The sequence below is a fragment of the Ralstonia mojiangensis genome, from assembly GCF_023955645.1.
Lineage (GTDB): Bacteria > Pseudomonadota > Gammaproteobacteria > Burkholderiales > Burkholderiaceae > Ralstonia > Ralstonia mojiangensis.
Map to the genome: position 1 here is coordinate 57,672 of NZ_JAMXHU010000001.1, position 56,454 is coordinate 114,125.

Here is a 56,454-nt window from a genome sequence, read left to right on the forward strand (position 1 = left end):
TTCCGCGTGGTGGTGGGCGACCGCGGCCTGAAGGAAGGCAAGCTGGAATTCCAGGGCCGCCGCGACGAAGCTGCCACCGCCGTAGCGCCGGCCGACGTGCTGGCTACGCTGAAGGCGCGTCTCGCGCAGTAACGCAACGACAGGACCTGCCACGCATGCCCCGCTTGTTTTCCCTCCGCCTGATCGCCGCTGTGCTGTGCGCAGGGACGTTGCTCGCGGGCGCGCAGGTGGCATGGGCGGGCGCCCAGAAAGAGGAGTACTTGGCCGACTCCGTGCGCAGCGCGCTGTCTGCCGCGGTGGCCGACAGCCGCCCGCTGCGCCCGGTATTTGCCAGCAACGACGAGCAACTCGGCTACCTGCGCTGGCTGGCCGAGATGTCGGTGCGCATGTCGGGCAAGATTCCTCAGGCATCGGTGCGTGTCGAGTTGATCGAGACGGCGTATTACGAAGCCAAGCGTGCGGGCCTCGACCCGGCGCTGGTGCTCGGCCTGATCCAAGTGGAAAGCGGTTTCCGCAAGTACGCCATGAGCAGTGCCGGCGCGATGGGGCTGATGCAGGTGATGCCGTTCTGGACACGCAGCATCGGCGACAACGACGCGCGCAAGCTCTTCCATCTGCAGAGCAACCTGCGCTACGGCTGCACGATCCTGCGTCATTACCTCGACATGGAAGGCGGCAATCTGTATTTGGCGCTGGGCCGCTACAACGGCAGCCGCGGGCAGCCGCAATATCCGAATGCCGTGCTGGCCGCCTGGAAGCGCTGGCAGTATCAGGAGTCGAGCGCGATGACGGTGTCTGCGCCGGTTCCTGCCGAGCCCGCCTCGCCAACGCCGCGCGCCAAGGCGTTGCCAGAAGTTCCGGCGCGCAATCCGTTCTCCCCGCTGCGTATTGCTGGCGGTCCGGCCGGCGGTTCGTGATCTTCCGTCGGCGAGCGGTCGGCCTACAATAGGGCCATCTCTGGCTCGCCCGCATCCCCATCCCGCATGTCCACCACCCAACCGTACGCGACGATGTCTGACGCGCTGCGCGACTGGCTGCAGCGTCACGTGACCGAAGGTTTCGAAGCCGAATCCCTGGTGGCGTCGATGGTGCAATCCGGTTACGACCGCGCCTTCGCGCGCCGCGTCGTCGATGAGGCGCTGACCGCCCGCGCGCCTGCCCCGATTGCTGCGCCTGCGCCCACACCCGTCACCGATCAGGCGGTCGAAAACAGCAACGCAGTGCATACCGCTGATGGCGACATCCCCATCCTGTTTGCGATCGAAACGCCGCGCATCGTGCTGTTCCAGCACTTTCTGTCAGACCAGGAGTGTGACGAACTGATCGCGATCGGGCGCAACCGCCTCAAACGTTCGCCCGTGGTGAACCCCGATACGGGCGAGGAGAACCTCATTTCGGCGCGCACCAGCCAAGGCGGCATGTTCCAGGTGGGCGAGCATCCATTGATCGCCAAGATCGAGGCACGCATTGCGCAGGCCGTGGGCGTGCCGGTCGAACACGGCGAAGGCTTCCAGGTCCTGAACTACCAGCCGGGTGGCGAATATCAGCCGCACTTCGACTTCTTCAACCCGGGCCGCAGCGGCGAGGCGCGCCAGCTTGAAGTCGGTGGCCAGCGCGTGGCCACCATGGTCATCTATCTGAACAGCGTGCAGGCCGGCGGCGCGACGGGCTTTCCAAAGCTCGGGCTAGAGGTGGCGCCGGTCAAGGGCAACGCTGTCTTTTTCGTCTACAAACGCCCCGACGGCACGCTGGACGAAGACACGCTGCATGCCGGGCTGCCGGTCGAGCGCGGTGAAAAATGGATCGCCACCAAATGGCTGCGTGAACGCCCATACCGTCGCGGCGCCTGATCGAAGTTAGGCGATGGAATATACGTTCCTCTCCGCGACCGTCCTGCTGGTGCTGATCACCGATCCGCTCGGCAACATTCCCATCTTCATCTCGGCGCTGCGGCCGGTGGCGCCCGAGCGCCGCAACCGCGTCGTGCTGCGCGAGGTCGGTATTGCGTTCGTGCTGCTGCTCGTCTTCATGTTCTTTGGCGAGAGTTTCCTGCGCATGATGAGCCTGACCGACATGTCGCTGCAGATTGCAGGTGGCATCGTGCTGTTCCTCATCGCACTGCGGATGATCTTCCCGCGTGAGGGGGCTGCCGAGTCGCAGCCCACCGGCGAGCCCTTCATCGTGCCGCTGGCGATTCCAGCCATCGCGGGGCCGTCGGCGATGGCCACGGTGATGCTGCTGGTGTCACAGGCGCCCGGGCGCATGTGGACGTGGGTCGGCTCGCTATGCGCGACGATGGCCGTGTGCGCCGTGGTGCTGCTGAGCGCGACGCATATCCAGCGCCTCGTGGGGGAGCGCACGGTGATGGCGTTCGAGCGGCTGATGGGGTTGATTCTGGTGGCGATCTCGGTGGAGATGCTGCTCAAGGGCATCCGCACGTTCGCGCACCAGCTTTGACCGCAGGGCGTGGGCAAACAAAAAGGGCGACACATTAGTCGCCCTTTTTTGTTTGCCGCGGTGCCGCCTCAGGTGTTCTTGAGCGCGCGGATGGTCGGCAGGTTGCGCCAGTAGCCCTTGGCGTCCATGCCGCAGCCGAACACGTAGCGGTCAGGCACGTTGAAGCCGCAGAAGTCCGGGTACAGCGGCTTGGACTTGCTGAGCGTCTTCTCGCACAGCACGGCGGAGTAGAACTCGGCGGCGCCCATGTCGATGATGCGCGAGCGGATGGCGGCCATCGTTTCGCCTTCGTCGAGGATGTCGTCCAGCACCAGCACTGTGCGGCCCTTGACCGACTCGCGCGGTGCCACCCGCCACTGCATCTCGCCGCCCACCGTCTTGTTGTTGTAGCGCGAGAGGTGGATGTAGTCGAACTCCAGCGGGAACGCCAGCTTGGGCAGCAGCATGCCGGTAAAGACGGCCGCCCCGCCCATCACGGACAGCACCATCGGGAAGGTGTCGCCGATCTTCTCGGTGATCTGTTCGGCCATGCGGTCCAGCGAGCCGCGCACGGCGTCTTCGCTGACGATTTCTTCGGAGTTGGCCCAGAGTTCGCGGGCCTGTTCTGCGCTCAGCATCTTGTCAGTTCGGTGAAACGGTTCGGTGTGTGGATCAAAGGTGCGATTCAGGAAGGAGGGTAGCCCGCTCAGCGGCCGCCGAACATCCCCTTCATGCCGCCTTTCATGCCGCCCATGGCGCGCATCATCTTCATCATGCCGCCGCCTTTGAGCTTTTTCATCATGCCTTGCATCTGCTCGAATTGGTTGAGCAGACGGTTGACTTCCTGCACTTGCACGCCCGCACCAGCGGCAATCCGGCGCTTACGGCTCGCCTTGATGAGTTCGGGCTTGGCACGCTCGGCGGCCGTCATGCTGTTGATGATGCCTTCCATGCGGCGGACCTGCTTTTCCGCCTGGTCCATGTTGGCGCCCTGCGCCTGTTGCGCAAACTGTGCCGGCAGCTTGTCCATCAGGCTGCCCAGGCCGCCCATCTTCTTCATCTGGCCGATCTGCGCCTTGAAGTCTTCGAGGTCGAAGCCGCCGGTCTTCTTGATCTTGGCCGCAAGCTTCTGCGCCTCTTCCATGTCGACACCGCGCTGGGCTTCTTCCACCAGCGCAAGGATGTCGCCCATGCCCAGAATGCGCTGGGCCATGCGGTCGGGATAAAACGGCTCCAGCCCGTCGAGCTTTTCGGCCACACCGACGAACTTGATCGGCTTGCCCGTGATGTGACGTACCGACAGCGCCGCGCCACCGCGCGCATCCCCATCGAGCTTGGTCAGCACCACGCCGGTCAACGGCAGGGTGTCGTTGAAGGCCTTGGCGGTGTTGACGGCATCCTGGCCGAGCATCGCGTCGACTACGAATAGCGTTTCAGCCGGCTTGAGCGTGGCGTGCAGCGCGGCGATCTCCTGCATCATCGCCTCGTCGATACCGAGGCGGCCGGCCGTATCGACGATCAGCACGTCGTGGTAGTGCTTCTTGGCCCAGTCCAGTGCTGCGGCGGCAATGTCCACCGGCTTCTGGTCCGGCTGCGAGGGGAAGAAGTCCGCGCCGACCTGCTCGGAAACGGTCTTCAACTGCGCGATGGCGGCGGGGCGATACACGTCGCACGACACCGTCAGTACTTTCTTCTTCTTGTTCTCTTTGAGCCACTTGGCGAGCTTGCCGACCGTGGTGGTCTTACCCGCGCCCTGCAGACCGGCCATCAGGATGATCGCGGGTGGCGTGACGTTGAGGTTCAACTCCGCCGCGCGGCCGCCCATGATGTTGTTGCCGACGCCTTCCAGCGCTTCCTGGCCGCCGATGATGGCCGTCAGTTCGCGTTGGACGATGCCGACCAGCGCCTGGCCAGGCGAAAGGCTTGTGATGACGTCTTCGCCGAGCGCTTTTTCCTTGACGCGGGCAATGAACTCGCGCACGACCGGCAGCGCCACGTCGGCTTCGAGCAGTGCCAGGCGGACTTCGCGCAGCATCTCGGCGGTGTTGGCTTCGGTCAGGCGCGCTTCGCCGCGCATGGTCTTGACCACGCGCGCGAGCCGTTGGGTCAGGTTATCCAGCATGACAGTGACAGAGATCCGGAATTGGGGACGGGATGAAGAGGAGGCCGGCGCGCGTTTGGTTTGCACCGGCAGGGAATGTGCTTAATGCGCGCATGTTGCGTTGCCGCCCAACGAGGCTTTCGGCGGGGGCGGGCCCCAGCCAAAACCGGGGTGCGCTGCGGTAAACTGTGCAAATGTCAATTGTACTGTATGCGCTGACGGCGCTTCTCTACGGCATCCTCGCTTCGGTAGCGTGGGCGCGACGCGGTGGACTGGGGGCCCAGGCCCCGGCGGGAGCCATGGCGGCAGGCGGTCAATCGCCGGGCGCCACGGTGCTCGTTCCGCCGCCTCCTGGCGCCGCCGACACGGTCCCGGCCTGGTGGCGCTGGGGTTTGCTGGCGGCCTTGATCGCGCACGGGTTCCTGCTGCACGAGACGATCTTCCCGGCCAGCGCCATGGTATTTGGCTTTGCCTATGCGCTGTCGGCCATGCTTTGGCTGGGCGTGGGCATTTTCTGGATCGAAAGCCTCTTCTTCTCACTGGCCGGCCTCGGCCTGCTGGTGATGCCGGTGGCGCTGGTCGGAAGCCTGCTGCCGGTGGCCTTCCCCGGCACGCAAATACTCGGCTATGCGGCCAGCCCGCTGTTCAAGCTGCACTTCGCTATTGCCAACGTCGCCTACGGGTTGTTCACGCTGGCGGCATTCCACGCGATCCTCATGCTGGCTGCAGAGCGTCGCCTGCACACCATCAATCGCCCGGAGGCAAGCTGGTTCAGCCGCTGGCTGGATCTGCTGCCGCCGTTGCTCACGCTCGAAAAACTGCTGTTCCGGCTGATCGGGGCGGGCTTCGTTCTGCTGACGCTGACGATTGCCTCGGGCGTGCTGTTCTCCGAACAGCTGTTCCACAGCGCCTTCCATTTCGATCACAAGAACATCTTTGCCGTGCTGTCCTGGGCGATGTTCGGTGGCATCCTGATCGGCCGACGTTTTCGCGGCTGGCGCGGACGTGTGGCGCTGCGCTGGGTGATGGCGGCCTTTGCGATCCTGCTGCTGGCATACGTGGGCAGCCGCTTCGTGCTCGAAGTCATCCTGCATCGCGCCTAGCGCGTTCCTGGCGCCAGCGCCGTTACCTGTCCTTGTCTGTTCCCCATGTCCCGTCCTGTCCTGCTGATCCTGATGCTGCTCGCTGGCTGGTGGTGGTTGAGCCGCCTCGGGACGCGTTCCTCCCGCTCTTCGGGGCAGGGCCAGACAGCCTCGCGCGGGCAGGGCGCGCCCAATCGCACGCCTGAGCCCAAGGCTTCGCAACCCATCGAGCAATGTGCCGTGTGCGGCGTGCATGCGCCGCGCACCGGCATGATCGCGCTGCCGGGCGGCCGCTATCGCTGCCCCGAGCATGCTGACCGGGGCAACACATGACACCCGAAGCGTCGGGTGCCGCGCGGGCAACGCCGTCCGCCGCGCGCAGCCTGCTCTCGCGCCTGAACGCCTGGCGCGCAATCCGATCGGTCTGGCTGGAGCCCGATCCGCCTGAATTCCAGTGGCGCCTGCTGCGCTATTTCGCCTTCAGCCGCGCAGCCGTGGCGCTGGTGCTGTTGCTATTCGTGATGGTGCCGCGCGAGCACAACGACGCAGTCGGCCTGCCCAATAGTGACGCCCTGCTCAGTCTGACGCTGCCGTATCTGGCGATGGCCCTGCTGATCCTGGCGGCGGCCGGCTGGTGGCGCACGCGATTCCAATTCCGCGTGCGGCTGGACGTGGTGCTCGACCTGCTGTTCCTGGGGCTGGCGTATGCCACGCTTTCGCGCCTGTCAGCCAGCGTGGCGATGGTGCTGCTGGTGCCCGTGCTGGCCGCAGGCGCGCTCACCAGCCTGCTGTTTGCGCTGTTCACGGCGGCCGTGGCCTCGATCGTGGTGCTGGCCGATCCGTTCCTGCAGATGATGAGCGACGGCGTGATTGCGCCTGGGCTGGCGTCTGCCGGGCTGTACGGCCTGGTCTACATGATGGCCGCGTCGACGATGTACGGCCTGTCGCATCGTCAGATTGCGCAGGAACGTTTGACGATGGCCCGCGAGCGCGAGTTGCGCTTGCAACAGCTCGTCAACCGCCTGATGGTCTACGACATGCAGGACGGCGTGATGCTGGTGCGTGCCGACGGCCGTGTCGTTGCCGCCAACCCGGCTGCAGCCATGCTGCTGGGCGTGCCGCAGAGCGCGTTTGTCGGCAGCGGTGCGACGCTGTTTGACCTGAAGGACGTGCCGCACCTGCGCCCGCTGCTCGAAACGCTGCGCCAGTGGCTGCGCCGCAAGAGCCGTCCCTCCGATGGCACCGGTGACGACGACGCACCGCGCATCCTCGACCTGCTGCCCATCGCCTCGGGTGGCCGGGCTGGCCGCGCCATGTTGAGCGCCCGCCTGCGCCTGCGCTTCATCCTGCCGAGCCTGGCCAACCTGCGCAGTGTCTATATGGATAGCCTTGTCAGCTCGATCGGCCTGAGCTTGCTGGGTGAGGGCGCCGAGATGCGTCCGCGTATTCCATCGGCCGAGGCCATCCCGCAGGGCTGGTCGGCGGATGACGAAGTGTTTCTGCGTCACGAGCTGCATGACACCGTGCTCGTCCACGTGGAAAGCTGGGAGCGTGTGGCGGAGCAGGCCCAGCAGGAAAAGCTGGCCTCGATGGGGCGGCTGGTGGCCAGCGTCGCGCATCAGATCCGCAACCCGCTGGCCGCGATCAGCCAAGCTGCGGAACTGCTGGACGATCCGGGCGACGGCCAGGATGGCGGCGCACACGTGCGCCCGGAAAACTCCGGCGTGGAGACGCGCCTGCTGCGCATCATCCGTGACAACGTGCGCCGGCTCGACCAGGTGGTCGCCGACGTGCTGATGCTCTCGCGCCGCCCGCGTGGCGAACGCGTGCGCGTGCAACTGGCGCAGGTACTGCCGGAAGTCGTCGAACGCTGGCGTGCCGAGGCTCTGCGCCGCGCAGGTGAAGCAACCGAGATCAACCCGAACCTCGTGCGCGTGGCGGTCGACCTGGACAAGCCCGTGCTGTTCGACCCGGCGCAGTTGCAGCAGGTGGTGGGCAACATGCTCGACAACGCGCTGCGCTATTGCCGCCGTGTGCCCGGTTCGATCCAGCTGGCCGCCTACGCGCTGGACGAGACCCACGCCGAGCTCGTGATCTGGAACGACGGCCCGGAAGTGCCGACCGAGCAGCAGCGCAGCCTGTTCGAGCCGTTCTTCACGAATGACGCCCAAGGCACTGGCCTGGGCCTCTACATGGCGCGCGAGTTGTGTAGCGCCAACGATGCGCAGATCCGTTACGGCGCCATCGCACTGGAATCCTTGCTCGATCGCACCGGAGCGTTGACCATGGAGGCGCGCGACACATTGCCGCGCCGCGCCTTCGTCATCACCCTGATGTTTGACCAACCTGCCGGGCCGATCGCGGAATGATCCGCTGGCCGCGAATTTCTGCCGATCTTCTGCTGAACCATGTCCAAAGCCGCCATCGTTCGCGAACCCATTCTCGTCGTCGATGACGAAGCCGACCTGCGCGAGCTGCTGGAGATTTCCCTGCGCCGCATGGGGCACGACGTCGTGCTCGCCAGCGGACTGGCCGAGGCGCGCGAGGCGCTCTCCCGCCAGCGCTTCGCACTCGTGCTGACCGACATGCGCCTGGGCGATGGCCTGGGCATTGAACTCGTGCGCCAGCTTTCTGCCACGGCAGATCGCACGCCGGTGGCCGTCATCACCGCTTATGGCAGCGCCGAGAACGCGGTCGAAGCGCTCAAGGCCGGCGCGTTCGATTACATCGCCAAGCCGCTCTCGCTGGACCAGTTGCGCAGCCTCGTGCTCAACGCGCTGGGCCGCCAGCAACGCGATCCCGATCCCGGCAATGCCGACTTGGCCGAACGCACCAACGACCTGCTGCCCGGCCATTCCGCCGCCATGCAGGAAGTGCGCCGCTCGCTGATGCGCCTGGCGCGCAGCATGGCGCCGGTGGTGATCAGCGGCGAATCCGGCAGCGGCAAGGAGCGTGCGGCGCGCGCCGTGCATGCGCTGTCTGCGCGTGCATCGCGGCCGTTTGTGGCGGTCAACTGCGGTGCGATTCCTGAGAACCTGATGGAAGCCGAGTTTTTCGGCTACGTGAAAGGCGCTTTTACCGGCGCCGACAGCGATCGCCAGGGTTTCTTCCAGGCGGCCAACGGCGGCACGCTCATGCTCGATGAGGTGGCCGACCTGCCGCTCACGATGCAGGTGAAATTGCTGCGCGCGTTGCAAGAGCGCCGCGTGCGCAAGATCGGCGAAAGCCGTGAAGACCCCGTCGACGTGCGCGTCGTGTGCGCGAGCCACCAGAATCTGGCCCGTCTGGTGGCCGCCGGCCGTTTCCGCGAAGACTTGTTCTACCGCCTGAACGTGCTGGAGCTGCGCATGCCCACGCTGCGCGAGCGGGGCGAAGACGTGCCCGTGCTGGCCGGCGTGCTGCTCGAACAGCTCGCCAGCCGCTACGGCGATCCGCGCCCCAAGCGCCTGACGCGTCCGGCGCTGCAGCAACTGTGCGCGTACCCGTTCCCGGGCAACGTGCGTGAGCTGGAGAACCTGCTGGAGCGCGCCTACGCGTTTGCGGAAGGCGAGTCGATCGACGTGGATGACCTTGGCGCGCTGGGCGCCGAGATCGAGCGCTCGCCGCTGTTCCACCGCACGCGCGAGGCGCAGGCAGCCGCAGCGGCCCATCACCCGATGTCGCCGCCGATGGCGAGCTGGCCTGATGCCGTCTACATGCCTGCGCCGGTGCCAAGCCCCTTGGGGATGCCGCAACCGGTGGCACCGCCCGAGCCGGCACCCGTAGCGCAGCCGGCGGAGCCGTCGCTGCCGAGCGTGGCATTGCCGATCGATCTGCCGGCCTATCTGGAGTCGGTTGAGCGCAACGTGATCCTGGCCGCCCTGGACCAGACGGGCTTCAACCGCACGGCGGCCGCCAAGCTGCTCGGACTGTCGTTCCGCCAGTTGCGCTATCGCATGCAGCAACTTGGCATTCGTGACCCGCGGGACATCGAAGCCCCTGGCAACGTGGGCGAACCTGCCGGAAATGGGCTGAACGGCGATGCCTGATCGGGTGCATATCGGCGCTGACGGATGGGTCGATGGCGCGCGCCGGTATCCGTCGCCGAATATCGACGCGCGGCCCGAAGGCATGCCGATCGACCTGATCGTGCTGCACAACATCAGCCTGCCGCCGGCGCAATCCGTGGCGGACTTCGGCACCGAGCACGTGCTCGACTTCTTTGCCAACACGCTCGACTGCGACGCGCATCCGTACTTCGATCAGTTGCGTGGCGTGCGTGTATCGGCGCATTTCTTCATTCGTCGCACAGGAGCGTGCGTGCAGTTCGCGCCGTGCGACGCGCGCGCGTGGCATGCCGGTGCGTCGGACTTTTTCGGCCGAACGCGCTGCAACGACTTCTCGATCGGCATCGAAATCGAGGGCACGGATGATCTGCCCTTCACGCCCGAGCAGTACGCCGCCACGGCGTCGCTGGTGCGGGCGATCTGCGCCGCGTATCCCATTACGGCGATTGCCGGGCACTCGGACATTGCACCGGGCCGCAAGACCGATCCGGGGCCGCATTTCGACTGGGCGCATCTGCGTGCGCTCGGCGGGTTCAACGCGGCCTTGTTTCCGTATCAGCACGCGCTCTGACGCAACAACCCTCTGACGCCTCACAGTCTGCAGCTCACGTGCGAGGGTAAAACCGTGGAGTGTCACCCTCCAAGACTCAGGCGCGAGGGTGAAACTGTGGAACGTCAATGTCCAGGCATCGCGCGCGAGCCTAAAACTGTGGAATGCCACAGTCCGAGGGTCGCGCACGAGGGTCAAACTGTCGATGTCTCCACTGTTTGAGGCTCACGCACGACAGTAAAACAGTGGAGCGTCACGGTCTGAGGTTCGCGTGCGAGTGTGAAACCGTGAAGCGCGACCGTCCGAGGGTCATTTCGTCGATCCATCCGTGAACGATTCCAGGGCCGGAGGCTCGCGCACGACAGTTGAACCTCCGAACACGGTGGTCGGAGCCGCGCGAGCGGGGGTAAACGCCTCGAACGTCATGATGAAAGGCTCAAGCGTCGGGGTGAAACCGCGGCGTTCCACCCTCCGAGGCCGACACGTCGCAGGCCGCACGCCCTACGCACGCGCCGAAACGGAAGCGGGCAGCCTCCTTTCGAGGGCCGCCCGCATCTTCCCTTGCTTCTCTTTCTACTTCGCGACCTGCCTCAGGCGCCCATCGCCGGGTCGGACACGCCGTCCTTGCCCGTTTCCATGCGACCGGCAAAGCGCCGCGTGAAGCCGCCTTGCGGCACCGTCACCGTAAAGTCGTACCAGTTGCCCTGGCGCGCGATCGGCCAGTGCTGGTCGAGCTGCTTGCCGGCCGGGATGTCGAACGTCCACGGACCGTCATTGCGGTACGCGTTCGGCTTGACGGTGAAGGTGCAGCCGGCGGTGCCGGTGTTCATCATCGTGACGTAGACCTCGGCGTTGGCTAGGTCGTAGCACACGCGGATTTCCGGCGCGCTTGAGCCCGCTGCCGACACGGCACTTACATCGCCCGAGAACGCGCGGTGGAAGCCGTTGGGGCCGAGCACCCACAGGTCGTATTTGCCCTTGTCGGCGGTGAACACGTCCCACGCATCGTCGAGCATCTTGCCGGGCTCGACCGCATAGCGGCGCGGCACGCGGTCCAGATGCAGGCGGTCGTACACGTGGAAGACGGCGGCGGCCGTGCCGGTGTTGCTGAAAATCAGGCGCAGCGCGCGGTTGGTGGCGTCTTCGCGCGCGCTGACGTGCAGCTCGTACGGCAAGGCGCGCGAGGGGCGGGTGCCGGTGGCTTGTGTCGGCATCTGCTGCGCCGTCACCGAGGGCAGTGGCACTTGCGGCTGCAACCCTTGCGCGGTGCGGATCGAGTCGGCCGTCGCCTTGTCGCGGCTGGGCAGCGTCGGCAGCGTCTCGTTGTTCGGGTTGACGAAGTTGAAGGCACTGGTCAGGTCGCCCAGCACGGCGCGACGGTATGCGCTGATGTTGGTTTCCTTGACGTTGAAGCGCAGCTCCAGGAAACGCAGCACCGACGTGTGATCGAACGCCTGCGAATTGACCCAGCCGCCGCGGCTCCACGGTGAAACGATGTACATCGGCACGCGCGGGCCAGGGCCATACGGGTGTTGGTCCGTGTGGTATTCACCGGCCGTGCTGACCGTCGATTTGCCGGCCAGCACGCCATTGTCATAGGCCGGGGCTGCGGGCGGCGGTACGTGGTCGAAGAAGCCGTCGTTTTCATCGAAGTTGATGAACAACACGGTCTTGCTCCACACGGCCGGGTTGGCGGTGAGTGCGTTGAGCACTTCCTGCGTGTACCACGCGCCCTGCACGGGGCTCGACGGGCCGGGGTGCTCGGAATACGTGGCCGGCGCCACGATCCACGACACCTGCGGCAGAAGGCCTGCGGCGATGTCGTCCTTCAAGGCCTGCAGGAAGCCGCCGTCGGGCATGGTGTTGCCGACACCCTTGATGAGCGGGCTGACGGTTTCGTCGGCCGGCGTGTACGGCGGGAACGGCGTGCCGTCGGCCAGGTTGCCGCGTGCGGCGTTGGCGTCGCGGTAGGCCTTGAAGCCGGCGAGCGGGTTGTCGGTGAAGTTGTCCGGCATGTTCTGGTAGACCTTCCACGACACGCCGGCAGCCTGCAGGCGTTCCGGGTAGGTCTTCCAGTTGTACGTGACGCCGGCGTCGAGGTGGTCGCCGCTGTTGTCGATGACCGGGCCGCCCGCAGCGCCGGTCGGATCGTTCGTGCCCGTCCAGTGGAACAGGCGGTTGGTGTTGGTGCCGCCGTGGAACGAGCAGTGGTACGCATCGCACAGCGTGAAGGCGTTGGCCAGCGCGAACTGGAAGTCCAGCTCGGCCTGCTTGTAATAGCCCATCGACTGCGTCTGCTTGTACGTCGGCCACTTGCTCATGCGGCCCAGGTCCCAGGCGTTCTGCGCATCGGGGTAGCTGTGGGGCGTGCCCGAGACGCGCTGCGCGTTGCCGGCGCTGCTGTCGAGGTAATACGGCAGCACCGTGCGGCTCGGCCCGCTGCTTGGCACGTAGGTCTGCTGCCAGACGTTCAGGCCACCGGCCAGCGGGATGGGGAAGCGGTCGCCAAAGCCGCGCACACCTTGCAGCGTGCCGAAGTAGTTGTCGAACGAGCGGTTCTCCTGCATCAGGATCACCACGTGTTCAACGTCACGCATCGTGCCGGTGGCGTTGTTGGCGGGAATCGCCAGCGCACGGCGGATCGACGGCGGGAAGGCGGCGAGCGCGGCGGCGGAAATCGCCCCCGTGCTGGCCATCTTGAGGAAGTTGCGGCGGCTGCCGTTGTTGGCGTGGTTCGTGTCGGAAGTCATGTCGGTCTCAAACGCAAGTCGATGGGAAGCCGCGCGTTACGGAGCGCAGTGCAGGGTCGGCTTGTTGGCCGGCGGCTGGCCGGGTTGGTCGGGCTGGGCGGCGCCGGGGCCCGTGCTCGGCGTGCCGTCGTTCGAATCGCCGCCGCAGGCCGACAGCGACAAGGTGGCGGCGCACAGCAGCACGGCGGCCAGCCGGTGCGGCCGCGCGAGAGGGTGGATGAAGGGCTTCATGAGCGGTCTCGTTCGGGTTGGGGGAGGGGATCAGGGGTTCAGCGTCGACAGCGGCTGGTGCGAGCCGTTGATCGTCTTGAGTTCGTCCAGCGTCAGGCGGCGCGTCCACATGGCAAGGTCGTCGTAGGCCATCACGCCCTTGAGCGAGCCCGGGTTGTTGGGCACGTAGTTGTGCGTGGCGTCGTCGTTCAGGCCCCAGACCTTGGTGGCCAGGCCATTGAGCTTGGTGACGTCGGTATTGGCGATGGCCTTGTCTTCCACCTTCTGCACGCCGAGTACCGGGTCGAGGATGTAAGCGCTGAAGCGCTTGGCCTGCGCGTCGACCGAGAGGGCGAGATAGGCCCACTGGTTGGCGCTGAACTTCATGCCCTGGATGTCGTCGCGCTTGCCGCCGCTGCCCAGGTTGAAGCGCACTTCGCAGCCGCCCCACAATCCGATGGCGATGCCGGCATTGGAGCCGGAGTAGTAGTCCTTGTTGGCGAGGATCGGCTCGCCCGTGCCGTTGCCCTGCGTGCAATCCGACTTGAACCAGAAGCCAATCGTGAACTGCGGGCTCTGCGCAATGTCGGCGCCGTTCTGCGTGAGCTTGTAGGCGTCGATGCGCGAATCGACCGAAAGCGCCGTGCCGCCAAACGGGTCGGTTGCCGCAGAACCGCCGTCGGTGCCTGCCACCCACGGGCCGATCGTCGAACTGGCTTTACGGTCAGTCGGCGGCAGCGGATCGAAGCTGTAATACGTGGCCAGGCCGTTGGTGAGCGACGTCGCCAGCGGCGTCGGCGCAACGTAGGCGATCTGCGCAAGCATCGACACCGGCACGTTGTTGCGCACCAGCGTGTAGTTGATGCGGTAGATGCCGCTTGCGGTGGCGATGTTGCTGTCGGTGTACTGCGTGGCCGTGGCGGGCAGCGTGGCAACCGGCTTGCCGTCGCGCAGCACGGTGATGGGGCCGCTCGCCGCTGTCGGGTTCTGCCAGTTCAGCACCAGCGAGGCGTTGTACGCGCCCACAGTGCTCTGGACGTTGCGCACGCCGATCGCGTTGGCGGTGAGCGCCGCGCCATCCAGCTTGTGGGCGGTAGCCGGCACGGCGGCGTTCAATTGCGCCAGCACGGTCGGCACGATGTCAGCCTCGCTCGGCAGGGCCGCCAGCGTGGCTTCCGACGTGGGCGCGGCCATGCCGTTCTTGCCGAGCACCGGATTGACGCTCTTGTTCAGCGCGATGAAGGCGGTGCGGTTTTCCAGCGTCGGCGCCGACGTGGTGGCACCCGTGGCATCCAGCCCGTGGCTGGTGGTCACGACGACGAGCCAGTCTTCGTTCGGGTTGGCGGTGCGGCGCTGGGCGATAGCGGCTTGCAAGGTGCCCAGCGCCTGATCGACGTTGGCCAGCGCAGCCGCGTACGCATCGCTTTGCAGGCCCGAGGCCAGCGCAGCGGCTGCCGGCGCCGTGTATTGCGCGAAGACGACGTCGTAGCCGGACTGCACGAGCTTCACGCTGTTCTGCGTCACGCAGGTGTCCACCTGGGCGCAATCGACGAGCGTGTCGAGATTGCCGGCTTGCTGATCCGCCTTGAGCAGCGCGGGCAGCGTGGCCGAGCTGACGGCGGCGCCCAGGCGTTGCGTGGTGCCGGCCGCCTTGGCGGCGCTGCGCGTGTAGCTGAAGACACTCGGGGCGGCCAGGGTGGTGACGGTGTCGTCCATCACGCTGTGGCGGTTCTGCCAGGTGCCGGTCAGCACGGTGGCCCAGCTTGGCGTGTCCAGCGGCGGTTGGGCGGAGGTGGTGCCCAGCGCGCCGCCAGTCGAAGCCGGCATCACCGCCAGGGCGCCCAGGTTCGGCAAGCTGCGCTGCAGGAGCGCGCTCTGCACCTGCGCATAGGTGGCACCGTCTACGCCGACTAGCAGCACTTTCTTGCTGGCGCTGGTGGTCGGTGTATCCGTGTTGCCCTGATTGGCGATGGGGCTGCTGTCGCTACCGCCGCATGCGGTCAATGTGGTCGCCAGCGTCGCGGCGACGGTCGTGCTCAGCGCGGCCGTCAGCAGGCGGCGCGCGGGGTGATTCCAGGCCATGTCGATTTCCTCGGTCGTTGTACGCAGCGATGTGTTGCCGCTGTGATTGCGCTCCCTGCAATGCGACCGAAGCGTAGGGTTGGGGCCTGTCGCTCAAGTGACAGCCGCGGCAAGAATGCTGATGCCGCTATTCGGATTTCTTGAGCGGGGGAATGTGGAGGAATGCCCCGGGGCGCGGCACGCGTGCACCGGTGCAGTGCGCCGCACACATGCCCCTACCGTGGATGAGGTGACGTCTATTGAACTTGCAGGGTCGATAGAAAGAATTATTCTGAAGAGACGGTCATTGCGACGCCGCACGCCAGTCCCGCCGACCCGTTGTGCCGCCTGGGATCGCGGGTTTGCGGCACTGCATTTGGGTTGAGAAAACCCTCCTTCGACGCCATCTGTCAAGACTGGTCTTGTTTGATCGATCCACTATACTTAGGGCCAATCCCGGGGTAACACACTAGATATAGTGGTGACTTTCCGGGATTCTTATTTCGGCGCCACGCGGGGGCGGGCGTACGGCGGGTCAAGCCGACGCTTGGGAGCTGAGAAAAGGCAAGGGTCTTTTCCGTCTCATTTCTCCGCATGGCGCAAGGGTTCGCCAAGGGTGTTTCACCCGTCGGCGAGCCAATAAAACGAACGGTTCAACAGGAGTCCACATGCAGACGGCCCAACCAGAAATCCACTCCGGCACCGCCAATCCCTCTCAATTTGCGCAAACCGCTGGCGGCACGGCCGCTGCCCCCAGCACTGGCTACGCGGACTACAAGATCATCCGCCGTAACGGCGCCGTGGTGAGCTTCGAGCCTTCGAAGATCGCCGTGGCCATGACCAAGGCCTTCCTCGCCGTGAATGGCGGGCAGGGTGCTGCTTCCGCGCGTGTGCGCGAGCTGGTCGACCAACAAACGCAGAACGTCGTGCGCGCTCTGCTGCGCAGCCGCCCGAACGGCGGCACGTTCCATATCGAAGACGTGCAGGACCAGGTGGAACTGGCCCTGATGCGCTCGGGCGAGCACGACGTGGCCCGCGCCTACGTGCTGTACCGTGAGCGCCGCGCCCAGGAGCGCGCACAAGCCGGCGAAACCCAGCAGCAACCGGCCTTCATCGGCCTGAACGTGACCGACGGCGGCATCACCCGCCCGCTGGACATGGCAGCGCTGCGCAACGTGATCGTCTCGGCCTGCGAAGGTCTGGGCGAAGCCGTGGACCCGGAGCCGATCCTCAAGGAAACGGTCAAGAACCTGTATGAAGGCGTGCCGATGACGCAGGTGTACGACTCGGCCATCCTGGCCTCGCGTACCCTGATCGAAAAGGACCCGGCGTACAGCCAGGTCACGGCGCGCATCCTGATGCACACGATCCGCCGCGAGATCCTCGGCGAAGAAGTCACGCAAGCCGAAATGGGCGCGCGTTACATCGACTACTTCCCGCAGTTCATCAAGCGCGGCATCAACGCCGAGCTGCTCGACGACAAGCTGGCGCAGTTCGACCTGGCCCGCCTGGGCGCGGCGCTGGACGCCTCGCGCGACTTCCAGTTCAACTACCTCGGCCTGCAGACGCTGTACGACCGCTACTTCCTGCACATCAACGAAACCCGCATCGAGATGCCGCAGGCATTCTTCATGCGCGTGGCGATGGGCCTGGCGCTGAACGAAATCGACCGTGAAGCCCGCGCCATCGAGTTCTATCAGCTGCTGTCGTCGTTCGACTTCATGTCGAGCACGCCGACGCTGTTCAACTCGGGCACGCGCCGTTCGCAGCTGTCGTCGTGCTACCTGACCACCGTGTCGGATGATCTGGACGGCATTTACGAGGCACTGAAGGAAAACGCGCTGCTCTCCAAGTTTGCCGGCGGCCTGGGCAACGACTGGACCAACGTGCGCGCACTCGGCTCGCACATCAAGGGCACCAACGGCAAGAGCCAAGGCGTGGTGCCGTTCCTGAAGGTGGTCAACGACACGGCTGTGGCCGTGAACCAGGGCGGCAAGCGCAAGGGCGCTGTCTGCGCGTACCTGGAAACGTGGCACCTGGACATCGAAGAATTCCTGGAACTGCGCAAGAACACCGGCGACGACCGCCGCCGCACGCACGACATGAACACGGCGAACTGGATTCCCGACCTGTTCATGAAGCGTGTGATGGAAGGTGGCGAGTGGACGCTGTTCTCGCCGTCCACCTGCCCGGACCTGCACGACAAGGTTGGCAAGGCATTCGAGCAGGCCTACCTGGGCTACGAAGACAAGGTCGCGCGCGGCGAGATCAAGCTCTTCAAGAAGATGCCGGCGCTGCAACTGTGGCGCAAGATGCTGGGCATGCTGTTCGAAACCGGCCACCCGTGGATCACGTTCAAGGATCCGTGCAACATCCGCAGCCCGCAGCAGCACGTGGGTGTGGTGCACAGCTCCAACCTGTGCACGGAAATCACGCTGAACACGAACGACAGCGAAATCGCCGTGTGCAACCTGGGTTCGGTCAACCTGGTCGCTCACCTGATCAAGCAGGCGGACGGCAGCGTGGTGCTCGATCACGAAAAACTGAAGAAGACCGTGCGCACGGCCATGCGCATGCTCGACAACGTGATCGACATCAACTACTACGCGGTCAAGAAGGCACGTGACTCCAACCTGCGCCACCGTCCGGTCGGCATGGGCATCATGGGCTTCCAGGACGCGCTGCACGTGCTGCGTGTGCCGTACGCCAGCGATGCAGCGGTGCAGTTTGCCGATACCTCGATGGAAGCCGTGTGCTACTACGCCTACTGGGCGTCGACCGAGCTGGCTGAAGAGCGTGGCCGCTACAGCAGCTACAAGGGCTCGCTGTGGGATCGCGGCATCCTGCCGCAAGACTCGCTCAAGCTGCTGGCCGAAGAGCGCGGCGGCTATCTGGAAACGGATATGTCGTCGACGATGGACTGGGACAGCCTGCGTGGCCGTATCAAACAGTTCGGCATGCGCAACTCGAACTGCGTGGCGATCGCCCCGACGGCAACGATCTCCAACATCATCGGCGTGTCCGCTTGCATTGAGCCGACGTACCAGAACCTGTACGTCAAGTCGAACCTGTCGGGCGAATTCACGGTGGTCAACGACTACCTGGTGCGCGACCTGAAGGCACGCGGCCTGTGGGACGAAGTGATGGTCGCCGACCTGAAGTACTTCGACGGCTCGCTGGCCCGCATCGACCGCATTCCGCAAGACCTGCGCGACCTGTACGCAACGGCCTTCGAAGTGGAGCCGACGTGGCTGGTGGAAGCTGCCTCGCGCCGCCAGAAGTGGATCGACCAGGCTCAGTCGCTGAACATCTACATGGCCGGCGCGTCGGGCAAGAAGCTGGACGACACGTACAAGCTGGCGTGGCTGCGTGGCCTGAAGACCACGTATTACCTCCGCACGATCGGCGCCACGCACGTCGAGAAGTCGACCGTGTCGCGCGGCACGCTCAATGCGGTGTCGTCGGGTAGCGATGCGGGTGGTATGTCGGCTGCAGGTGCATCCGGCGTGACTTCGGCCGCACCGACCAGCGCACTGGACGCCGCAGCTGCCACTGCGCAGGCCATGCCGGAAGCCGAAGGTGCCGTGTGCACGATGCGCCCGGGCGACCCCGGTTTCGAGGAATGCGAAGCCTGCCAATAAGTCAAAACAGTGTCTGAGGTTGCTCCCGCGCAAGCGGGGGCGCCGTGACCTGAACGACACTGGACTCGCGCTCCAAAAGAGCGGGAGCGACGAGCAAAGAATTAGGAGAAACACATATGCTGAGCTGGGACGACGACGTCAAACCTGCCGCACAACCTTCGGCTGCACCGCAGCCGGTGTATCAACCGCAGCCGCAACTGCAAACGGCCACCGCTGACCAGGGCGGCGTGCTGCCCCCGTCGGCTACGCAGGCCGCCGGCACGGGCATCCTCGGCAACAATCCGAACGCCGCTGCCGCACAGAGCAACCGCCGCGTGAACGCCGCCGACAAGCGCGTCATCAACGGCGCCACCGACGTCAACCAGCTGGTGCCGTTCAAATACAAGTGGGCCTGGGAAAAGTACCTCGCCGGCTGCGCGAACCACTGGATGCCGCAGGAAATCAACATGTCGCGCGACATCGCGACGTGGAAAGACCCGAACGGTCTGACCGAAGACGAGCGCCGCATCATCAAGCGCAACCTGGGCTTCTTCGTGACGGCCGATTCGCTGGCTGCCAACAACATCGTGCTGGGCACGTACCGCCAGATCACCGCGCCGGAATGCCGCCAGTACCTGCTGCGCCAGGCGTTTGAAGAGGCGATCCACACGCACGCGTACCAGTACATCGTTGAGTCGCTGGGCCTGAACGAGGCCGAGATCTTCAACGCGTACCACGAAGTGCAGTCGATCCGCGACAAGGACGAGTTCCTGATCCCGTTCATCGACACGCTGACCGATCCGTCGTTCAAGACCGGCACGCCCGAGAACGACCAGAAGCTGCTGAAGTCGCTCATCGTCTTCGCCTGCATCATGGAAGGCCTGTTCTTCTACGTCGGCTTCACGCAGATCCTGGCGATGGGCCGTCAGAACAAGATGACCGGCGCTGCGGAGCAGTACCAGTACATCCTGCGCGACGAGTCGCTGCACTGCAATTTCGGTATCGACCTGATCAATCAGATCAAGCTGGAGAACCCGCACCTGTGGACGGCCGAGTTCAAGGCTGAGATCACGGAGCTGTTCAAGAAGGCTGTCGACCTGGAATACCGCTACGCAGAAGACACCATGCCGCGCGGCGTGCTGGGCCTGAACGCACCGATGTTCAAGGGCTACCTGCGCTTCATCTGCAACCGTCGCTGCCAGCAGATCGGCCTGGACGCGCTGTTCCCGAACGAAGAAAACCCGTTCCCGTGGATGAGCGAAATGATCGACCTGAAGAAGGAGCGCAACTTCTTCGAGACGCGCGTGATCGAGTACCAGACCGGCGGCGCGCTGTCCTGGGAGTGATCTGAGCCACGGGCTCGACCCGCATCAACGCAAACAGGCGACGCACCACGCGTCGCCTGTTTGCATTTGGGGCGATCGATTCACGTGCGTGCGATTGCGCCGCACCTGTCAGGCGTGGCAGGCTGCGGCAACCACTGCACCCGGATTCCCGCCATGACGGTCGAAGCTTTCTTCTCGCAGACCTACGATGAAGCCCGCGGCAAGTTCCTCGCCGCTGCGCAGGCCCGGGGGCTCCGCATCGAGCGCCACCTGCTTCCGGATGTGGTTGGGCCATCCGGAGAGCAGCTTTCCATCGATACCGCGCTGCTTGTGCCGCCGCAGGCGCAAACGCTGTTGATCGTCACCTCCGGCGTCCATGGTGTGGAGGGGTTCTGCGGCTCCGGCTGCCAGACCGGCCTGCTGCAAGACGAAGAACTGTTCGCGCGGCTGGCGGCTGCCAACGTGGCGCTGCTGATGGTGCACGCGGTCAACCCGTACGGCTTTGCACACTTGCGGCGCGTGAATGAAGACAACGTTGACCTGAACCGCAACAGCGTCGACTTTGCGGAGGCCGCTTCCGCCAATCCGGCCTACCTGGAAGTCGATCCGCTCTTGCTGCCGCGCACGTGGCCGCCCAGCCAGGCGGATCAGGCAGCGTTGCAGCACTACATGGTCACCCGCGGCGAGAAAGCCCTCCAAGACGCCGCAACGAGCGGCCAGTATCGCGTGCCAGACGGCATGTTCTACGGCGGCAGCGCGCCGTGCTGGAGCACGCTGCAGATGCGCGGGATCGTGTCGCGGCATGCGGCCGGCATGTCCCGCCTGGTGTGGATCGACCTGCATACCGGGCTCGGCCACTACGGCCACGGTGAGAAGATCTTCAACAGCCCCGATCCAGCCGAACTGGAGCGCGCCATGCGCACCTGGGGCGCCGATGTTCGGCCGATTGCCGCCGCCGGTTCGGTCTCTTCGGTGGTCAAGGGCGATCTGGTCGGCATCGCATACGAACTGCTGCCCGGCATCGAGAAGACCTGCGTGACGCTGGAGTTCGGCACGCTCGCACCGTTGGCGGTGCTGCAGGCGCTGCGTGCCGACCATTGGCTGCATCGCCGCCCGGAGCAGGGAGCCGCGCAGCGGGCCGGCATTCGCCAGACGCTGCGTGATGCGTTTTATTGCGACGTGCCGGAATGGAAAGGGATGGTCTACGCGCAGACGCGCATGGCTGTATTGCAAGCCGCGGCGCGGTTTTCCGGCTAGGGCGTCAGGCGACGCCGGCAGGATCAGGCGAAGGCTTGGGCGCCCGCACCGTCAGCGCGCACCCCGCCGACGCAGCGATGATGGCCAGGATTGCCACCCACTGGCGCCCCGTCAGTTGCTCGTGCAGCACGATCGCCCCGGCTAGGGCGCCGATGGCAGGCTCCAGGCTCAGCAACACGGAAAACGTCTTGCCCGGCAGATGCTTGAGCGCCACCATCTCGAGCGAATACGGGATCGCGCTCGACAGCAGCCCGATGCCCAGTCCCGCCAGAATGAGCGATGGCGCAAGCAGCGCCGACCCTGCCTGCGCCACCCCAAACGGGATCGCAAACAGCGCACCGACCAGCATGCCGATCGACGTCGCCTGGCCCGCATGCAGGCCGCCGAGATTCTTGCCGGTCAGGATGTAGAGCGCCCAGCACACGCCAGCGGCCAGCGCATAAATAGCGCCCAGGTGGTCAACCTGACCGACCGACTTGTCTGCCACCGTCAGCATGAGCAAGCCGACCACCGCCAGCCCGATCCACACGAAATCCAGCGCGCGGCGCGACAGCAGCACGGCCAGCACCAGCGGCCCCGTGAACTCGATGGCGATCGCAATGCCGATCGGCAGGCGCTGCAGCGACAGGTAGAACAGCAGGTTCATGCTCGCCAGCGTGACGCCGTACAGCGCGATGCGGCCGGCATCGGCGCGGCTCAGGTGCAGGCGCCACGGCCGCCAGAACGCCAGCAGGATCACCGCGCCAATCGTTACGCGATACGTGACTGTGCCCGCGGCGCCCAGCACCGGAAACAGCGTCTTGGCAAACGAGTTACCAAGGCACACGGAGGCCATCGAACCCATCAGTGCAAGGATGGGCATCCAGGGGGAGGTCGTCGTCGTGGAAGCGGTGGAGGCGGAAGCAGCGGAAGACATGAGCGACAGCGGAGGGACGGCAGAAAGCGCGGCAGGGCAACGCTACAGCATAGCCGCGCACCGCCGAGAAATCGTTGCGTTCTCGGCGGCGCGGGCGTCGCCTTTTATCGAATTGGCGTGCTTACAGGGCGGCTGCGCTGGGGCGGATCACGTCGATCAGCAACACGCGCTGGCCTTCGCGTTCGCCGTCGGGGCGCGGGGTCACACCGCGCTGCGGGCGCGGGGCGGCGAGCGGTGCCGGGTCTTCGGCGCTCATGCCAAAGACGGCCAGTTTGGATGCCGCGATGCGCTGCAGCGTGCCGCGCACGCCGGGCACGTCGAGGTCTTCGGGATCGAAGCCGGTGGTGGCCGTCCAGTCGTCGCGGGCGATGTCCTGCAGGCCGTTGGCCATCTCGAACTGCAACGACGCGCCAAAGCCCTTCTGCAACGAGTGCGATCCGAGCAGATATTCCGCCGTCAGGAAGCCGCGCAGCCGCGTCCAGAACGCCAGCGAGCTGATATTCCCGCTCTTGAGCGCGTGGCTCGGAGCGACTTCCCAGCTGTGGTCCAGCAGCTTGTTGATGAGGCGGCCCCAGGTCGGCACGTCGGTGCCGGCGGAGCAATCTTCGCCGGGGCCTTCCGGGCGGGCGAGCTGGCGCAGCAGGCCGGTGAACGAACCGGAACTGGGCCGTGCGCCGCCGGCTTGCGCACCCGAGGGCCAGCGCCATTGCAGCGGCGAGGCCGGCCGTGCGCCAGGCCATTGCGCGTACTGCTGCAGGCCCGTGCAGGGCGTCAGGTAGCGCCACTGGCGCTGGTCGCGGCCAACGCGGCGCAGCGGGTCCAGCTCGGCCGACAGGTCGAACTTGCCCAGGAAGGTTGCGTTGCGCGATTTGATCGGCGAACGCGCATAGACGTTGAAGTCGGGCCAGCCTTCATACAGGTTGATCTGCGGCAGCGCGTGGTGCTTGTCGAGCGCATCGTCGGGCTGGTCGATGCGGCGGCTGGTGAGAAACAGCGCGCGGCAATCGAGCGTGGGCACCGCGCCGCGCAGGCGCAGCAGCACGAGCAGATCGCCGAATTCCGCCGGGCGGGCTTCCGCTCGAGCCGGGTAGGCGTGCGGCTGCTCTTCGGGCCAGAAGGTGGTCAAGCGCAGGGCCGAACCCGGGAACGCACTTCGCAATCCTTGCCTGAGCAGGCGCAGGCCATCGGCGTGGCGCAGGATGCGCAGGACGGAAAGATCGTCGCGCAAGGCAGCGTCGGGGTGGGGCGCGCGGCCGCCGTGCTCTGCGGCCAGCGCAAAGCGCCACAGCGCGGTGTCGCTGGCCAGATCCTGTGCAGCGACATCGCGCACGGCACTGGAGCGGCCGCCGGACATCGGCTCATGGGCGTCGCCGGCAGTGTCTCCTGCTGCGGCATAGACGCTGGTGGTCGACCCGGCAATCGCGCCAAAAGGGCCCCTGAATGGCGGCCGGTTGCGCTCGGGCATGGCTATTCCAACATGGTTTTATCGTTTCTCTGGCGCGCAGCATAGCACCATGCGACACGCCAGAGAACGGCGCGGCGTCCCTCCCCTCGTTGGGGAATGGAACGTGAAATCTCGGCGATCAGGCGGTGCGGAACGACGCCACCGCGTCGCGCAGCACTTGTGCCTGTTCTTCAAGCGACAGCGCAGCGGCGGCGGCCTGCTCGACCAGCGCGGCGTTCTGCTGCGTCACCTCGTCCATCTGGTTCACGGCTTGGTTCACCTGCTCGATGCCCGAGCTTTGCTCTTCGGAGGCCGAGCTGATCTCGCCCATGATGTCGGTCACGCGCTTGACGGCGATCACCACCTCGTCGATCACGCTGCCCGCCTCGGCCACCAGCGTGGTGCCGTTTTCTACGCGGCCAACCGAATCGCCGATGAGTTCCTTGATCTCTTTGGCCGCCCCCGCCGAGCGCTGCGCCAGGTTGCGCACCTCACCGGCCACCACGGCAAAGCCGCGGCCCTGTTCGCCGGCGCGTGCGGCTTCCACCGCCGCATTGAGCGCCAGGATATTCGTCTGGAACGCGATGCCTTCGATCACGCCGATGATGTCGGCAATCTTCTTGCTGCTTTCGTTGATGCCCGCCATGGTGTCGATCACACGGCCGACCACCTCACCGCCCTTGGCCGCGATGTCCGACGCGTTGACGGCCAGTGTGCTCGCCTGGCGCGCGTTGTCGGCGTTCTGACGCACGATGCTCGTCAGCTCTTCCATGCTCGACGCGGTTTCTTCCAGCGACGAAGCCTGCTCTTCCGTGCGCTGCGACAGATCGGCGTTGCCGGCTGCGATCTGCTTGGTGGCACTCGCGATCGAGTCCGCCGATGTCTTGATATGGCTGATGGTGCCGGTCAGTTGCTGCTGCATCTGCGCCATGGCGACCAGCATGCTGTCGCGGTCGTCGGTGCGGGTTTGCACGTGCACGGCCAGGTCGCCACCGGCAATGCGGCGTGCAACCTCGGTGGCGTAGCTGGGTTCACCGCCCAGCCCGCGCTGCACGTTGCGGATGATGATCGACATGGCCAGCGACACCGCACCGCCCACCAGCAGAATGACGATCAGGTTGGCGATGAGCGAATGGCGATACGCCGCATCCACTTCCTGCAGAAAGACGGCGCTGGAGATGTTCCAGTCCCAGGGCGCAAAGTGCTTCACGTAGCCGATCTTCGGCAATGCAGTCTCGCTGCCGGGCAAGCGGCCTTGGTATTCGGCAAAGCCGAAGCCCTTGTCTTTGGCGGCATTGACGATCGTGGGGTAGACGAGTTTGCCGGTCGGGTCCTTGAAGTCCGCGGTGCTCTTGCCGACCATGTCGGCCAGCGTCGGATGCATCAGCAGGATGAACTGTGAATCGACCACGAACAGATAGCCGGTCGAGCCAAAGCGCATCGACGCGAGCGCCAACAGCGCGGCTTTCTTGGCATCGGCTTCGCTCATGGCGCCAGCTTGTGCGCGGCCGTGATACAGCTTGGCGATGCCTTCGGCGGCATCCACCAGGTTTTGCAGCCCGACCTTGCGTTCGTCGAGCATGGTCGCGCGGGTCTCCATCGCGCTCCAGATGCCAACGCCAATCAGCCCCAGCCACATCAGGGCGAGCGCCAGGCGCAGCTTTGCTTTGAGTGTCCACTGTCGCATGTCGCGTTTTCTCCACTTATTGTTTGACGACTCCGCAACGGTGTAACGGCGAGGGAGTGGCCTTCTTTAGTGGACATACCGCGCGCGCAGTGTGCGGATTTCCGCAAAAAGAAGGCGCCGGCTTGCACCGGCGCCCGAAGAGACGGCGCCCACCCACAAGGAGGGGCACCGCCGCGCGTTGGGAGGTTCTGTTATCGACGGGCGATCATTGCTCGCGAATCCAGGTCTGCGTACGGCCCAGCAGGCTGATGCCCAGGAAGCCGCGCACATTCAGTTTCTGACCGTCTTCCGACAGCGACATCTTGGCGCTGTAGACCTTGCCGTTTTCCGGGTCCAGGATCTGGCCGCCATCCCAGTTGTTGTTGCCGTTCGGCTTCAGGCCCGTCAGGATCGTCAGGCCCTTGATCGGCTGGTCCTTGCGGTCGTCCGTGCACTTGGTGCAGGTCTTGTTCTCGTCGCCAGGCACGAGGATCTTGCTGACCTTGCCCGAGAACGTGCCGCCGTTATCGACGATCGTCACTTCGCCTTTCTGTTTGCCCGTGTTGTCGTCGATGGTCTTCCAGGTGCCGGCGGGGCTGGCTTGCGCGAAAGCGCTGCCGGCTGCCAGTGCGAGGGCCAGTGCGCCAGCCAGGCGCGCGAGAGAGTGGGGGGTATGTTGCATCGTGGAGTCTCCTTGTTGTCAGTCAAAAGAATCGGTGAGGGCTGATCGATGATGTCGGCGCAGGGATCAATGCGCGCTCAACGCACCGGTCAGGGGTGACAGCGGATTGCTGCCGGAGGTGCCGGCGGCGTTCGTGACGCCACCCAGCGCATTTGTGATCGGGGCGAGCGGGTTGCCGCTGCCGGCTGCGCCGCTCAGTGCGCTCGTGACCGGCGCCAGCGGATTGCTGCCGCCGCCCGAGAGCGCACCGGTGACGGGGGCAAGCGGATTGCTTCCGCCGCCGAGGCCGCCACCGAGCGCGCCCGTGATCGGCGCCAGCGGATTCGTTGAGCCGCCGCTACCGCCATTGACCAGGCCACCGGCGCTGGCCACCGTGCCTCCGACGGCGCCGACCACACCGCCCACGTCAGCCGTGAGCGGGTTGCCGCCAGCCGCGCCGACTTGCGCCCCAGCGCTCTGCAGACCGCTGCCAACCGTGTTGAGCGCACCGGCCAGCGGGCCACCGAGCATCGTTGTGCTGCCGACCGTCTGCGTGCCCTTCACCACCTGCGACGACAGCGGCACGATCGCGTTGCTGGTCTGCTGCGTGATCTGCTGCACCGGGCCGCTCGACGTGCCAATCGTGACGAGCCCGCCAGCACCCTGCATCACCTGACCCAGCGCAGACACACCGCTGCCCACCGGCGACGTCACCGGATTCAGCGGCGCCAGCGGGCTGCCGGCGGCACCCAGATCCGAGACGGTCTGCCCAGCGTTGCCGACCGTCACCCCGGCGGAGCGGATCACGTCACCCGAGCTTTGCACCGTGGTGCCGACCGGGTCGGGCGTCGAGCCGATCTTGCCGAGCCCATTGCTGATGCCGCCGCCCAATGTTTGGACCGTATTGCCGGCAGACGTGACCGTCGCACCCAGATCCTTCTGCGCCGCCGTGCCGCCGATGACGGGCACCGACGCCGTGCCGATCGTCGTGCCAAGGTCGCTGACGGTCTTGCCCGTCTGCGTGACCACGTTGCCGCCACCGCCGGCCACGTTGCCGACCGGCACTGCACCTGGGTCGTTGTTGGCCGACGACGAGGGCGTCGTATCACCGTTCGGGTTGCCACCCGAAGCGCAACCGGCCAGCGTCAGCACGGCCACAGCGGCCGCTGCCAACAGCGTGCGCGATGCCGCAACGGCGGACAACGAAGCGGAAGAAGAAGTGTGGAGCGGGTTCTGAATTTTCATGGTGAGTCTCCTTGTAAGCGCGGCCCGTACCGCGTGTCACCGCCGGGTCAGAAGAACGCGCATCTGGCGTCCAGCGGGTAGCATCCGCCTGCGTTTGCTGTCGAATGCAAAGAAAGTTCTACAGAGCAGTGGCTAGTGATGCACGCCGGATGTCGCACCCGACAGCACACCGCCAACCAATCCGCCCAACGTTGTGCCGACGCTGCCCAATCCGCCCAGCGGACCGGTCGCAGCCGTACCACCACTGCTGACCGCGCCAACCGAGCCGAGCGCACCCGCACCCGGCAATCCCGCCGTGAGCGAACCGACTGCCGTCGTGACCGGCGACAGCGCACCACCGAGTGCACCGGTCAGCGCGCTACCCGGCGTACCACCTGCGGCAGACGGCGCCGCTGGCGAGACCATCGTCGACAACCCGGTGGTGAGCGAACCGAGCGCACCGACCGTGTTGCCCAACGTCGACACCAGCGCATCACCCTTGCCGGCCGTCGTGATCGTGCGGCCCTCGCTGCCGAGCGCGCCGCCCAGCGTCGCCAGCACGTTGCTCACTGGTGCGCCCAGGCCCGTGGTGGCGCCCAGCGTTTGCGTGGCGGAAGTCAGCGTGCTGGTGAGCGGCACGATGGCGGTGATGGTGGTGGTCGTCACCTGCTCGACAGGGCCGGTCAGCGTCGCGATGGGCGTGCTGCCGGTCGAGCCGGTGCCACCCGTTGCATTGCTGCCGTTGTCGTTCGACCACGTGGGCGATGTCGATGCCGCGATCGCCGGCTTGGATTGCGAATCGCTGCCGCCGCCCAGCGACGTACCCATGTCGCCGCTGCCCGAATTCGCGCAGCCCGCCAGCATGGCGAGCGATGCCGTCGCCAGTACGCACTGCAGGAACACTCCGCGCTTCGGCGGATTCGATTTCGACAAGAACGCTCGATCGCGCATCTTGTGCCTCCACTACTCAGAACAGAACGCTTGTGTTGGACCCCTTCTGTCTTGCGCTCTTTGCTCGTCGGGTTTGTCGTCGTCAGCCATGTGGGGTTGGCGACGACCTCCCTGTCTTGTCACGGGCCACGCGCAGGTCCGTGCCACACCGCGCGATCGATGCCGTGCTCATGTGGTGAGCGGATCGTGAAGTGAAACCGAATGACATGACAATCAGCGCCAACCTGACACCCGGATATGCGGTTGCAGCAATTCGCGAACATGATTCCGAATAAAACGCCACAGCACGCCATTTTTCGGGCAACAACACCGCAGCAAAATTGGCCTCTGGATTGCCGTAGAACAATCCTTCTATCGTCGTAAAACAGCGTCGTTTCAAACGCGATTGCGTGAAGTTTTCAGCGGTTGCTGAGCAGGGTTTTCCCGCGATCGGCGATCGGTTTCGTGCACCACGTGCTGCGAGCGCAGTCATGCGTGCCTGCAGTTCGGCGTCGTCACGCCGAGCCGTCTGTCTCGCATGCGTCGACACCAACTCCGCATGCGCCGATGCGATTCGCGCTCACGCACGCATCGATGCGTTGAACCGTATCGCAACCACCTCGCTCGTCGGATGCGCGGCACGCGATTTGCGGTAGCTGAACGCATGCTGTTGGCCATCGCAATCGCATCGACTTCGCGCGGCGCGCATCGACGGTGTTCGAGATGCATGTCGGCAGCGTCGTCGACACGTTCAACACATCGATACGCATGTGTCGAGCGCATCGATTGCATGCGTATCGACGAGTTGAGCGTGAAAAATTCGCGCGCGTTGTCGCATCTACGCATCGTTTTTTTCGACACGCATCGCGCTGCTCGCACATCGGTGCGCACGACGATGCCGAATGCGCGCGAGAAGCGTGTGCGTGTTCGCGATGCACACGCGCGCAACATCGCGTGTTGCTGTAAACCGGCATGACCACTGGGTTTGCGGGACGCGTGTGTCAACGTGGAGCAACGCCGTAACGTGATGTCACGACGCAAGAAAATGCGCATTCGCGAGATCGATCTGCGTGCATGCGCGATTCGAATCGCAGCGACGCACAGACGCAGCGCAATCCTTCACCAAAACTCACCGCGCTTTTTGCATAAATCTCTTAACATCACCGCGCAAACGAATTATGATTCGCCTTGACAAGACGTTGACTTCGATGCAAGGAAGCTTCGCGCGATCAACGACGATGAAGTTCCAAGCGGCAAGTGAAAGGTAGTCGAGGAGCGTAACCACTTTGATGCACGCCACGCCGACAGGGCTGTTCGAACTCGGTGCCGTCTCTGCGATCCCCCCGTCGGGATGGGCGTACTACCCCCAAAAGAAAACGCGCGCTCTCCAGTTTCTCGCTGTCTGTAAAGTCACGCTGCACGCGGCTTTGCGGTCCACGCAGCGATTCGCGCAAGATCAGATTTCGACCGGTGTGGCCACGATGCCCCGGTCCTCTCAATTGATGAAGACTCGCCGGATGCAATCTGTCTGGCCGGCTGCGGTTGCGCTTGTGCGCGCGACCGAGGCGTGCAACTTGCTGCGTGTGTTTGCCGCGCAAGGCGCAGATCTTCCTACCGAATTCATTAGCGTGCGACTGCCGTTGGGTGGTGCGCCGATGAATCGCTCGCTCGGTTGGTCTGGCGATGCCAATGCATCGTGGGATCGGACCGGTCGGGTTGCTCAATCTCGATAGTTCGATACCCAATCTTGAAGGAGTTTCCCATGGCAACTGCTGCTAAGAAGAAACCGGCCGCCAAGGCCCCGGCCAAGAAGGCCGCTGCAAAGAAGGCTCCGGCCGCCAAGAAGGCTGCTGCGAAGAAGGCCGCTCCGGCCGCTAAGAAGGCTCCGGCCAAGAAGGTTGCAGCTAAGAAGGTCGCTGCCAAGAAGGCACCCGCCAAGAAGGCCGCAGTGAAGAAGGTTGCAGCCAAGAAGGCTCCGGCCAAGAAAGCTGCAGTGAAGAAGGTTGCAGCCAAGAAGGCTCCGGCCAAGAAAGCCGCAGTGAAGAAGGTTGCAGCCAAGAAGGCTCCGGCTGCGAAGAAGGCTGCTGCTAAGCCTGCTGCGAAGAAGGCTGCCGCCAAGAAGGCTCCGGCTGCGAAGAAGGCTGCTGCTAAGCCTGCTGCGAAGAAGGCTGCCGCCAAGAAGGCCCCGGCTGCGAAGAAGGCTGCTGCCAAGCCTGCTGCGAAGAAGGCCCCCGCGAAGAAGGCTGTTGCCAAGCCCGCTGCTGCTCCGGCCGCTGCACCTGCTGCACCTGCTGCCAAGACCGCGCTGAACCCGGCTGCGGCATGGCCGTTCCCGACCGGCAACCGTCCGTAAGCCATTCTTACGACGGTGATCCTCCGGGACCACAGCGGCGCGCAGGTCGCGCCCACCTGATCGGATACTGCGTATCCGGTCCGCAAGACCTCAGTGTCTTGCACCGCCCGCCGATCGGCTTACGCCCCGGCGGGCTTTTTCTTGCCCGAGCGTCGCGCATACGTTTCTCGCGGGAATAAAAAAACCGCACCGGCGCGATGCCGATGCGGTGTTTCCGCTAAACCCCTTGGCCTATCGGCCGGGCGTTGTCGATCAGTGCGTGACGCGCGTCACGCCACCCGATGAGAGCAAGCGCACGCGCTCACCAGGGCGGAAGGCCTCGTCGGCGTCTTGCGTGATGGCGCGGTACTCGCCGTTGTCGAGCTTGACCGTGATTTCCAGGCCCGGACGCTTGTTCATCTGACCCTCCAGCGCGCTGCCTGCAACGCCACCGAGAATCGCACCGAGCACACCCGCCGCCACCGAGCCGTTGCCGCGCCCGATGGCTGCTGCCGAACCGATGCCGCCGATCGCGCCGCCGGCAATGGTGCCAACGCCAGTCTGCTCACGGTCGATCACGACATTGCGCACGGAATCTACCGTACCGAAGCGCACGGTCTGCTCGCGCTGCGCCTGACCGGAGGTGTAAGCGCTGTTGGAATTGGTGCCCATGGCGCAGCCTTGCAGGCCAAGGGCGGCGACCAGCAGAGTCGCGGCGCCGATGCGATAGATGGGTTTCATGTTGATTCCTTATTGATACCGGTACCCGAAAGCGGATTCAAAGCGCCGGGCAATCTCGTCGACGGGCAGGCCGTGATTCTGCGGGCCTTGGCAAGCGATCTTGAGTGAGCCCATGAGGCTGGCGAGGCGGCCGGTGGTGTCCCAGTCCAGACCGTTCTCGATGCCGTAGAGCAGGCCGCCGCGGAACGCGTCGCCGCAACCGGTCGGGTCGACCACACGTTCGGCCGGCACGACCGGAATAGTGTACTGCTTGCCGCCGGCGTAAATCTCCGCCCCTTCTTCCCCGCGCGTGACGATGTAAGCCTCGACGCGCTGCGCAAGTTCTGCCGCACTGTAGCCCGTGCGTGACAGCATGACCTGCGCTTCGTAGTCATTGACCACCACGTAGCTGGCGAGTTCAACGAAGTGGCGCAGGTCAGCGCCGTCAAACAGCGGCATTGCCTGGCCCAGGTCAAAGATGAAAGGCACGCCGGATTCGGCAAATTGCGTCGCGTGGTGCAGCATGCCTTCGCGGCTGTCGGGGCCAACGAGGCCGAGCCTGGCCGGCAGTGCATTCCTGACCGAATTGATGCTCGAATGGCTCATCGCGCCTGGGTGGAACGCGGTGATCTGGTTGTTGTCGCGGTCGGTCGTGATCATCGCTTGCGCGGTGAACGTGTCCGGAACCTCCGTGACATGCGCTGTCGAGATACCGAGCTTCTTCAGGTAGTCCAGGTAAGGGCCTGCATCCTGGCCGACCGTGCCCATGATGATGGGCTCGCCACCGAGCAGCTTCAGCGTGTAGGCGATGTTGCCTGCGCAGCCACCGAACTCCCGGCGCATGGTCGGCACCAGAAAGGAAACGTTCAGGATGTGGATCTTGTCGGGCAGGATGTGTTCGCGGAAGTGTCCGTCGAACGTCATGATGGTGTCGTAGGCAACCGAGCCGCAGATCACGCTGGCCATATTGAAACACTCCAGATATGACACGGCCGCCCAGTGGACGGCCGTGTGATGAACGAGAGACCGGAAGCCGGTCTCGATGCAATCTATTCAGCTTACTTCAGCGCAGCCAGGGCCGCGTCGTAGTTCGGCTCGTCCTTGATTTCGGGCACGAGTTGCGAGTACAGGACGTTGTCGTTGGCGTCGAGCACAACCACGGCACGCGCAGTCACGCCGGCCAGCGGGCCCGACGTGATGTCGACGCCGTAGGCTTGCTTGAAACCCTTGTCGCGGAAGGTCGACAGCGGCTTCACATTCGCGATGCCTTCCGTGGTGCAGAAGCGGCCGGCGGCGAACGGCAGGTCAGCAGAGATAGAGAGCACGACGGTGTTGTCGAGCTTGGCAGCGGCTTCGTTGAACTTGCGCGTGGAGGTGGCGCACACCGGGGTGTCCAGGCTCGGCACGATGTTCAGGACCTTGCGCTTGCCTGCAAAGTCAGCAAGCGAGACGTCCTTCAGGTCTGCGCCGACCAGCGTGAATGCCGGAGCCTTCGAGCCTGCAGTCGGGAATTGGCCGCCGACTTCGATGGGGTTGCCGCCAAGGGTCACGTTTGCCATGGTGTTACTCCTTCCTTTGATACGTGTTGGGAAAAGCCGCTAACAGGACCCTGCTGGCATCTGCGTCGGCACGCTTGGCCGGCAGGGTCTTGTTAGCGGCTCTAAGCCAGGGGTGAAGATTCAGGGGTAAAAAATCAGGACCCGGTAATTGGCCGTCGGGCGCTGGGACTGGAATCGTACCCGAATCGGTAGTTCGGCGCGGGCGGGCAGCCCTGACCTGCCGTATGCACTGTCGCTCGGGTTCAGGTAGTCGGCGGGTAGCAGGGCACGGCGCGAGAGCAACTGGTCTTGCAGGTCGGTCGTTATCAGCTCGATGGCCGGCAGGGCAATGGGGCCGCCGGCGCGGTTGCGCAACGTAGCCGTCAGCACGTACTGATCGGATGCATCGCCTTCTTGCCGCTGCAGTTGCGACGATTCGATCTGCAATGCATCGAGATCACGCGGCGGCGCGATCGTGCAGTGCAGTGGCTGGCACAGAGCCTCCAACATCGGGCGTGTGGAGGGCGCGCGGCGAGCGATTTCGGCGCGCGCGAGGAAGAGCATCTGCGCCACCGCTAGCGCCGCCATCAAGCCGATCGCGATGCGCGCCAGGGCACGGCGTCCGGTCGTCTTGCGTGCTTGCTCGCGGGCCTGCGCGGCACGCAGAAAATCCAGCGTCGCGGCAGAGACACCATGATTCGGCCCACGCACCTTGCGCGGACGTGGAGCGCCGGTCAGCGTGCGCTGCGGCGTCGGACCGGTCGGCTCGGCTTGCTTGTGACGTGCGTGGCCGTGGTGGCGGCGCGGCACCGGCGCAAAAAGCGTGTGGGGATCGCTTTCGTGGCGCATCCAGACCGAATCGTGCTTTTCCGCCTCGGGCTTTAGCAATGCGACAACTGCCGGCGCAGATGCGGTCACAGCCGGGACCGCCGGGGGCGCGATGGCCGGCTCTACCGGCAGATCTGCCGACGGCTGCTTGGGCACCGCGGCGGCGAACGCGTCTTCCTCATCGTCAAGGTCGCGGATGGGCGGCAGGCCGTGGAACGGATCGGCGGGAGCGACGGACGCGGCGGGCGGTTCGGGTTGCGATGTCTGCTGCGCGGGCTCGGCAGTGTGCTCGATCGGCGCCTCGTCCGGTAGCGGGCGCGTGTCTGGTGCGGTCGATTGCACGTCGGGCACGGGTGTTGCGCCTTCCACTTCCCCCAGATGCACCTCCGCGACGCCTTCTCCCGGAACGTCTTCTTCCCAGATCAGCGTCATGCCAAAGCCGTGATCGTCCTCTGCGGCAGGCGGCGCCGCGGGCGTTTCCGGTTCAGGGGTGACGGGCGTTGAGAGCGGCGCGATGCGAGCGGCGTGTTCCGGCGATTGCTGTGGCTGCGGTGCTTCGGCGGGCGGCGCCGCAGCCGTGAGCACAGCCCCAAGCTCGATCAGATGATCGCGGCCATCGAAGACGTGATTGCAGCGGCCGCAACGGACGAGGCCGCCGCGCAGCCGAAGCTGATCGGCGACAACGCGGAATGCGGTTTGGCAGTTGGGGCAGCGGGCGGCCAAACGTGGCGCAGCTTGTGGCGCAGTTGCCATGCGGGACGAGGAGAAAAAAGGCCGACCGCGCGAGTATTGCAGACAGCGGCGCCAGCGTCGACCTTTGCAGGCGACACTGGCGCGCAATACCTTGAAATTACGCGGGCTTCACACCGTGCAGGCAGACCCAGCCGTCACGTGCACGCCACACGGTGAGTGGAATGACCGAGGCATACGCGGCGGCCACTTCTTCGGCTTGGCGCTCAAGCACGCCCGACAGAATCAGCCGACCGCCCGGGCGCACCCGCGCACACAACATGGCTGCCATCAGCTTGAGCGGGTTCGACAGGATGTTGGCGACGACCAGATCGAACGTGCCTTCCGGTGCATCGTCGGGCAATGCGAAGGTGGCTTCAACGTGGTTGCGCTCGGCGTTGTAGCGCGAGGCTTCCACCGCGTTCGGATCGATGTCGACACCGACGGTTTCACCGGCGCCGAGCTTCTTGGCGACGATGGCCAGGATGCCCGAGCCGCAGCCGTAGTCCAGCGTGCGTTCGCCGGGTTGCACGTGCTGCTCCAGCCATTCCATGCACAGGCGCGTGGTCGGGTGGCTGCCGGTGCCGAACGCGAGGCCGGGGTCCAGTTCCAGCACCACGGCGTCGGGCTCCGGCGCGTCGTGCCAGGACGGCACGACCCAGATGTGCTCACCAATATGAATGGGCTCGAACTGCGACTGCGTGACGCGAACCCAGTCCTGTTCTTCGACTTCGCGCACGGTGTACGCAGGCAGCGGCGTCAGCTTGATCTCGTTGGCCGCGGCTGCCACCAGCAGTGCCGGGTCGGCATCGTCAGCGAGCAGCGCAACCACGCGCGAGCGGTTCCACGCCAGGCGTGTCGGCTCATGGCCGGGCTCGCCAAAGAGCGGTTGCTCTTCGGGCGTGTCGGCATCGGCGTCTTCCACCGAGACCGACAGCGCGCCGAGATCAAACAGGGCTTCGGACAACGCTTCGGCGTCGTCACGCGCCACTTCGAGCACGCATTCGCGGTACGTCACTTGCCGCCACCCTTGGCCACTTCCTGTTGCGCCAGACGGTGCTCCAGGTAGTGAATGTCGGTGCCGCCTTCCACGAAATTGGCGTCGAGCATCAGGTCGCGGTGCAGCGGCACGTTGGTCTGGATGCCTTCCACCACCATTTCCGACAGGGCGATACGCATGCGGGCGATGGCCTGCTCACGCGTTGCGCCGTACGTGATGACCTTGCCGATCATCGAGTCGTAATTGGGCGGCACGAAGTAGCCGTTGTAAGCATGCGAGTCCACGCGGACGCCCGGGCCACCCGGCACGTGCCACGACGTGATGCGACCCGGCGACGGCGTGAACTTGAACGGATCTTCCGCGTTGATGCGGCACTCGATGGCGTGGCCCTTGAGCACGATGTCCTTCTGGCGGAAGCGCAGCTTTTCGCCGGCTGCCACGCGAATCTGCTCCTGCACGATGTCGACGCCCGTGATCATTTCCGTGACCGGATGTTCAACCTGCACGCGCGTGTTCATTTCGATGAAGTAGAACTCGCCGTTTTCGTACAGGAACTCGAACGTGCCGGCGCCACGGTAGCCGATCTTCTTGCAGGCCTCGGCGCAGCGGTCGCCGATGCGCTCGATCAGGCGGCGCGGAATGTGCGGCGCCGGCGCTTCCTCGATCACCTTCTGGTGGCGGCGCTGCATGGAGCAATCGCGCTCGCCCAGCCAGACGGCGTTGCGGTGCTGGTCGGCCAGGATCTGGATTTCCACGTGGCGCGGATGCTCCAGGAACTTCTCCATATAGACTTCCGGATTGCCGAAAGCACGGCCGGCTTCTTCGCGCGTCATGTTGACGGCGTTGATGAGGGCAGCCTCGGTGTGGACCACGCGCATGCCACGGCCGCCGCCGCCGCCAGCCGCCTTGATGATCACCGGATAGCCAACCTTCTTGGCCGTTGCCAGGATTTCCTTCGGATCTTCCGACAGGGCGCCCTCCGAGCCCGGCACGCACGGCACGCCGGACTTGATCATCGCCTGCTTGGCCGAAACCTTGTCGCCCATCAGGCGGATCGACTCGGGCGTCGGACCGATGAAGGTGAAGCCAGACTGCTCCACACGCTCGGCAAAGTCGGCGTTTTCCGACAGGAAGCCGTAGCCCGGGTGGATTGCCTGGGCGTCGGTGACTTCGGCGGCCGAGATGATGGCCGGCATGTTCAGGTACGACAGCGGCGACGGTGCCGGGCCGATACACACGGCTTCGTCGGCCAGCTTGACGTATTTGGCTTCCTTGTCCGCCTCGGAATAGACCACCACGGTCTTGATGCCGAGTTCGCGGCAGGCGCGCTGGATGCGAAGAGCGATCTCGCCGCGATTCGCGATCAGGATCTTGTCGAACATCGTGTTCTCGCTACAAAAAGGAGAGGCGAGGGCGCTGTGGCTGGGCCGCGCTTAATGGCAGCCCTTGTGCGCCGGCTCGCGCTCGGATGCGGCACGCTGCGCGCCGCACGATGAGGGTCAGATGCCGGAAGATCAGCCGATCACGAACAGCGGTTGGCCGTATTCCACAGCCTGGCCGTTCTCGATCAGGATTTCCTTGATGACGCCGGCCTTGTCCGCTTCGATCTCGTTGAGCAGCTTCATCGCTTCGATGATGCAGATCGTCTGACCTTCCTTGACGGTGTCGCCCACCTTGACGAACTCGGCCGCGCCCGGCGACGGCGAGCGGTAGAACGTGCCGACCATCGGCGACGTCACAATGTGGCCAGCCGGCAGGGCCGGGGCGGCAGCCTCAGCGCCAACGGCGGCCGGAGCCGCTGCGGCAGGTGCGCCCATAGCCGGTGCGGCTTGCATCGGCATCGGCGCATATTGCATCGGCGCCACCACTTGAGGCGCCGACTTGACGATGCGGACCTTGCCTTCGCCTTCGGTCACTTCGAGTTCCGAAATGCCCGATTCGGCCACCAGGTCGATCAGCGTTTTCAGCTTGCGCAAATCCATGAGCGTTCTCCTGCAGCGTCGGCGGTCTGGGGCAGTGGATGCGCGCGAATGGCTCTTCAGCCGCGCATCGGTCAAAAGCGCTCCAGGCGCTGGCGTCGTTGCGTTGGTTAGGTGGTTGAAATAAAAGGAAGAAGACGGCTGATCAGCCGCCGTGTTGGTCTATTGCGAAGTCCAGCGCCGCCAGATAGCCGCGCCAGCCAAGTCCGCAAATCACGCCTACCGCCTGGTCTGCCAGATACGAATGGTGGCGGAAGGGCTCGCGACGATGCACGTTGGACAGATGCACTTCGATATACGGGATCACCACGCCGGCCAGTGCATCGCGCAGGGCCACGCTTGTGTGCGTGTAGGCCGCCGGATTGATGATGATGAATTCGACGCCTTCGCTCTTGGCAGCGTGGATGCGGTCAACCAGCGCACCTTCATGGTTCGACTGGAAGTGCGTCAGCGTCACGCCGCGCGCCGTGGCGCGTTCGACCAAGGCGGCATTGATGTCGGACAGGGTGGTTGCACCATAGACTTCAGGCTCGCGCGTCCCCAACAAATTGAGGTTCGGGCCGTGCAGTACGAGCACGTTGCGAAGCGCTTTGGCGACAGGTTTATCAGCCACGGTTTGACCGGTTGAGCGAAGTTGGGCGCAATTTACAGCAACTTAGAATGCTTTGTCTAGTTTTTGCTGAAAAACTCTCAACAAATCGGTGTTTTCACCGATCTTGGGCGCGCCATCGACGCTTTTGCCGGAGAAGAAGGGGAGTTGCGTGCACATGAACGTCATATGACGTTTTTACATATTCACGTGCGGTGCAGGGCCTCACGCAGTTCGTCGGCATGCACACGGCCCATCTTTCGGAACGTGATTTCGCCTTGTGCATTGAGAATCACAGTAAACGGAAGGCCGCCGACTTCGTTACCGAACTGACGCCCCAGTTCTGTCCCACCAAAGCCAGCCACCGCGATGGGATATGTGACGTGTACCGTGCTTAAGAACGTCTGGATATTGGATGCCGAGTCAATGCCGATACCGACAAACTTTGCCTTGGCCTTCTGCTCCTGCGCCAGCGCGGACAGCTCTGGCATTTCTTCCACGCAAGGACCGCACCACGGTGCCCAGAAATTGATCACCACCGGCTGGCCACGAAAAGCTGCCAGATCCAGGGGGGCGCCATTGGCGTCTGGGAGCTTGCTGCCGTAGAACGCAGCGACGGCATTGTCAGCCGGCGTTTTGGGCTCGGTGGCGCGATGTCCAAAATAGATGCCCGCCGCCGCGGCAAGCAGACCGGCGATCAACAGGGCAATCAGAGGGGTACGGCGGGACATGGTTTTGCGGAGGTCTCTATATATACAGAGGCGGAGCGTGCGGGATTGTACTCCTGTCGGCTGATTACCCCTGCGACAGTAGGGCTCGCACCGCCGCCGCGTCGCCGCGTTGGGCCTTGCCGGTGGCGTCTGCGCGCCGCGCACCGCGCACATCGTTCATGTCATATAGGGCGATATGGACGCCCACGGGTGTGCCTGTTTCGGCCCGTAGCTCGCGCGCAAGCTCACGGGATTCAGCCCCTGCGGGCCATTGGCCGCGCCACAGGAAGCTAAGCGTTTCCACTTCATCTCGACCGGCGAAGTGAGCGCTCTCTGTTGTGTCGAAATCCACGCCGGCGTTGAGCAGGAAGATCGCCACGTCCTTTGGGCTGTCGCAGAAGACCTGCAGGTGGATGTCGGAGTGCTCGCTGGCCGTGCCGTTGAAGACCGCGCCCGCCAGGTACGGGTTATGGACCGCTAGCCCCTCCATGAGCAGCAGCGCGATGCGACGCAGCAACGCCAGCACGCGCGGCTGGGATTCGGCCTGAAACAGCGCTTGGTATTCGCGGACTTCCGTTTCGACCTGTTCGTTGTCTGGTAGCCACTCGCCGGGCGCGCGGGATTCCGTGCCAAGCACCTGGCGCGCGGCCTTGCGCTTGGCAGTGGCGTAGTCGGCGCCGTCTTCCGCGATCATGCGGGCGGCGGTGACGGCGATTTCTTCCCGCACGCGGGCGGGGTCGAGGGTGGGGCGTTTAGACATGGCTCTATTTTACTGAAGCGCAGGGGCCGGTCTGAAGCCGCAGGTACAATGCGGCGCAACGAAGTTGAGATGGCTCCCATGCATATCCACATCCTTGGAATCTGCGGCACCTTCATGGGCGGCATTGCCCTGATCGCCCGCCAGGCCGGTCACCGAGTCACCGGCTGCGACGCCAACGTTTACCCGCCGATGAGCACGCAGCTCGAGGCGCAAGGTATCGAGCTGATCGAGGGCTTCGACCCCGAACAGCTCTCCATCGGCGCCGATCTGTACGTGATCGGCAACGTGATCTCCCGCGGCAATCCGCTGATGGAAGCCATCCTGGATCGCAATCTGCCTTACATTTCTGGCCCGCAATGGCTGGGCGACAACGTACTGCGTCAGAAATGGGTGCTTGCCGTGGCAGGCACGCATGGCAAGACGACCACCACGTCGATGCTTGCGTGGATTCTGCAGGACGCAGGCTACAACCCGGGGTTCCTGGTGGGCGGTGTGCCGCGCAACTTTGGGCTGTCGGCGCGGCTGACGGAATCCGACTTCTTCGTGATCGAGGCCGACGAGTACGACACGGCCTTCTTTGACAAGCGCAGCAAGTTCGTCCATTACCGCCCCCGTACGGCCATATTGAATAATCTGGAATTCGATCACGCCGACATCTTTCCTGATCTTGCGGCAATCGAAACCCAGTTTCACCACTTGGTACGCACGGTGCCCGGTCAGGGGCGTCTGCTCGTCAATAGTCGCGAAGATAGCCTGAAGCGTGTACTTGAGCGCGGATGCTGGTCGGAAGTCGAGCAATTCGGTGCAGAAGACGGCCTCGGCTGGGAAATCGCGAACCTGAGTGAGGACGACAGTTTCGAGGTGGTTTTCAACAGCCAATCGCAGGGCCGCGTCCGGTGGGGCCTTCAGGGCGACCACAATCGCATGAACGCGTTGGCGGCCATTGCAGCTGCGCGCCACGTGGGCGTGCCGCCAGCTCAAGCCATTGAAAGCCTGGCCCGTTTCGAGAATGTGAAACGACGCATGGAAGTCCGCGGCACGGTCAATGGCGTAACCGTCTACGACGATTTCGCGCATCATCCGACTGCCATTCGTACGACGATCGAGGGTCTGCGTCGTCGCGTGGGCAAGGGCCGCATCCTTGCGGTGTTAGAGCCACGTTCAAACACCATGAAGTTGGGTGTGATGAAACAGGCGCTTCCGGACAGCCTGTCCGGAGCGGATCAAGTTTTCGCCTACGGGGCTGCCGACGGCCGCGACGCAATCGGCTGGGATCTGGCTGGCGCGCTGGCCCCGCTGGGGGAGCGCGCGAAGGCATTCTCTGATCTGACCGCCCTGGTCGCAGATGTCACGGCTGCCGCTCGCCCGGGGGACCATGTCCTGGTGATGAGCAACGGCGGATTTGGCGGCGTCCATCAGAAGCTGCTGAGCGCCTTGGCTGAACGCGTCGGCACCTCCAACTGATCTGTATATGCCGGCATCCATCGTCTATCTGCACGGATTCCGTTCCTCGCCGCGCTCGTTCAAAGCGCAGTTGCTAGGCCGGCGGATGGCCTCTGTGGGGCTGGCAGACAAATACGTTTGCCCGACACTGCCCGTGTCACCGCGCGAGGCGATGGTCGAAACAGAGGTGCTGATCGCTGAGTTGGGTACGCGTGACGGCATCAAACCTGTGCTCATCGGCTCTTCTCTGGGAGGCTTTTACGCCACTTGGCTGGCTGAGCGGCACGGGCTCCGCGCGGCAATGCTCAATCCTGCTACGCGCCCAGAGCGCGATCTCGCCAAATACGTTGGCGAGCAGCCCTTGTGGCATGGTGGCGGCACGATTCGCGTCGAGCCGTATCACCTTGATGAGCTGCGCGCGCTCGTCGTGCCTGCCATCACGCAACCCGCGCGCTACTACCTGCTCGCAGCCACCGGCGACGAGGTGCTCGACTACCGCGAAATGCTCGACCACTTTCCAGGCGCCGTCACGCGCGTCCTTGACGGGAGTGACCACGGCATCAGCGATTTCGCTCAATACATGGACGAAGTGCTTGTCTTTTGTGGCGTTCCTGCCGAGCTATTGGCCGCGCATCTGTTTAGCGCCGCATGACCGATTTCCCGTCTTACCCGCGCAGCCTCTGGCGCAGCGCGTTGCCTCCGGCTGTCGTCTACGACCGGCATTGGGCGCGCTGGGCCGTGGGTGTCGATTCCCTGACTGCCCGGCTTCGTGCAGCATCCTCGCGCTTCGGCGTTCAATTGCTGGGCCAGCGCCGTGCGATGCCGTTGCGCGACGAGTGGCGTTCCCTCGGCATGGCAGGTCCTGCCGACACGTTGGTCCGCGAGGTTTTGCTCGTCTGCGACGACATCCCGGTAGTCTATGCCCACACCATCGTCCATCCGCGCAGCGTGGCGCTTGACTGGCCGTTCCTGAAGGCACTGGGGACGCAGCCGCTGGGGCATTCGCTGTTTGCTGATCCCCGTGTCGAGCGCGGGGATTTCGAATTCGCCTTGCTGGACGCGCGCCACCCGCTGGTGTGCCGGGCGCAGGGGGCGCTCGGCGACGCGCCTGTTGCCGGGACCGCCCGGTTGCCGGCCCGCCGATCGGTGTTCCGGCGTGGCGCGAGTGCGATGCTGGTGACAGAGGTTTTCCTGCCTGCGCTGGCCAACTTCCACCCGCCGCGGTAGGCGTATTTCGGGGGCCGGGCGTTCAGCCAGTGCGGTATCATCGCCCCCAACTTTTTATCGCCGCGTATTACGTTGTAACGTCAGGGTGCGCGGCCATTCCACCTCATTCAAAGCGGTGCCCGGTTGTGCGAGTGCCGCAATCCATACAAATCCATGCAGTTGCTGTTTGAAGAAGGCGGCGAGATCCGCGCGGGCACCGTCTTGTCCCAACAGGGCGAGGCCTATCAGGTCGAGTTGCCGAGCGCCAAGCGCACCAAGGTCAAGTCGCGCGACGTGTTGCTGCAATTCGCGCAGCCGTCTGCCGGCGAGTTGTCGCAGGCCGCTCAGGCGCTGTCGGCAGAGATCGACCTGGATTTCCTCTGGGAATGCGCTTCGGCCGAAGAATTCGGCTTTACCGATCTGGCCGGTGAATATTTCGGCGCTGGCGCCAATGCCACGCAGCAAGCCGCGCTGGCGATCGCGCTGCATGGCTCGCCGATTTACTTCCGCCGCAAGGGCCGCGGCCGCTATCAGCGCGCACCAGAAGATCAACTGAAAGCCGCGCTCGCGGGCCTAGAGCGCAAGAAGCAGCAAGCCGCTCTGCAGGCCGAATACGAAGCTGAGCTGAAGGCGATGCGCTTGCCCGAGGCCTTCCGCGGCAAGACACTGCAACTGCTGTTCAAACCGGACAAGAACAGTCTCGAATACAAGGCGCTCGACGCGGCGTGCACGGCGCTGGGCCTGTCGCCGATGCGCCTGATAGTGGCAGTGGGCGGCATTGCCAACGCCCGCGCGCTGCACGAGGCGCGCTTTCTGTCGGAGTGTTTCCCGAAGGGCACAGGCTTCCCCGATGTGACCGTGCCGGAACCGGCGATGGAACTGCCGGCCGCCGACGTGCGCGCATTCTCGATCGACGACGTGACCACCACGGAAATCGACGATGCCATCTCCGTGACCCCGATTGACGACGCCACCGTGCGCATCGGCATCCATATTGCCGCGCCGGGCTTTGGCATCCAGCGCGGCGAACCGCTGGACGTAATTGCGCGCCAGCGTTTGTCGACCGTGTATTTCCCCGGCGACAAGATCACGATGCTGCCGGAGTCGGTGGTGGATCGTTACACGCTGCAGGAAGGGCGCGCGTGCCCGGCGCTGTCGCTGTATGCGACGGTCGACCGCGCCACGTGGACGGTCACCGCCAGCGAAACGCGCTGTGAATCCGTGACCGTGGCTGCCAACCTGCGTCACAACCTGCTCGACGACGTGATTACCGCCGACGCGCTGGCCGATGGCTCGGGCGACTACCCGTTCAAGGCCGAACTGGCTGTGCTGTGGCCGTTTGTGTGCGCGTTGTATGACGGCCGCCAGCAGGCCCGCATCGCCAGCGGTCTGAAGCCGGAGGGCGCGCAGAAGGGCGATTACTCGTTCTACATCGATCCGATTCCCGAGGCGGAAGGCGGTGGCGAGCGCGTGCGGATCGAACAGCGCAAACGCGGCTCGCCGCTGGACAAGATCGTTGCCGAGCTGATGATCCTGGCCAACAGCACGTGGGGCCGCATGCTGGCCGACGCCGGGGTGCCCGGCATCTATCGCACGCAGAAGGCGTGGGGCATGCATCGCACGCGCATGCAGACGTATCCGGCGCCGCATGAAGGTCTGGGCGTGGCGCAGTACGCGTGGAGCACCTCGCCGCTGCGCCGCTACGTCGATCTGGTCAACCAATGGCAGATCGCAGCGGTGGCGCAGCACGGCGTGACGGCCAAGCTGATCGCGCCGTTCAAGCCCAAAGATGCCGACCTGCTGGCCGCCGTGGCCGACTTCGAAGCCACCTACGCCGCCTACGCCGACCACCAGTCGACCATGGAGCGCTATTGGTGCCTGCGCTGGCTCAAGCAGGAAAACCGCACGCGCATGCAGGCCGTGGTGCTCAAGGAAGGCGCCGTGCGCTTCGCGGACATTCCGCTGGTGACGAAGGTGCCCGAACTGGCGCAAACGCCACGCGGCACGCATGTCGTGCTCGATATTCTGGACACCGACGAGATCAGCTTGGAAGTGTCGTGCCGCGTGGTCGAAATCCTCACACCCGCAGCCGACGCACAAGCTGAAGCCGAAGCCATCGAAGAAGAACTGGCCGAGGCAGAGACTGAAGCCGATGTGCCGGCTGAACCACAACCGGCCGCTGATGGGGAAGAGGCACGTGCGGAAGCCGAGGCAGCTGTGGCGCCGCCGCCGCACGACGGCGAGAGCGGTGGAACGCCTGGCGCTGCCTAACTACAATCGCTGTCTGACCTTCATTCTTCGCGCATCGACCAGGAATCGCCCCATGGCCGCCCTTGCAAACCGTCCGGACTGGTCCGGCAGCAGCACGCTCACCAAGGCACTGGTGGTGTCGCTGGCCGTGCATGTTCTGCTGCTGTTCGTGCGTGTGGTGGCCCCCGAGGCGTTCGACATCAAGCGCGAAGATCCGGGCCTGGATGTGGTGCTGGTGAACGCCAAATCGTCGACGGCACCGTCCAAGGCGACGGCCGTGGCCCAGGTCAACCTGAACGGCGGTGGCGAATACGATCAACAACGCGCCACCACGCCGCTGCCCGCGGACACCAACGAGCAGACCGGCGACGCCATCAAGCTCACGCAGCGCCGCGTTGAATATCTTGAGCAAGAGCAGCGCCGCCTGCTCACGCAATCGACCGAGCGTGCACCGCTGGTCAACGATCGTCAGGTCAAGCCTGGCGAGCGTCCGCAGCCGTCGCCCACCAACGGCACCGACGATCGCACCACGCAAGACGAAATCGCCCGGCTGCAGGCCGAGATCGACCGGAATCTCGAGAACTACGCCAAGCGCCCGCGCCGCAATGTGCTGACAGCCGCCAGTGCGCGCCAAGTGGATTACGCCCGCTACTACGATGCTGTGCGCCGCAAGATCGAAGCGCGCGGCACCGCCAATTTTCCCAGCCAGAACGGCCGCCCGCTGTACGGCGAGCTGATCGTCGTGATCAGCATCAACCGCGAAGGGCAGCTCGGCTACAACCAGGACGGCTACAAGATCGAGGGCATCGAGATCGCCAAAAGCTCGGGCAACCCCGCGCTGGATCGGCAGGCCGTCGCTATCGTGCGTTCGTCTTCACCGTTTGGCGGCTTCCCGGCCGAGATGCGCAAGCGCGTCGACATCCAGGATGTCGTTGCTACGTTCAAGTTCACCCGAGCAGGCCTGGAAACCCACCTGCAGACTCGCTGATTTCGTCGTCCATGCCGTCGTCGTTTCAAGAGGCCATCCTCGCTGCTGCGAGCGCCCCGCCCACAGATCGTTATGGCGTGATCGGCAACCCGATCTCGCACAGCAAGTCGCCCACCATCCACGCTGCGTTTGCGCAGCAGACCGGGCAGCTCATCCGCTACGACCGCATCTACGCCGAACTGATCGCGTTTGACGAAACCGTGATGAACTTCGTGCGCGAAGGCGGGCGCGGGCTCAACGTCACGGTGCCGTTCAAGCTCGATGCGTATGCCATGTCGACGTCGCTGTCGCTGCGGGCGGAATCGGCCGGCGCGGTCAACACGCTCAAGTTCGATGGCGAAGAGATCTTTGGCGACAACACCGACGGCGTCGGGCTGATGCGCGACATCACCCACAACATCGGCAACTCGTTCGAAGGCGAACGCGTGCTGCTCCTGGGCGCGGGCGGTGCGGCGCGTGGCGTGCTGCTGCCGCTGCTGGAACACAAGCCCGCGCGCGTGTTCATTGCCAACCGCACGGCCGATCGCGCCAACAAGCTGGTCGATCGCTTCGAGGTTTCGGCCAAGCTGCACGAGGTCGAGCTCGTGGGCGGCGGCTATGACGAACTTGCTGCGGACGACGTTTTCGACGTCATCATCAACGCTACGGCGAGCAGCCTCCAGGCCGAAGTGCCGCCCATTCCGACCACGGTGTTTGGCCCCAACGCACTGGCCTACGACATGATGTACGGACCGCGGCCGACGGTGTTCATGGAGTTTGCCCGGCGCAACGGCGCCCGCGCATGGGACGGCTTGGGCATGCTGGTGGAGCAGGCGGCGGAATCGTTCTTCGTCTGGCGCAACGTGCGTCCGGACACCGCTCCAGTGCTGCTCGCCATGCGCGAGGGGCTGCAGGGCGAAGCCGCCGTCGCGGCGCGCGCGCCTCGCTGAACCTGGAGCGAAGCCCCGCGATGATGCGTTGGTTCGGCTACGTGACCGGCTGCTTCGTTGCGGGCGTGGTCGCGCTCAATCTGTACTTCTTTGCCGCCATCGCGAGTTGGCAGGTGTTCGATCCGTCGTCTACCTGTTTCATGCGCGCCGAGCGCATGCGCCTGTGCGGCGCCAACGTCTTTACCTGCAAGGTCGACCACCGCTGGGTCAATTACGACCAGATATCACGCAACCTCAAGCGCGCGGTCATCGCCAGTGAAGACGCAGATTTTGTCTCGCACAGCGGCTGGGAAGTCGACGCCATGCTCGACGCGTGGGAGAAAAACAAGCGACGCGGCCACGTGGTCGCGGGCGGTTCGACCATCACGCAGCAACTGGCCAAGAATCTGTTCCTCTCGGGCGAGCGCCACTACCTGCGCAAGGGTGAAGAACTCGTCATCACATGGATGCTTGAGTTCTGGCTCGACAAGGAACGGATCCTCGAGATTTATCTGAATTCGGTGGAATGGGGCGAAGGCGTATTCGGCGCGGAAGCGGCAGCGCAGCATTACTTCAAGCGCCCGGCCTCGCAGCTCACCGTAGGTCAGGCGGCGCGCTTGGCTGCGGCGCTGCCCGCGCCGAAGTGCTTCGATAAGAAGAGCTACTGCGCCAACGTGCACGTCAACTTCACGCGCAAGGCCACCGTGATCGCCAACCGCATGGGCTCGGCCACGCTGCCGGATTGATTTGGCGTAGGGCTACTTCAACCAGCCCTTGCGGCGGAAGTACACCAGCGGAATCGCCGCCGACACCACCATCATCACGATCGCGTACGGGTAGCCTTCTGCCCAATCCAGCTCCGGCATCACCTTGAAGTTCATGCCGTAGATCGAGGCGATCAGCGTGGGCGGCATCAGCGCTACTGATACCACCGAGAACAGCTTGATGATCTTGTTCTGGTTGATGTTGATGAAGCCGACCGTGGCGTCCATCAGGAAGTTGACCTTGTCCGACAGAAACGCCGTGTGGTTCTCAATGGAATCGATGTCACGCAACACCTGGCGCGCTTCGTCCTGCTGGTCGGCCGAGAGCAACTGGCTGCGCAGCAGGAACGACACCGCGCGGCGCGTATCCATCACGTTGCGGCGGATCCGGCCATTCAAGTCTTCCACGCGGGCGATGATCTCCAGCACGTCGGCAGCGGCAGCGTCGGTCACCTCATCGGCCAGCACGCGTTTGCTGGCATCTTCCAGACGTTCGTAGACTTCTTCGATGGAGTCAGCCGAATATTCCGCGTCGGTGGCGTACAGATCCATCAGCACATCTTTGGCGTTGCGCACCGAGCCCGGGCGAAGCCGCGCACGCATGCGCACCAGCCGGAATGCGGGCAAATCCTCGTCGTGGATGGAGAAGAGCACATCCTTGGTCAGCACGAAGGCCACGCGCACGTTGCGCGAGGTGGTTTCTTCGTCGAGCAGGAAATCGGTGCGGATGTGGATGTGGCCGTCTTCGCCTTCAAAGTAACGGGCCGAGGCTTCCAGGTCCCCCAATTGCTCCAGTTCGGGCAGGACCACGCCGTAGGCTTCCTTGATCCACGCCAGCTCTTCGTCGTCGGGGTCGATCACGTCGATCCAGATCGGCTTGTGCTGCAGTAATTCGCTGCGTTCTTCGACCTGTTCCTGCGCGAGACGGCCTTTTTGCACGACGAACAGGTTGATCATGGGGCGTTTCCTTGAAGCAGGCGTTGAACGGGCGGCGAAAAATCGCGCCGAGTGTAGCGTAAAGAGCCGGCAGGTTCAGCCACAAACGGTGGCTTGGCGCGCACGCGTGGGGTTGATGCCACGTCCGGAAGATGCCGCCACCGGGCCGCCCGACGGGTAAAATGCAGACAAGTCATGCGGCCGGCCGGCCGCTCTCACATTCCCGACACCATGCGATTTACCGAACAACTGGCTGCCGCCTGGCAACGCAACAACTCCCTGCTGTGCGTCGGGCTCGATCCTGACCCGTCGCGCCTGCCGGCGTCGATGACGGGCACGGGCGGAGCGATCTTCTCGTTCTGCCGCGCCATTGTGGACGCGACCGCCGATCTGGTCTGCGCATTCAAGCCGCAGATCGCCTACTTCGCCTCGCAGCGCGCAGAAGACCAGCTCGAGCAGCTCATCAACTACATCCACGAGGCATATCCGGGCATCCCCGTCATTCTTGATGCCAAGCGCGGCGATATCGGCTCGACCGCCGAGCACTACGCCAAGGAAGCCTTCGAGCGCTATCAGGCCGACGCCATCACCGTCAGCCCGTACATGGGTTTTGACTCGATGCAGCCGTATCTCGCGCATGCCGACAAGGGCGTGATCGTGCTGTGCCGCACGTCCAACGCCGGCGGCAGCGATGTGCAGTTTCTGGAAACCGATGGCCGCCCCGTCTACCAAGTCGTGGCAGAACGCGCGCGTGACGTGTGGAATACCAGTGGCCAGATGGGCCTGGTGGTGGGCGCGACCTTCCCCGAAGAGATTGCCAAGGTGCGAGAAATTGTCGGCGACATGCCGCTGCTGATTCCGGGTGTGGGCGCCCAGGGCGGCGACATCGAGGCCACGGTGCGCGCAGGCCGCACAGCCGACGGCACCGGCATGATGATCAACTCGTCGCGGGCCATTCTTTACGCCAGCACCGACAGCGATTTCGCTGACGCGGCGCGCCGCGTGGCACTTGCCACTCGGGACCAGATCAACCAGTTCCGCAACTGATCCGCCTTATCGGTCCGGTTGCGGTGAGAGCGAGGACGCCATGACCACGCATCCGCACCGCCCCGTTGCCGGCACGCACCGGGAAGAGACCGGCAAGGACCCGGATCGCAAGCTCGAGAAAGAGCGCGACGACACCCACGAGCACGAGACGACGCGTCGCGATCATGATCGCGACCGTCGCCACGAGCACGACCACGAGCACCAGCCGGAACATGATCACGGAGATCGTCGCCGGCCGGATCATCCCAGCGAAATCTAGATCAGGACTCCGCTGAATCGAGGAAGTCGAGCAGGCCGCGCAGCGCATGCTCCGCTGCCTGCAGGCGGACCTGCTTGCGATCGCCCTTGAAGTGGCGCGTTTCCACGCGCGTTTGCAGGCGATTGCCCCAGCCGAAGCACACCATGCCGACCGGCTTGTCGGGCGTGCCGCCGGTTGGGCCGGCTACACCGGTAATCGCGACGGCCACCTGCGCGCGGCTGTTGAGCACTGCACCCTCGGCCATGGCATGCGCCACCGGCTCGCTCACGGCGCCATGTTCGCGGATCAGCGCCGCCGGAACGCCCAACATCTGCGATTTCGCTTCGTTGGAATAGACGACGAAGCCGCGCTCAAACCACGCGGACGAGCCTGACACATCGGTGACGGCGGCAGACACCAGCCCGCCTGTGCACGACTCGGCGGACGCCATCATCAGGCTGCGCTTGTTCAACGTGTCAGCCACCAGTTCGGCCAGTTGGGCCAGGGCGCGGGATTCAGCCATTGCAATACCTAGACGTCAAAACGAGCGCCACAGCGCAAACACGAGCAGCGTGTAGAACGCCGCGAGAATGTCATCGACCATCACGCCATAGCCGCCGCGCACGCCAAAACCTTTGAGCGAGCGGTCGTAATAACGGATGGGAGCCGGCTTCACCATGTCGAAGAAACGGAACCACACGAACGCGGCGAACTGCCCGCCCAGCGTGGTTGGCGTGACGAAAGCCAGCACGAGCCAGAACGCGACCATCTCGTCCCAGACCATGGCGCCGTGATCGGCCACACCCAGATCGCGAGCGGTGCGGGCGCATGCCCAGATGCCGATCACGAAACCAACTGCTGCGATCAGCAGCCAAGCCGGCCCCGAAATCCAGCGTGCACACACCACGTAGATCAGCCACGCGTACAGCGTACCGACCGTGCCCGGCAGGATGGGCGACAGGCCCGAACCGAAGCCGAGCGCCAGGATGCGTGCCGGATGTCCGAACATGAAGCGCGCCGTCGGGCGCCGCACCTGCACGGTCTGGCCTGCCTCGAGGACGACGCTTTCAGACTGGCCCGGCGGATTGGAGGGCGGGAAGGGAGCGGAAGACATCATGAGGCGGAAGAGAAATGGTCGAAACTGCTGTGCATGAAGAGGACGGGCGCGCCTTGAGCGTCGACGAGCCGCAAGCCCGTTTCAGCATCGATGCGGCCGATGCGTGTGACGGCCACGCCCGCACGCTGGCCCGCAACGACCACGGCGTCGCGTGCATCGGCAGGGGCGGTGAAGCAAAGTTCGTAGTCGTCGCCGCCGGCCAGCGTGCATTGCAACTGCAGCGCCGGAGACTGCGCCGCGAGCGTCACCGAGCGCGGGACATCGTCGACGGTGATCGTCGCCCCAACGCGAGATTGCGTGAGGATGTGGCCAAGATCGCCCAACAAGCCGTCCGATATGTCGAGCGCTGCACGGGCGATACCGCGCAATGCCAGTCCAAGCGCGACGCGCGGCGTGGGCATGTCCATGCGCGGCTGCACTTGTGCGAGGGCATCGGGCGTGAGCGCCCATTCGTTGCGCAGGGCGCCCAACGCGAGCCGCGCGTCGCCTACGGTGCCCGAGACCCAAAGGTCATCACCGGGGCGGGCAGCGTCGCGGCGCAGCGCCGCAGCAGCGGGGACATCACCGAAGACGGTCAGGCTCAGCGTAAGTGGCCCGCGCGTGGTGTCGCCGCCAATGAGTTCACAGTGAAAGGCATCTGCCAGAGCGAGCAGGCCTTCGGAGAAGGGTTTGAGCCAAGCCGGGTTGGCTTCTGGCAGCGCCACGGCCAGCGTAAAAGCGCGCGGCTGCGCACCCATGGCAGCCAGATCTGACAGGTTGACAGCCAGCGCTTTATGCCCAAGTGCGCGCGGCTCCGCATGTGGAAAAAAGTGACGGCCGGCGACCAGCATGTCGGTGGAGATCGCCAGTTCGTGCCCCGGGCGGGGCGTGAGCAAGGCGCAGTCGTCGCCCACGCCTAAGGTTGCTTTTGGCGTTGGTCGCGTGAAATAGCGCCGGATTAGCTCAAATTCGGATAAATTTGCCGCGGGATCGGTGGAGTTGCGGGAATTTGCGGGCTTGGACACGGCAGCGGCGATGGAAGAATATGGGGCAAGCCCGATGGTGCCGTGACAGGACGGTGGAATATTGTAGCGAATACGCATGTCACCCCCACCCAAAATCCCGTTGTGAGATCGCTTTTCACTATATAAAATGACGGGCCCAAGGAGGCGGACCGTATTCCCGTGGCGCTCGTGAGGGTATCCCGGTGGCCCGCTAGATGCGACGGCCGGCGCGCGCGCTGGCCACCCGATACGAGAGACCCATGACCACGGTGGATACCCAGCCTCAGCAGCCCGCCCGCACGGATGAAGAACTCAAGGCGCAGCAGCGCGCCGCCTTGCGCAAGGCCGCGCTGGAGTACCACGAGTTTCCGACTCCGGGCAAGATTTCCGTCACGCCGACCAAGCCGCTGTCGAACCAGCGCGACCTCGCCCTGGCGTATTCGCCGGGTGTCGCCGCAGCCTGTGAAGAGATCGTCGAAGACGTCGCCAATTCTTTCCGCTACACCGCCCGCGGCAACCTCGTCGGCGTGGTGACCAACGGCACGGCCGTGCTCGGCCTGGGCGACATCGGCCCGGAAGCCTCGAAGCCGGTCATGGAAGGCAAGGCGGGCCTGTTCAAGAAATTCGCCGGTATCGATGTGTTTGACATCGAGATCAACGAAAAAGACCCCCAAAAGCTTGTCGATATCATCGCCTCGCTGGAGCCGACCTTCGGCGGGATCAACCTGGAAGACATCAAGGCCCCGGAGTGCTTCTTCGTCGAGCGCGAATTGCGCAAGCGCATGAAGATCCCCGTCTTCCACGATGACCAGCACGGCACCGCCATCGTGGTGGGCGCGGGCATCACCAACGCCCTCAAGGTCGTCGGCAAGGACATCAAGAAGGTCAAGCTGGTCGCCTCGGGCGCGGGCGCTGCGGCGCTGGCCTGCCTTGACCTGCTGGTCGATCTGGGCCTGCCGCGCGAAAACATCTGGGTGACGGACTTGGCCGGCGTGGTCTACGAAGGCCGCACCGAACTCATGGACCCGGACAAGGCGCACTTCGCACAGAAGACCGACCTGCGCACGCTGGCTGAAGTCATCGACGGCGCCGACATTTTCCTGGGCCTGTCCGCCGCTGGCGTGCTCAAGCAGGACATGGTCAAGAAGATGGCCGATAAGCCGATCATCTTCGCGCTGGCCAACCCGAACCCGGAAATCCTGCCAGAGCTGGCCAAGGAGGTGCGCCCCGACGTCATCATGGGCACAGGGCGCACGGATTACCCGAACCAGGTCAACAACGTCTTGTGCTTCCCGTTCATCTTCCGCGGCGCGCTGGATGTGGGCGCGACCACCATCACGCGAGAGATGGAAGTTGCCGCCGTGCACGCCGTGGCTGAACTGGCCCGCCAGGAGCAAAGCGACATCGTTGCTTCCGCCTACGGCATCCAGGACCTGTCGTTCGGCCCCGAATACCTGATCCCGAAGCCCTTCGACCCGCGCCTGATCGTCAAGATCGCGCCGGCCGTGGCGCAGGCCGCCATGCTCTCGGGCGTGGCGCAGCGTCCGATTGAAGACATGGACGCCTACCGTCAGCACCTGCAGCAGTTCGTCTACCACTCCGGCACCCTGATGAAGCCGATCTTCTCGGCAGCCCGCAAGGTGCCAATGGAGAACAAGCGCATCGTCTTTGCCGAGGGCGAAGAAGAGCGCGTGCTGCGCGCCGTGCAGATCGTCGTGGACGAAAAGCTCGCCAGCCCGATCCTGATCGGCCGCCCGAACGTGATCGCCCACCGCATTGAGCGCTTCGGCCTGCGCCTGCGCGAAGGCGTGGACTTTGCCGTGGTCAACCCCGAGCATGACGAACGCTTCCGCGACTACTGGGAGACGTACTACAAGCTGATGGCGCGCAAGGGCGTGACGCCGCAATACGCCAAGCTGGAGATGCGTCGCCGCAATACGCTGATCGGCGCGCTCATGGTCCACAAGGGCGAAGCGGACGGCATGATCTGCGGCACCATCAGCAATACGGCTGCGCATCTGCGCTACATCGACCAGATTCTGGGCGGCACGAACTGCGTGTACGCGGCCATGAACGGTCTGGTTCTGCCGGGTCGCCAAGTCTTCCTCACGGACACGCACGTCAACATCGACCCGACTGCCGAGCAGTTGGCCGAGATCACCATCATGGCCGCCGAGGAGCTGTGCCGCTTCGGCATCAAGCCGAAGGTGGCATTGATGTCGCATTCGAACTTCGGCTCGTCGGAGGCGCCTTCGGCCGTCAAGATGCGCGAAACGCTGGCAATCTTGCGCGAACGCGCCCCGAACCTGGAAGTGGACGGGGAAATGCATGGCGATGCCGCGCTTGACGAGAAGCTGCGCGCATCGCTGGTGCCGGACTCGACCCTGAAGGGCGAGGCGAACCTGTTGGTAATGCCGAACATCGACGCCGCGAACATCGCTTACAACCTCCTGAAAGCGGCTGCCGGCAACAACATCGCCATCGGCCCGATCCTGCTGGGCGCAAAGAAGCCGGTGCACATCCTGACACCATCGGCTACGGTGCGACGCATTCTCAACATGACGGCGTTGACCGTTGTGGATGCTGCTGCACAAGCGCAACGCTGATCGTCACCGCACCAAAAAAGGGAGCGCACGATGCTGCGCTCCCTTTTTTTGTCCACTAAGTTTGCGTGCGCTTACATTTGTGCAAACTTAATGTCTGTATGGAAAAACCCTTTAGACTTTTACCTTCGGTTGATTGTTGTCATCGATGAGCGTACCCTTACGGGCTAAAGGGGTGCTTCTGAGCACATAAGGTCCGAACCGGGCCGACGGCGTCGAAAAAAGCGGTTTTCCGTAGATACGTCTGACTGGTTCACCTTATTCGGTGCGCGCAATGAGTGGTTTTTGCAGGCGGAAGGATTCCCCAAGTCTCCGGCAGTCGCCCGACTTGTCATTCCCTGCTAGGCCTCTTACGCATTGAGCCGCTTCGCTTTCAGCTGCAAACCGGCTGCCCGGATCGTTATTGGACAGCTACCTGCGCTTGTGACCTGCGCCGGGCTTCGGTCGGCGCGATTCTTCCGTTAGGGCCTGCTGATGACAAAGCGACTTGGAGCGTGGATCGGCCGCTCCGTATCTCAGGCGATGGCGCGTGGCGCGCTGGCGGCAACGCTTGCGTTGTCGGTGACCGGCTTGCCGGTCAATGCGCTTGCGCGGGACACCACCGGCATGACTGCCGCCGTGGGAACCATTCGCCCGGCAGACCTGCCCAATGAAGCGCAGCGCACGCTGGCGCTGATTGAGCAGGGCGGCCCGTTTCCCTATGCAAAAGATGGCACCACGTTCGGCAACTATGAACGACGTTTGCCTGCGCAGCGGCGTGGTTATTACCACGAGTACACCGTGAAGACGCGGGGGGCTCGCAACCGCGGCGCCCGACGCATTATTTGCGGCGGCAATCAGCAAGCGGCTAACGATTGCTACTACACGGAAGATCACTACAACAGTTTTCAACGGATACAGCGATGACGACCAACATGTTTGGGCTGGACGACTCGCTCACCGCACGCGATGAGCGCGTGGCCCGCGAGGCGTGGCACAAAGCGCAAAATCTGTACGACGGTGTGGTTGGGATGCAAGCTCTCGGCGCACGCGTCGGCGGAGCGGCCAAGTTGCCTCAAAGCGCACCGCAGAACATCATGACGCAGGACAACACTCAGACGGACGACGACGGAGCTCGCGAAGACGCCATGAACCTGTTCAAGACGGTGCGTCCGAATATCGTGCAGTCGATCCGCGCGTTTCGCGTGGCGGATCTGGCCGAGTCGGCGGCCAGCCTTGGCCAGCATTTCCTGTACGCCAACTGCGCGGCCGCGACCACAAAGAGCGAAGTGCTCGACGTGATTGCCCGCGAGTTCCTGTTCCCGAAGCACTTCGGCAAGAACTTCGACGCCTTGGCTGACTGTCTGACCGACATGATCTACAAGGCCGGCCCGCAGCCGGGTTTTGTCATCGTGCTCGAGGGCCTGCCGTGCCAGCCCAAGTTCGACAAGGAAGCGCGCGAAGTGCTGCTGGACGTATTCCGCGACGCGGCCGAATTCTGGGGCGAACGCAAGGTCCAGTTCCGCGTCTTCTATTCGTTCGCATGAACAACTAGGCCGCTTGGCCGGTTGATCGGCCCGGAAATGAAAAAGCCCGCAAATGCGGGCTTTTTTGTTGCCTTGTGAATGTGCTGACTGGTTTGTCAGCCCGCCCGCTTGTTGCGGCGAATCCGGTCGAACCACACCGCCAGCAGCAGAATGCCGCCCCGAATCAGGTATTGATAGAACGTCGGCACGTTCATCAGGCTCATTGCGTTCTGCACCGATCCCATGATCAGAACGCCGACCAGCACACCGGACACGGTTGCCACCCCGCCCGTGAGCGAAACCCCACCCAGCACGCAGGCAGAGATCACGCCCAGTTCAAGCCCGACCGACGTTTTCGGATCGCCCAGGCTCATGCGCGAGGCGAGCATCACGCCCGCAAAACCCGTCACCAGGCCCTGCAGGACGAACACGGCGATCTTGATGCGCGTCACAGGCAGGCCGGCAAGCAGCGCGGCTTCTTCATTGCCGCCGACGGCGAGCACGTTCTTGCCGAACACCGTCTTCTTGAGCAGGAAGCCGAAGAGGGCAAAACCGACGATGTTGCTCCAGATGGGGTATGAAATGCCGAGGAAGGATCCGCCGCCCAGGTCGAAGAAGCTCTCTTCGGAAATCATCACCGCGTCGCCGTTGGAGGTGATGAAGGCGAGGCCGCGCACGACTTCCATCATGGCCAGCGTGACGATCAGCGAGTTGATCTGGTAGCGCGCCACCAGCACGCCGTTGACGAGCCCGACCAGGCCGCCCGCGAGCACACCAGCCCCGACGCCAAGCACCACGCTGTGGGTTGCGGTGATGAGCGTGGAGGCCACCACACCCGCGAACGCCACGATGGAGGCGACGGAAAGGTCCACCTCGCCGAGCGCGAGCACGAACATCATCGTGACCGAGATGGAGCCGATCAAGGTGACGGAGAGCAGCAGGCCCTGGATGTTGCGGCTGCTGACGAAGCCGGGCACCGTGAACGCCAGCGCGGTGAACAGC

The 56,454-nt window shown here is 64.5% G+C and carries 52 protein-coding genes (2 of these 52 running past the window's edge); 25 read left to right on the forward strand and 27 right to left on the reverse strand.

Features of this window, described 5'->3' with window-relative positions:
* From NG898_RS00260 to NG898_RS00275, 4 genes are all read left to right on the forward strand, one after another.
* Nucleotides 1–132 carry the 3' end of a proline--tRNA ligase gene (locus tag NG898_RS00260; protein WP_252690574.1) on the forward strand. The gene continues 1,593 nt to the left of window position 1, outside the view, so the window shows 132 of its 1,725 coding nt (coding positions 1,594–1,725); the start codon falls outside the window, past its left edge; it ends in the stop codon at nt 130–132.
* 23 nt (nt 133–155) lie between these two features.
* Entirely contained in the window at nt 156–917 is a 762-nt protein-coding gene (locus NG898_RS00265; protein ID WP_252690575.1) for a lytic transglycosylase domain-containing protein, read from the forward strand.
* A gap of 66 nt (nt 918–983) precedes the next feature.
* On the forward strand, nt 984–1,850 hold the full coding sequence (locus NG898_RS00270) for a 2OG-Fe(II) oxygenase (protein WP_252690577.1): 867 nt from the start codon (nt 984–986) through the stop codon (nt 1,848–1,850).
* A 13-nt stretch (nt 1,851–1,863) separates the two neighbouring features.
* Nucleotides 1,864–2,457 carry a MarC family protein gene (locus NG898_RS00275; RefSeq protein ID WP_012436452.1) on the forward strand — a complete coding sequence of 198 codons (594 nt, stop codon included), beginning with the start codon at nt 1,864–1,866 and terminating at the stop codon, nt 2,455–2,457.
* A gap of 68 nt (nt 2,458–2,525) precedes the next feature.
* Here NG898_RS00275 and NG898_RS00280 read toward each other — a convergent pair whose 3' ends face one another.
* Both NG898_RS00280 and ffh read right to left on the reverse strand, forming a co-directional pair.
* Nucleotides 2,526–3,074, reverse strand: coding sequence for a hypoxanthine-guanine phosphoribosyltransferase (locus NG898_RS00280; protein ID WP_024979154.1), 549 nt, complete (start codon nt 3,072–3,074; stop codon nt 2,526–2,528).
* A 68-nt stretch (nt 3,075–3,142) separates the two neighbouring features.
* On the reverse strand, nt 3,143–4,558 hold the full coding sequence (ffh, locus tag NG898_RS00285) for a signal recognition particle protein (protein ID WP_045204785.1): 1,416 nt from the start codon (nt 4,556–4,558) through the stop codon (nt 3,143–3,145).
* A 173-nt stretch (nt 4,559–4,731) separates the two neighbouring features.
* Between ffh and NG898_RS00290 the strand changes: the two genes are divergently transcribed.
* From NG898_RS00290 to ampD, 5 genes are read left to right on the forward strand one after another with little or no spacing between them, the layout of a single operon-like run.
* Nucleotides 4,732–5,640 (forward strand): cytochrome C assembly family protein, encoded by a 909-nt coding sequence (locus NG898_RS00290; RefSeq protein WP_252690578.1) that lies wholly within the window; start codon nt 4,732–4,734, stop codon nt 5,638–5,640.
* A 45-nt stretch (nt 5,641–5,685) separates the two neighbouring features.
* Entirely contained in the window at nt 5,686–5,952 is a 267-nt protein-coding gene (locus NG898_RS00295) for a hypothetical protein (protein ID WP_092972382.1), read from the forward strand.
* Nucleotides 5,949–7,988 carry an ATP-binding protein gene (locus tag NG898_RS00300; protein WP_252690580.1) on the forward strand — a complete coding sequence of 680 codons (2,040 nt, stop codon included), beginning with the start codon at nt 5,949–5,951 and terminating at the stop codon, nt 7,986–7,988. Before NG898_RS00295 ends, NG898_RS00300 begins: the two co-directional genes overlap by 4 nt.
* 39 nt (nt 7,989–8,027) lie before the next feature.
* Nucleotides 8,028–9,647 carry a sigma-54-dependent transcriptional regulator gene (locus tag NG898_RS00305; protein WP_252690582.1) on the forward strand — a complete coding sequence of 540 codons (1,620 nt, stop codon included), beginning with the start codon at nt 8,028–8,030 and terminating at the stop codon, nt 9,645–9,647.
* On the forward strand, nt 9,640–10,236 hold the full coding sequence (gene ampD, locus NG898_RS00310) for a 1,6-anhydro-N-acetylmuramyl-L-alanine amidase AmpD (protein WP_252690584.1): 597 nt from the start codon (nt 9,640–9,642) through the stop codon (nt 10,234–10,236). The genes NG898_RS00305 and ampD overlap by 8 nt, the downstream gene beginning before the upstream one ends.
* A 569-nt stretch (nt 10,237–10,805) precedes the next feature.
* Here ampD and NG898_RS00315 read toward each other — a convergent pair.
* The 3 genes from NG898_RS00315 to NG898_RS00325 are packed head-to-tail and all read right to left on the reverse strand — an operon-like array spanning nt 10,806 to nt 15,257.
* Nucleotides 10,806–12,965 carry a phosphocholine-specific phospholipase C gene (locus NG898_RS00315; protein WP_252690585.1) on the reverse strand — a complete coding sequence of 720 codons (2,160 nt, stop codon included), beginning with the start codon at nt 12,963–12,965 and terminating at the stop codon, nt 10,806–10,808.
* A 36-nt stretch (nt 12,966–13,001) separates the two neighbouring features.
* Nucleotides 13,002–13,196: a hypothetical protein gene (locus tag NG898_RS00320; protein ID WP_252690587.1), complete on the reverse strand. Its 195-nt coding sequence runs from the start codon at nt 13,194–13,196 to the stop codon at nt 13,002–13,004.
* A 30-nt stretch (nt 13,197–13,226) separates the two neighbouring features.
* Nucleotides 13,227–15,257, reverse strand: a complete 2,031-nt coding sequence (locus NG898_RS00325; protein ID WP_252690588.1) for an alkaline phosphatase family protein — start codon at nt 15,255–15,257, stop codon at nt 13,227–13,229.
* Between the two features lie 647 nt (nt 15,258–15,904).
* Between NG898_RS00325 and NG898_RS00330 the strand changes: the two genes are divergently transcribed.
* From NG898_RS00330 to NG898_RS00340, 3 genes are all read left to right on the forward strand, one after another.
* Nucleotides 15,905–18,877, forward strand: coding sequence for a ribonucleoside-diphosphate reductase subunit alpha (locus NG898_RS00330; protein WP_252690590.1), 2,973 nt, complete (start codon nt 15,905–15,907; stop codon nt 18,875–18,877).
* 116 nt (nt 18,878–18,993) lie between these two features.
* Nucleotides 18,994–20,202, forward strand: a complete 1,209-nt coding sequence (locus tag NG898_RS00335) for a ribonucleotide-diphosphate reductase subunit beta (RefSeq protein ID WP_252690592.1) — start codon at nt 18,994–18,996, stop codon at nt 20,200–20,202.
* A gap of 153 nt (nt 20,203–20,355) precedes the next feature.
* Nucleotides 20,356–21,438, forward strand: coding sequence for a M14 family metallopeptidase (locus NG898_RS00340; RefSeq protein WP_252690593.1), 1,083 nt, complete (start codon nt 20,356–20,358; stop codon nt 21,436–21,438).
* Between the two features lie 4 nt (nt 21,439–21,442).
* On the opposite strand, the gene NG898_RS00345 is transcribed toward NG898_RS00340, so the two are convergent.
* The 7 genes from NG898_RS00345 to NG898_RS00375 form a co-directional block, all read right to left on the reverse strand.
* A complete protein-coding gene (locus NG898_RS00345) occupies nt 21,443–22,354 on the reverse strand; it encodes an EamA family transporter (protein WP_252690595.1) in 912 nt (303 codons plus the stop codon).
* A 121-nt stretch (nt 22,355–22,475) separates the two neighbouring features.
* Nucleotides 22,476–23,819, reverse strand: a complete 1,344-nt coding sequence (locus NG898_RS00350) for a peroxidase (protein WP_252690597.1) — start codon at nt 23,817–23,819, stop codon at nt 22,476–22,478.
* A 118-nt stretch (nt 23,820–23,937) separates the two neighbouring features.
* Nucleotides 23,938–25,485, reverse strand: a complete 1,548-nt coding sequence (locus NG898_RS00355; protein WP_252690598.1) for a methyl-accepting chemotaxis protein — start codon at nt 25,483–25,485, stop codon at nt 23,938–23,940.
* A 205-nt stretch (nt 25,486–25,690) separates the two neighbouring features.
* The gene (locus NG898_RS00360; protein WP_252690600.1) at nt 25,691–26,146 is read right to left on the reverse strand and encodes a DUF2147 domain-containing protein; all 456 of its coding nucleotides are present in this window, start codon (nt 26,144–26,146) and stop codon (nt 25,691–25,693) included.
* Nucleotides 26,147–26,212: 66 nt separating this feature from the next.
* Nucleotides 26,213–27,370, reverse strand: coding sequence for a collagen-like triple helix repeat-containing protein (locus NG898_RS00365; RefSeq protein WP_252690602.1), 1,158 nt, complete (start codon nt 27,368–27,370; stop codon nt 26,213–26,215).
* Between the two features lie 132 nt (nt 27,371–27,502).
* On the reverse strand, nt 27,503–28,300 hold the full coding sequence (locus tag NG898_RS00370) for a collagen-like triple helix repeat-containing protein (protein WP_252690604.1): 798 nt from the start codon (nt 28,298–28,300) through the stop codon (nt 27,503–27,505).
* Between the two features lie 82 nt (nt 28,301–28,382).
* A complete protein-coding gene (locus NG898_RS00375; RefSeq protein WP_252690606.1) occupies nt 28,383–28,772 on the reverse strand; it encodes a hypothetical protein in 390 nt (129 codons plus the stop codon).
* A gap of 1,269 nt (nt 28,773–30,041) precedes the next feature.
* On the opposite strand from NG898_RS00375, the gene NG898_RS00380 reads away from it, so the two are divergent.
* On the forward strand, nt 30,042–30,632 hold the full coding sequence (locus NG898_RS00380; protein WP_092972400.1) for a histone H1-like DNA-binding protein: 591 nt from the start codon (nt 30,042–30,044) through the stop codon (nt 30,630–30,632).
* Nucleotides 30,633–30,884: 252 nt separating this feature from the next.
* Here the strand turns inward: NG898_RS00380 and NG898_RS00385 are convergent, their stop codons facing one another.
* From NG898_RS00385 to NG898_RS00430, 10 genes are all read right to left on the reverse strand, one after another.
* The gene (locus NG898_RS00385; RefSeq protein ID WP_009241557.1) at nt 30,885–31,352 is read right to left on the reverse strand and encodes an outer membrane lipoprotein; all 468 of its coding nucleotides are present in this window, start codon (nt 31,350–31,352) and stop codon (nt 30,885–30,887) included.
* Between the two features lie 9 nt (nt 31,353–31,361).
* A complete protein-coding gene (locus NG898_RS00390; RefSeq protein ID WP_252690608.1) occupies nt 31,362–32,297 on the reverse strand; it encodes a carbohydrate kinase family protein in 936 nt (311 codons plus the stop codon).
* 92 nt (nt 32,298–32,389) lie between these two features.
* Nucleotides 32,390–32,890: a thiol peroxidase gene (tpx, locus tag NG898_RS00395; RefSeq protein WP_024979133.1), complete on the reverse strand. Its 501-nt coding sequence runs from the start codon at nt 32,888–32,890 to the stop codon at nt 32,390–32,392.
* Between the two features lie 120 nt (nt 32,891–33,010).
* Nucleotides 33,011–34,450 (reverse strand): DUF3426 domain-containing protein, encoded by a 1,440-nt coding sequence (locus tag NG898_RS00400; RefSeq protein ID WP_252690610.1) that lies wholly within the window; start codon nt 34,448–34,450, stop codon nt 33,011–33,013.
* 97 nt (nt 34,451–34,547) lie between these two features.
* Complete coding sequence (prmA, locus tag NG898_RS00405; RefSeq protein ID WP_252690612.1) at nt 34,548–35,444, reverse strand: 50S ribosomal protein L11 methyltransferase; 897 nt, start codon at nt 35,442–35,444, stop codon at nt 34,548–34,550.
* Nucleotides 35,441–36,808, reverse strand: a complete 1,368-nt coding sequence (accC, locus tag NG898_RS00410) for an acetyl-CoA carboxylase biotin carboxylase subunit (protein ID WP_045204807.1) — start codon at nt 36,806–36,808, stop codon at nt 35,441–35,443. Before accC ends, prmA begins: the two co-directional genes overlap by 4 nt.
* A 132-nt stretch (nt 36,809–36,940) precedes the next feature.
* A complete protein-coding gene (gene accB, locus NG898_RS00415) occupies nt 36,941–37,408 on the reverse strand; it encodes an acetyl-CoA carboxylase biotin carboxyl carrier protein (RefSeq protein ID WP_065859727.1) in 468 nt (155 codons plus the stop codon).
* Nucleotides 37,409–37,550: 142 nt separating this feature from the next.
* Complete coding sequence (gene aroQ, locus NG898_RS00420) at nt 37,551–38,018, reverse strand: type II 3-dehydroquinate dehydratase (protein ID WP_252690614.1); 468 nt, start codon at nt 38,016–38,018, stop codon at nt 37,551–37,553.
* A gap of 182 nt (nt 38,019–38,200) precedes the next feature.
* Nucleotides 38,201–38,725 carry a TlpA family protein disulfide reductase gene (locus tag NG898_RS00425; protein ID WP_252690615.1) on the reverse strand — a complete coding sequence of 175 codons (525 nt, stop codon included), beginning with the start codon at nt 38,723–38,725 and terminating at the stop codon, nt 38,201–38,203.
* A 64-nt stretch (nt 38,726–38,789) separates the two neighbouring features.
* The gene (locus tag NG898_RS00430; protein ID WP_252690617.1) at nt 38,790–39,464 is read right to left on the reverse strand and encodes a UDP-N-acetylmuramate--alanine ligase; all 675 of its coding nucleotides are present in this window, start codon (nt 39,462–39,464) and stop codon (nt 38,790–38,792) included.
* A 78-nt stretch (nt 39,465–39,542) separates the two neighbouring features.
* Between NG898_RS00430 and mpl the strand changes: the two genes are divergently transcribed.
* The 7 genes from mpl to mtgA all read left to right on the forward strand — a co-directional run bounded on the left by mpl (nt 39,543) and on the right by mtgA (nt 47,005).
* On the forward strand, nt 39,543–40,928 hold the full coding sequence (gene mpl, locus NG898_RS00435; RefSeq protein ID WP_252690619.1) for a UDP-N-acetylmuramate:L-alanyl-gamma-D-glutamyl-meso-diaminopimelate ligase: 1,386 nt from the start codon (nt 39,543–39,545) through the stop codon (nt 40,926–40,928).
* A 7-nt stretch (nt 40,929–40,935) separates the two neighbouring features.
* Nucleotides 40,936–41,559, forward strand: coding sequence for a YqiA/YcfP family alpha/beta fold hydrolase (locus tag NG898_RS00440; RefSeq protein ID WP_252690621.1), 624 nt, complete (start codon nt 40,936–40,938; stop codon nt 41,557–41,559).
* Nucleotides 41,556–42,134, forward strand: a complete 579-nt coding sequence (locus NG898_RS00445; RefSeq protein ID WP_252690623.1) for a chorismate--pyruvate lyase family protein — start codon at nt 41,556–41,558, stop codon at nt 42,132–42,134. Before NG898_RS00440 ends, NG898_RS00445 begins: the two co-directional genes overlap by 4 nt.
* A 153-nt stretch (nt 42,135–42,287) precedes the next feature.
* Nucleotides 42,288–44,384, forward strand: a complete 2,097-nt coding sequence (locus NG898_RS00450) for a ribonuclease catalytic domain-containing protein (RefSeq protein WP_252690625.1) — start codon at nt 42,288–42,290, stop codon at nt 44,382–44,384.
* Between the two features lie 52 nt (nt 44,385–44,436).
* Nucleotides 44,437–45,351, forward strand: a complete 915-nt coding sequence (locus tag NG898_RS00455; protein WP_092972411.1) for an energy transducer TonB family protein — start codon at nt 44,437–44,439, stop codon at nt 45,349–45,351.
* Nucleotides 45,352–45,362: 11 nt separating this feature from the next.
* Nucleotides 45,363–46,280 (forward strand): shikimate dehydrogenase, encoded by a 918-nt coding sequence (aroE, locus tag NG898_RS00460; RefSeq protein ID WP_092972412.1) that lies wholly within the window; start codon nt 45,363–45,365, stop codon nt 46,278–46,280.
* Between the two features lie 20 nt (nt 46,281–46,300).
* The gene (gene mtgA, locus NG898_RS00465) at nt 46,301–47,005 is read left to right on the forward strand and encodes a monofunctional biosynthetic peptidoglycan transglycosylase (protein ID WP_252690626.1); all 705 of its coding nucleotides are present in this window, start codon (nt 46,301–46,303) and stop codon (nt 47,003–47,005) included.
* 12 nt (nt 47,006–47,017) lie between these two features.
* On the opposite strand, the gene corA is transcribed toward mtgA, so the two are convergent.
* Complete coding sequence (gene corA, locus NG898_RS00470) at nt 47,018–47,980, reverse strand: magnesium/cobalt transporter CorA (protein ID WP_024972131.1); 963 nt, start codon at nt 47,978–47,980, stop codon at nt 47,018–47,020.
* A 210-nt stretch (nt 47,981–48,190) separates the two neighbouring features.
* Here corA and pyrF point away from each other — a divergent pair, with 210 nt between their 5' ends.
* Both pyrF and NG898_RS00480 read left to right on the forward strand, forming a co-directional pair.
* Complete coding sequence (gene pyrF / locus NG898_RS00475; protein ID WP_092972990.1) at nt 48,191–49,006, forward strand: orotidine-5'-phosphate decarboxylase; 816 nt, start codon at nt 48,191–48,193, stop codon at nt 49,004–49,006.
* Nucleotides 49,007–49,046: 40 nt separating this feature from the next.
* Entirely contained in the window at nt 49,047–49,265 is a 219-nt protein-coding gene (locus NG898_RS00480; protein ID WP_082076083.1) for a metal transporter, read from the forward strand.
* Between the two features lies 1 nt (nt 49,266).
* Here NG898_RS00480 and NG898_RS00485 read toward each other — a convergent pair whose 3' ends face one another.
* From NG898_RS00485 to thiL, 3 genes are read right to left on the reverse strand one after another with little or no spacing between them, the layout of a single operon-like run.
* Nucleotides 49,267–49,767 carry a CinA family protein gene (locus tag NG898_RS00485; protein WP_252690628.1) on the reverse strand — a complete coding sequence of 167 codons (501 nt, stop codon included), beginning with the start codon at nt 49,765–49,767 and terminating at the stop codon, nt 49,267–49,269.
* A gap of 15 nt (nt 49,768–49,782) precedes the next feature.
* Nucleotides 49,783–50,361 (reverse strand): phosphatidylglycerophosphatase A family protein, encoded by a 579-nt coding sequence (locus NG898_RS00490; RefSeq protein WP_252690630.1) that lies wholly within the window; start codon nt 50,359–50,361, stop codon nt 49,783–49,785.
* The gene (gene thiL, locus NG898_RS00495; RefSeq protein WP_252690632.1) at nt 50,358–51,443 is read right to left on the reverse strand and encodes a thiamine-phosphate kinase; all 1,086 of its coding nucleotides are present in this window, start codon (nt 51,441–51,443) and stop codon (nt 50,358–50,360) included. The genes NG898_RS00490 and thiL overlap by 4 nt, the downstream gene beginning before the upstream one ends.
* A gap of 161 nt (nt 51,444–51,604) precedes the next feature.
* On the opposite strand from thiL, the gene NG898_RS00500 reads away from it, so the two are divergent.
* The 3 genes from NG898_RS00500 (at nt 51,605) to NG898_RS00510 (ending at nt 55,473) form a co-directional block, all read left to right on the forward strand.
* On the forward strand, nt 51,605–53,950 hold the full coding sequence (locus NG898_RS00500) for an NADP-dependent malic enzyme (protein WP_252690634.1): 2,346 nt from the start codon (nt 51,605–51,607) through the stop codon (nt 53,948–53,950).
* A gap of 471 nt (nt 53,951–54,421) precedes the next feature.
* On the forward strand, nt 54,422–54,853 hold the full coding sequence (locus NG898_RS00505; RefSeq protein WP_252690636.1) for a ribonuclease: 432 nt from the start codon (nt 54,422–54,424) through the stop codon (nt 54,851–54,853).
* The gene (locus NG898_RS00510) at nt 54,850–55,473 is read left to right on the forward strand and encodes a barstar family protein (RefSeq protein ID WP_252690638.1); all 624 of its coding nucleotides are present in this window, start codon (nt 54,850–54,852) and stop codon (nt 55,471–55,473) included. Before NG898_RS00505 ends, NG898_RS00510 begins: the two co-directional genes overlap by 4 nt.
* Nucleotides 55,474–55,568: 95 nt before the next feature.
* Here the strand turns inward: NG898_RS00510 and araH are convergent, their stop codons facing one another.
* Nucleotides 55,569–56,454, reverse strand: the 3' portion of a protein-coding gene (araH, locus tag NG898_RS00515; protein WP_252690640.1) for an L-arabinose ABC transporter permease AraH. The gene runs 125 nt beyond the window's last position; only the last 886 of its 1,011 coding nucleotides appear in the window; the start codon falls outside the window, past its right edge — the gene reads right to left on this strand; the stop codon is at nt 55,569–55,571.

Bases quoted from the DNA above. Each gene is read 5' to 3' on its own strand.
- NG898_RS00265 (WP_252690575.1), top strand. From the start codon at position 156: ATGCCCCGCTTGTTTTCCCTCCGCCTGATCGCCGCTGTGCTGTGCGCA.
- NG898_RS00270 (WP_252690577.1), top strand. From the start codon at position 984: ATGTCCACCACCCAACCGTACGCGACGATGTCTGACGCGCTGCGCGAC.
- NG898_RS00275 (WP_012436452.1), top strand. From the start codon at position 1,864: ATGGAATATACGTTCCTCTCCGCGACCGTCCTGCTGGTGCTGATCACC.
- NG898_RS00280 (WP_024979154.1), bottom strand. From the start codon at position 3,074: ATGCTGAGCGCAGAACAGGCCCGCGAACTCTGGGCCAACTCCGAAGAA.
- ffh (WP_045204785.1), bottom strand. From the start codon at position 4,558: ATGCTGGATAACCTGACCCAACGGCTCGCGCGCGTGGTCAAGACCATG.
- NG898_RS00290 (WP_252690578.1), top strand. From the start codon at position 4,732: ATGTCAATTGTACTGTATGCGCTGACGGCGCTTCTCTACGGCATCCTC.
- NG898_RS00295 (WP_092972382.1), top strand. From the start codon at position 5,686: ATGTCCCGTCCTGTCCTGCTGATCCTGATGCTGCTCGCTGGCTGGTGG.
- NG898_RS00300 (WP_252690580.1), top strand. From the start codon at position 5,949: ATGACACCCGAAGCGTCGGGTGCCGCGCGGGCAACGCCGTCCGCCGCG.
- NG898_RS00305 (WP_252690582.1), top strand. From the start codon at position 8,028: ATGTCCAAAGCCGCCATCGTTCGCGAACCCATTCTCGTCGTCGATGAC.
- ampD (WP_252690584.1), top strand. From the start codon at position 9,640: ATGCCTGATCGGGTGCATATCGGCGCTGACGGATGGGTCGATGGCGCG.
- NG898_RS00315 (WP_252690585.1), bottom strand. From the start codon at position 12,965: ATGACTTCCGACACGAACCACGCCAACAACGGCAGCCGCCGCAACTTC.
- NG898_RS00320 (WP_252690587.1), bottom strand. From the start codon at position 13,196: ATGAAGCCCTTCATCCACCCTCTCGCGCGGCCGCACCGGCTGGCCGCC.
- NG898_RS00325 (WP_252690588.1), bottom strand. From the start codon at position 15,257: ATGGCCTGGAATCACCCCGCGCGCCGCCTGCTGACGGCCGCGCTGAGC.
- NG898_RS00330 (WP_252690590.1), top strand. From the start codon at position 15,905: ATGCAGACGGCCCAACCAGAAATCCACTCCGGCACCGCCAATCCCTCT.
- NG898_RS00335 (WP_252690592.1), top strand. From the start codon at position 18,994: ATGCTGAGCTGGGACGACGACGTCAAACCTGCCGCACAACCTTCGGCT.
- NG898_RS00340 (WP_252690593.1), top strand. From the start codon at position 20,356: ATGACGGTCGAAGCTTTCTTCTCGCAGACCTACGATGAAGCCCGCGGC.
- NG898_RS00345 (WP_252690595.1), bottom strand. From the start codon at position 22,354: ATGTCTTCCGCTGCTTCCGCCTCCACCGCTTCCACGACGACGACCTCC.
- NG898_RS00350 (WP_252690597.1), bottom strand. From the start codon at position 23,819: ATGCCCGAGCGCAACCGGCCGCCATTCAGGGGCCCTTTTGGCGCGATT.
- NG898_RS00355 (WP_252690598.1), bottom strand. From the start codon at position 25,485: ATGCGACAGTGGACACTCAAAGCAAAGCTGCGCCTGGCGCTCGCCCTG.
- NG898_RS00360 (WP_252690600.1), bottom strand. From the start codon at position 26,146: ATGCAACATACCCCCCACTCTCTCGCGCGCCTGGCTGGCGCACTGGCC.
- NG898_RS00365 (WP_252690602.1), bottom strand. From the start codon at position 27,370: ATGAAAATTCAGAACCCGCTCCACACTTCTTCTTCCGCTTCGTTGTCC.
- NG898_RS00370 (WP_252690604.1), bottom strand. From the start codon at position 28,300: ATGCGCGATCGAGCGTTCTTGTCGAAATCGAATCCGCCGAAGCGCGGA.
- NG898_RS00375 (WP_252690606.1), bottom strand. From the start codon at position 28,772: ATGACTGCGCTCGCAGCACGTGGTGCACGAAACCGATCGCCGATCGCG.
- NG898_RS00380 (WP_092972400.1), top strand. From the start codon at position 30,042: ATGGCAACTGCTGCTAAGAAGAAACCGGCCGCCAAGGCCCCGGCCAAG.
- NG898_RS00385 (WP_009241557.1), bottom strand. From the start codon at position 31,352: ATGAAACCCATCTATCGCATCGGCGCCGCGACTCTGCTGGTCGCCGCC.
- NG898_RS00390 (WP_252690608.1), bottom strand. From the start codon at position 32,297: ATGGCCAGCGTGATCTGCGGCTCGGTTGCCTACGACACCATCATGACG.
- tpx (WP_024979133.1), bottom strand. From the start codon at position 32,890: ATGGCAAACGTGACCCTTGGCGGCAACCCCATCGAAGTCGGCGGCCAA.
- NG898_RS00400 (WP_252690610.1), bottom strand. From the start codon at position 34,450: ATGGCAACTGCGCCACAAGCTGCGCCACGTTTGGCCGCCCGCTGCCCC.
- accC (WP_045204807.1), bottom strand. From the start codon at position 36,808: ATGTTCGACAAGATCCTGATCGCGAATCGCGGCGAGATCGCTCTTCGC.
- accB (WP_065859727.1), bottom strand. From the start codon at position 37,408: ATGGATTTGCGCAAGCTGAAAACGCTGATCGACCTGGTGGCCGAATCG.
- NG898_RS00425 (WP_252690615.1), bottom strand. From the start codon at position 38,725: ATGTCCCGCCGTACCCCTCTGATTGCCCTGTTGATCGCCGGTCTGCTT.
- NG898_RS00430 (WP_252690617.1), bottom strand. From the start codon at position 39,464: ATGTCTAAACGCCCCACCCTCGACCCCGCCCGCGTGCGGGAAGAAATC.
- mpl (WP_252690619.1), top strand. From the start codon at position 39,543: ATGCATATCCACATCCTTGGAATCTGCGGCACCTTCATGGGCGGCATT.
- NG898_RS00440 (WP_252690621.1), top strand. From the start codon at position 40,936: ATGCCGGCATCCATCGTCTATCTGCACGGATTCCGTTCCTCGCCGCGC.
- NG898_RS00445 (WP_252690623.1), top strand. From the start codon at position 41,556: ATGACCGATTTCCCGTCTTACCCGCGCAGCCTCTGGCGCAGCGCGTTG.
- NG898_RS00450 (WP_252690625.1), top strand. From the start codon at position 42,288: ATGCAGTTGCTGTTTGAAGAAGGCGGCGAGATCCGCGCGGGCACCGTC.
- NG898_RS00455 (WP_092972411.1), top strand. From the start codon at position 44,437: ATGGCCGCCCTTGCAAACCGTCCGGACTGGTCCGGCAGCAGCACGCTC.
- aroE (WP_092972412.1), top strand. From the start codon at position 45,363: ATGCCGTCGTCGTTTCAAGAGGCCATCCTCGCTGCTGCGAGCGCCCCG.
- mtgA (WP_252690626.1), top strand. From the start codon at position 46,301: ATGATGCGTTGGTTCGGCTACGTGACCGGCTGCTTCGTTGCGGGCGTG.
- corA (WP_024972131.1), bottom strand. From the start codon at position 47,980: ATGATCAACCTGTTCGTCGTGCAAAAAGGCCGTCTCGCGCAGGAACAG.
- pyrF (WP_092972990.1), top strand. From the start codon at position 48,191: ATGCGATTTACCGAACAACTGGCTGCCGCCTGGCAACGCAACAACTCC.
- NG898_RS00480 (WP_082076083.1), top strand. From the start codon at position 49,047: ATGACCACGCATCCGCACCGCCCCGTTGCCGGCACGCACCGGGAAGAG.
- NG898_RS00485 (WP_252690628.1), bottom strand. From the start codon at position 49,767: ATGGCTGAATCCCGCGCCCTGGCCCAACTGGCCGAACTGGTGGCTGAC.
- NG898_RS00490 (WP_252690630.1), bottom strand. From the start codon at position 50,361: ATGATGTCTTCCGCTCCCTTCCCGCCCTCCAATCCGCCGGGCCAGTCT.
- thiL (WP_252690632.1), bottom strand. From the start codon at position 51,443: ATGCGTATTCGCTACAATATTCCACCGTCCTGTCACGGCACCATCGGG.
- NG898_RS00500 (WP_252690634.1), top strand. From the start codon at position 51,605: ATGACCACGGTGGATACCCAGCCTCAGCAGCCCGCCCGCACGGATGAA.
- NG898_RS00505 (WP_252690636.1), top strand. From the start codon at position 54,422: ATGACAAAGCGACTTGGAGCGTGGATCGGCCGCTCCGTATCTCAGGCG.
- NG898_RS00510 (WP_252690638.1), top strand. From the start codon at position 54,850: ATGACGACCAACATGTTTGGGCTGGACGACTCGCTCACCGCACGCGAT.